The organism is Sphingomonas xinjiangensis (genome assembly GCF_014199255.1).
In the GTDB taxonomy this organism is placed as follows: domain Bacteria; phylum Pseudomonadota; class Alphaproteobacteria; order Sphingomonadales; family Sphingomonadaceae; genus Sphingomonas; species Sphingomonas xinjiangensis.
This window is the reverse complement of sequence record NZ_JACIJF010000012.1, coordinates 1-57,671: the sequence shown is the minus strand read 5'-3', so window position 1 is coordinate 57,671 and position 57,671 is coordinate 1. Positions and strand designations below refer to the sequence as shown.

31 protein-coding genes, 1 tRNA gene and 2 pseudogenes (1 of these 34 running past the window's edge) are annotated in these 57,671 nt (G+C 60.0%); 20 read left to right on the top strand and 14 right to left on the bottom strand.

All coding sequences use genetic code 11. The features are described from left to right. Positions 1-549 carry the 3' portion of a 3-keto-disaccharide hydrolase gene (locus FHT02_RS16185; RefSeq protein ID WP_184090021.1) on the top strand. 213 nt of this gene lie to the left of the window's left edge, so only the last 549 of its 762 coding nucleotides appear in the window; its start codon lies off the left edge, out of view; its stop codon occupies positions 547-549. Between the two features lie 255 nt (positions 550-804). On the opposite strand, the gene FHT02_RS16180 is transcribed toward FHT02_RS16185, so the two are convergent. From FHT02_RS16180 to FHT02_RS16170, 3 genes are all read right to left on the bottom strand, one after another. Next, positions 805-1,488, bottom strand: a complete 684-nt coding sequence (locus FHT02_RS16180) for a CHAP domain-containing protein (RefSeq protein ID WP_184090018.1) — start codon at positions 1,486-1,488, stop codon at positions 805-807. 2,038 nt (positions 1,489-3,526) lie between these two features. Continuing rightward, a complete protein-coding gene (locus FHT02_RS16175; protein WP_184090015.1) occupies positions 3,527-5,155 on the bottom strand; it encodes an alpha-D-glucose phosphate-specific phosphoglucomutase in 1,629 nt (542 codons plus the stop codon). Positions 5,156-5,349: 194 nt separating this feature from the next. Next, positions 5,350-5,574, bottom strand: coding sequence for a hypothetical protein (locus FHT02_RS16170; protein ID WP_221239527.1), 225 nt, complete (start codon positions 5,572-5,574; stop codon positions 5,350-5,352). Positions 5,575-6,732: 1,158 nt separating this feature from the next. On the opposite strand from FHT02_RS16170, the gene FHT02_RS16165 reads away from it, so the two are divergent. Further along, complete coding sequence (locus FHT02_RS16165; protein ID WP_184090009.1) at positions 6,733-7,188, top strand: hypothetical protein; 456 nt, start codon at positions 6,733-6,735, stop codon at positions 7,186-7,188. Positions 7,189-7,230: 42 nt separating this feature from the next. On the opposite strand, the gene FHT02_RS16160 is transcribed toward FHT02_RS16165, so the two are convergent. Beyond that, on the bottom strand, positions 7,231-9,153 hold the full coding sequence (locus tag FHT02_RS16160) for a sensor domain-containing diguanylate cyclase (RefSeq protein ID WP_184090006.1): 1,923 nt from the start codon (positions 9,151-9,153) through the stop codon (positions 7,231-7,233). Positions 9,154-11,435: 2,282 nt separating this feature from the next. Between FHT02_RS16160 and repC the strand changes: the two genes are divergently transcribed. The 5 genes from repC to FHT02_RS16135 all read left to right on the top strand — a co-directional run bounded on the left by repC (position 11,436) and on the right by FHT02_RS16135 (position 18,344). Further along, the gene (gene repC, locus FHT02_RS16155) at positions 11,436-12,785 is read left to right on the top strand and encodes a plasmid replication protein RepC (protein ID WP_184089991.1); all 1,350 of its coding nucleotides are present in this window, start codon (positions 11,436-11,438) and stop codon (positions 12,783-12,785) included. Between the two features lie 394 nt (positions 12,786-13,179). Continuing rightward, complete coding sequence (locus FHT02_RS16150) at positions 13,180-14,100, top strand: replication initiator protein A (RefSeq protein ID WP_184089988.1); 921 nt, start codon at positions 13,180-13,182, stop codon at positions 14,098-14,100. A gap of 1,279 nt (positions 14,101-15,379) precedes the next feature. Next, positions 15,380-15,550 carry a hypothetical protein gene (locus tag FHT02_RS16145; protein ID WP_184089985.1) on the top strand — a complete coding sequence of 57 codons (171 nt, stop codon included), beginning with the start codon at positions 15,380-15,382 and terminating at the stop codon, positions 15,548-15,550. A 1,742-nt stretch (positions 15,551-17,292) separates the two neighbouring features. Continuing rightward, a complete protein-coding gene (locus tag FHT02_RS16140; RefSeq protein WP_184089982.1) occupies positions 17,293-17,976 on the top strand; it encodes a ParA family protein in 684 nt (227 codons plus the stop codon). Next, positions 17,973-18,344 (top strand): hypothetical protein, encoded by a 372-nt coding sequence (locus tag FHT02_RS16135; RefSeq protein ID WP_184089979.1) that lies wholly within the window; start codon positions 17,973-17,975, stop codon positions 18,342-18,344. Before FHT02_RS16140 ends, FHT02_RS16135 begins: the two co-directional genes overlap by 4 nt. Before the next feature lie 994 nt (positions 18,345-19,338). Here the strand turns inward: FHT02_RS16135 and FHT02_RS16130 are convergent. Next, positions 19,339-19,659, bottom strand: coding sequence for a hypothetical protein (locus FHT02_RS16130; protein WP_184089976.1), 321 nt, complete (start codon positions 19,657-19,659; stop codon positions 19,339-19,341). A 2,165-nt stretch (positions 19,660-21,824) separates the two neighbouring features. Here FHT02_RS16130 and FHT02_RS16125 point away from each other — a divergent pair. Beyond that, positions 21,825-23,126 (top strand): MFS transporter, encoded by a 1,302-nt coding sequence (locus tag FHT02_RS16125; protein WP_343056975.1) that lies wholly within the window; start codon positions 21,825-21,827, stop codon positions 23,124-23,126. A 41-nt stretch (positions 23,127-23,167) separates the two neighbouring features. On the opposite strand, the gene FHT02_RS16120 is transcribed toward FHT02_RS16125, so the two are convergent. Beyond that, positions 23,168-25,453, bottom strand: a complete 2,286-nt coding sequence (locus tag FHT02_RS16120) for a glycoside hydrolase family 3 N-terminal domain-containing protein (protein ID WP_184089972.1) — start codon at positions 25,451-25,453, stop codon at positions 23,168-23,170. 193 nt (positions 25,454-25,646) lie between these two features. Here FHT02_RS16120 and FHT02_RS16115 point away from each other — a divergent pair, with 193 nt between their 5' ends. The 3 genes from FHT02_RS16115 (at position 25,647) to FHT02_RS16105 (ending at position 31,113) form a co-directional block, all read left to right on the top strand. Next, complete coding sequence (locus FHT02_RS16115) at positions 25,647-26,660, top strand: LacI family DNA-binding transcriptional regulator (protein WP_184089956.1); 1,014 nt, start codon at positions 25,647-25,649, stop codon at positions 26,658-26,660. Continuing rightward, the gene (locus tag FHT02_RS16110) at positions 26,657-29,605 is read left to right on the top strand and encodes a TonB-dependent receptor (protein WP_184089953.1); all 2,949 of its coding nucleotides are present in this window, start codon (positions 26,657-26,659) and stop codon (positions 29,603-29,605) included. Before FHT02_RS16115 ends, FHT02_RS16110 begins: the two co-directional genes overlap by 4 nt. A 62-nt stretch (positions 29,606-29,667) precedes the next feature. Beyond that, positions 29,668-31,113, top strand: a complete 1,446-nt coding sequence (locus FHT02_RS16105) for a glucoamylase family protein (RefSeq protein ID WP_184089950.1) — start codon at positions 29,668-29,670, stop codon at positions 31,111-31,113. Positions 31,114-31,609: 496 nt separating this feature from the next. On the opposite strand, the pseudogene FHT02_RS21625 reads toward FHT02_RS16105, so the two are convergent. After that, a pseudogene (locus FHT02_RS21625) lies at positions 31,610-32,466 on the bottom strand (transposase); the annotation flags it as partial. A gap of 73 nt (positions 32,467-32,539) precedes the next feature. On the opposite strand from FHT02_RS21625, the gene FHT02_RS16085 reads away from it, so the two are divergent. The 3 genes from FHT02_RS16085 to FHT02_RS16075 all read left to right on the top strand — a co-directional run bounded on the left by FHT02_RS16085 (position 32,540) and on the right by FHT02_RS16075 (position 35,493). Next, positions 32,540-32,725, top strand: a complete 186-nt coding sequence (locus tag FHT02_RS16085) for a MarR family transcriptional regulator (protein WP_246352463.1) — start codon at positions 32,540-32,542, stop codon at positions 32,723-32,725. Between the two features lie 139 nt (positions 32,726-32,864). Next, the gene (locus FHT02_RS16080; RefSeq protein ID WP_221239526.1) at positions 32,865-33,353 is read left to right on the top strand and encodes a Ros/MucR family transcriptional regulator; all 489 of its coding nucleotides are present in this window, start codon (positions 32,865-32,867) and stop codon (positions 33,351-33,353) included. A 775-nt stretch (positions 33,354-34,128) separates the two neighbouring features. Next, on the top strand, positions 34,129-35,493 hold the full coding sequence (locus FHT02_RS16075; RefSeq protein WP_184089941.1) for a phenylacetate--CoA ligase family protein: 1,365 nt from the start codon (positions 34,129-34,131) through the stop codon (positions 35,491-35,493). A 377-nt stretch (positions 35,494-35,870) separates the two neighbouring features. Here the strand turns inward: FHT02_RS16075 and FHT02_RS16070 are convergent, their stop codons facing one another. Then, complete coding sequence (locus FHT02_RS16070; protein WP_184089938.1) at positions 35,871-37,163, bottom strand: MFS transporter; 1,293 nt, start codon at positions 37,161-37,163, stop codon at positions 35,871-35,873. Between the two features lie 715 nt (positions 37,164-37,878). On the opposite strand from FHT02_RS16070, the gene FHT02_RS16065 reads away from it, so the two are divergent. Both FHT02_RS16065 and FHT02_RS16060 read left to right on the top strand, forming a co-directional pair. Then, a complete protein-coding gene (locus tag FHT02_RS16065; protein WP_246352462.1) occupies positions 37,879-38,358 on the top strand; it encodes a recombinase family protein in 480 nt (159 codons plus the stop codon). 28 nt (positions 38,359-38,386) lie between these two features. Continuing rightward, complete coding sequence (locus tag FHT02_RS16060) at positions 38,387-39,679, top strand: ABC1 kinase family protein (RefSeq protein WP_184089935.1); 1,293 nt, start codon at positions 38,387-38,389, stop codon at positions 39,677-39,679. Between the two features lie 250 nt (positions 39,680-39,929). On the opposite strand, the gene FHT02_RS16055 is transcribed toward FHT02_RS16060, so the two are convergent. The 5 genes from FHT02_RS16055 to FHT02_RS16035 form a co-directional block, all read right to left on the bottom strand. Further along, on the bottom strand, positions 39,930-41,546 hold the full coding sequence (locus tag FHT02_RS16055) for a sensor histidine kinase (RefSeq protein ID WP_184089932.1): 1,617 nt from the start codon (positions 41,544-41,546) through the stop codon (positions 39,930-39,932). Beyond that, complete coding sequence (locus FHT02_RS16050) at positions 41,543-42,244, bottom strand: response regulator transcription factor (RefSeq protein WP_184089929.1); 702 nt, start codon at positions 42,242-42,244, stop codon at positions 41,543-41,545. The genes FHT02_RS16055 and FHT02_RS16050 overlap by 4 nt, the downstream gene beginning before the upstream one ends. A gap of 32 nt (positions 42,245-42,276) precedes the next feature. Then, positions 42,277-43,893, bottom strand: coding sequence for a DUF4153 domain-containing protein (locus FHT02_RS16045; protein ID WP_184089926.1), 1,617 nt, complete (start codon positions 43,891-43,893; stop codon positions 42,277-42,279). Between the two features lie 421 nt (positions 43,894-44,314). Beyond that, positions 44,315-45,223, bottom strand: a complete 909-nt coding sequence (locus FHT02_RS16040) for a prephenate/arogenate dehydrogenase family protein (protein ID WP_184089923.1) — start codon at positions 45,221-45,223, stop codon at positions 44,315-44,317. Between the two features lie 18 nt (positions 45,224-45,241). Then, positions 45,242-45,317: transfer RNA gene (locus FHT02_RS16035), tRNA-Ile, on the bottom strand. A 681-nt stretch (positions 45,318-45,998) separates the two neighbouring features. Between FHT02_RS16035 and FHT02_RS22260 the strand changes: the two genes are divergently transcribed. Beyond that, positions 45,999-47,252, top strand: a complete 1,254-nt coding sequence (locus tag FHT02_RS22260) for a DUF805 domain-containing protein (RefSeq protein ID WP_425506448.1) — start codon at positions 45,999-46,001, stop codon at positions 47,250-47,252. Positions 47,253-47,863: 611 nt separating this feature from the next. Here FHT02_RS22260 and FHT02_RS16025 read toward each other — a convergent pair. Beyond that, on the bottom strand, positions 47,864-48,040 hold the full coding sequence (locus FHT02_RS16025) for a hypothetical protein (protein ID WP_184089917.1): 177 nt from the start codon (positions 48,038-48,040) through the stop codon (positions 47,864-47,866). Positions 48,041-48,322: 282 nt separating this feature from the next. Between FHT02_RS16025 and FHT02_RS16020 the strand changes: the two are divergent. The 3 genes and pseudogenes from FHT02_RS16020 to FHT02_RS16010 all read left to right on the top strand — a co-directional run. Beyond that, positions 48,323-49,231, top strand: a pseudogene (locus FHT02_RS16020) (IS110 family transposase); the annotation flags it as partial. Positions 49,232-54,649: 5,418 nt separating this feature from the next. After that, positions 54,650-55,372 carry a helix-turn-helix domain-containing protein gene (locus FHT02_RS16015; RefSeq protein ID WP_343056974.1) on the top strand — a complete coding sequence of 241 codons (723 nt, stop codon included), beginning with the start codon at positions 54,650-54,652 and terminating at the stop codon, positions 55,370-55,372. 1,010 nt (positions 55,373-56,382) lie between these two features. Next, a complete protein-coding gene (locus tag FHT02_RS16010; RefSeq protein WP_184089912.1) occupies positions 56,383-57,342 on the top strand; it encodes an IS481 family transposase in 960 nt (319 codons plus the stop codon). Positions 57,343-57,671 lie beyond the last annotated feature (329 nt).

Genomic DNA, 57,671 nt, shown 5'->3' with positions numbered 1-57,671 from the left:
GAGCTTACCAAGGCAGACGGGAAGATGAGCGGCACTGACCTAGTGACAAACGAACGTTTCGGCGCCTTCGAGCTGGAGCTGGATTGGAAGGTGGCACCTGGAGGGAACAGCGGAGTGCTCTACTTGGCACGCAGCATTTCCGGAGCAACAGAACTTTATCGAAGCGGGCTTGAAATGCAGATCCTTGACGACGCGGGCCATCCCGATGGCAGTATCCCAAGCCACCGCGCCGGCTCGCTGTATGACCTGACAGTTCCTCCACCCCGCGTCTCGCGTCCGGCCGGCAGCTGGAACCATGCGCGACTGCTCGTCGAGCGCGGCCGCATTCGTCAGTGGCTGAACGGCACACTGACTGCCGATGTGTCCTACGGAGACGATGCGTGGCGTGATCGCGTCGGGAGGTCGAAGTTCGCCAAAATGCGGTTTTTCGGAATTTTTCCCAGCGGTGTAATCGGCCTGCAGGATCACGGCGAGCCTGTCGCGTTTCGCAACATCAAGCTCCGCAGGCTCGGTGCCACGGCCATAGCCGCCGGATCGTCTGCGGATTGAAAGAGTTCGTGCCGATGGCGTTCTGAAGAGGAATCCTGAGATGCTCCCGAGCGTGGCGTGTCTGCTCGCCCGCGCCCGGCTGGATCAAGACAGTCGGCGGAACGCTACGCCAGGCAGAGACGTCGGCTGAGGCGACGCTTCGGTAGATCGCGACCGAGTGGCCATTTGCGATGCTCGAAAGCTTTCGAGTAAAGTGGAAAGGCGCCGGGTGGGGCAATGAGCCCAACAAGACCTCCTTCGCTCAAACTTCCAATTCTATTGCGCATACGTGTCAATCAATGATCCAACGTAATCAGGTTGGCGGCCGCTTAGCTCGGCTGAAGGCCGGGCGGGACGCACTGCTTTGGTGGCCAGTGGATCTGGCGCACCGTAGATGAAGCCGTGTGCTGGATACACTGAACTGCCAAGCCCATGGGTGTCGCGGTACCATACCTTGACAACACTCCAGTCCCCTCTCGGCGACACATCGAACAAGGTGACGTCCTGCTCGGCATGTCCCCGCTTGCCGTTTAGCCGGGACCAGTTGGCATGGGTGATCATAACAACTCGCTTCTCCACGATTCGGCTGACCACAGCGACATGGCCGAGCGGGAGCCGAGCGCTTTTGGCGAACGCCAGAACCGCCCCGATGCGCGGCTTCTTACCTCGCTGGTAACGTCCTTCGGCCTGATCCCACCACGTCCAGGCGTCGCCATAGATCTGGATGCCTGATGCCTCGCGTGCGAAAGGCACGCATTGTCCAACGTATTCGAGCAGCGACTGAGCTTGTGCCGGGACGGCGGCAGCCCCGGCGAGTACACCGGCAGCGGCTGAGACAGCCACTCCAACCCGCAAGTTGTTTCTGCACGCGAACGCGGCTGGGTCAGCTTCTACAAAGGCGTTGACGCAGCTGCGGCTGCGAGCGACCAAGCGACGTAGTGGGATCAACGGCCAGTGCATGCCAAAGCGACTTACATGAGTTTGTAGAGCCTGCAAACGAAGCGGGCCTCTTTACAGAAAGGATGCTGCCAAGGAGCCACCATGCGGATGTTTGACGAGACTACAGGACTTGGTTGCCGATCCGCATCGAAATTCAGGTGAACCGTTCGTGGTAAGGATGCGTACCGCCCTCGCGCACTTCAAAGCGGATCCAATGACGAGCACCGTCCGCCGTCTTGGGAAGAGGCGTCGTTGAAGCATTGCTTGACATATATCAGTCGAAACGGGCCAGCAGCAGCTTGCCAAATTGACATCCAACGAGGTAGCCGCCGCTGCTGCCGCGGGCGGGAACCTACAACATAAGCGGTTGGCTTGCAGTTGTATTGAAGCGTTGCAGATTGTTCCTGCGGCGCCCGGTGCTCGCATGTGAAAGTGGCTACGTCCTCGTTTGCCCATGAGATCTAGCTTACATGTACTATCTTGATGCAGTCAAAGATCGCATGTTGCCGCAAGGCATCCGCAAGTACCACGGTTGCGGGGGAATCCCATTCCGAGGCAGCCAAGCTCCATATCGCGGGCATCACTACCGCTAATCGCCGTGATCCAACAGCTCTTGCCTATTTTCGCCTCCGAACTGGCAACGTCTGCCATCGGATCGGCGCCCACGAACTGCTTCCCGGATTACCTGCGTCCGTTATCTTGATGGAGCTACCTGCTCCTACGTCTCATAGGCGCCGATAATAGGGCCGATGGCAGTCACCCGCCCGTTGTTCCCTCGCGCGCGGCAGCACCTCATTGGCGTCAGAAAACAGCCATCCGTTCACCGGTCTCCATCCGGACACTGGGTCTACCTGCAAGTCACCGGACTAATAGGCAGCTCGAGTGCTCACCGTCACCGTTCCGATGCGCGGGCGCGCCTGCCCGCAGAGGGAGGATCGAAGGAGTTGAACTCAGTTCGTCGCTCTTCATGCATGGGGGTGGCCCTTATCCACAGTTTCTTAAGCTGACGTTATCCACTTTCGCGCGGAGAGTTGCCATTGGTCCTGTCATGAAGATGTGGCGGGGCTGATGAGGTACGAAGAGCTTGCACAGGAGCTGGACCGCGTGAACCGGTTCCGCCACGAACTCGGAGATCCCATTTCCAGGAAGGCGCTCGCGGAGTATGCTCGTGACCTCGAGAGCAGCCTGAACTCCGCACGGCGGGTATCGTCGGCTTTGCGCAAGCTAAGCTCCATCAGCGTGAACCCTGCACAGCATTAACTTACCCACGCTAGCAGGCAACGTAACACTCCGCAGCTGAGCGCCGAAGTTCAACCGTCCGAAGTCGATGGCGGTGATCCCTAGCAGCTATTGCGGGTCGCATTCCCTCGGCATTCTACAGAGGACGGGAAACGGCACCCTCCCGGCGGACTTCGGGATCGGCACCCGCTGTGCTGGCTGGCGGGAATCCACAATCGCGAATGGACGCACAATGTTCTACAGCGTCGACTAAACCGGCCATGGCTGCTCCGGCCCAAGTGCCGCCTTTTTTGAAGGGCACCAGCTAATCCTGAAAGAGCGATCTGCTCCTGCAGTGCCTGCAGGCTTTGAGCCATGACTGTCAGTGCCGGCCGAGCCACGGCCGGTAGGCGCAAGGTTGGTGACGTTTTCGATATCTTCCGACGTGCCCCCAAACCTTGGCGCACGATGTGGCCAAACTCGGCGAGGTGCCCGTGCGAAGCGGCAATCAACTGAGTGCGCTGGCGCACGAGCAGTTCGCGCGTACGACAAACCACTCCCGGCGCCTGTCCGTTCGCGCTCTAGCCTACGACTACCCGCATCGCGGAACGCTGGGCCGCCTCGTGAGTCCCCTCGGCGTCGGCTATGTCGTAAACTCGACCCTAAGTCAGATCGTCGAACTACCCTTGCAACGCGAAGCCATACAAAGAGAGTGACCGCAACTTGGAAGCAGGAGGCGCGAAGTCTCGACGGGCACTTGTCAGTCGGAAGCTTAAGATGCCCGCGAATTACGCGCGCCGACCTGCTCCTCGATCATAGCAAGGTGCAGGTCGGTTGCCGCTCAGGTGATCACGTCGGGGGCTTTGCGGCCGGTATGGCGGGTGATGCCGGCGAGGTCATTCGCAGCGGCAACGAGATCGGCCAGCGCTTCCGCAGTGTCTGCATTCAGATTGCCGTCCGGGCCCTCGTAGCGTTCAAGATAGACGCGCAGGGTCGCGCCGCTGGTGCCGGTGCCGGACAGGCGAAATACGACTCTCGCGCCGCCTTCGAACTCCAGCCGCACCCCCTGGCGTTGACTGAGCGACTTATCGACCGGGTCATGGTATTCGAACTCGTCAGCCTCGATGATGGTGAGGGCGCCGATTGTGCAGCCGGGAAGCGCAGGCACATTCTCGCGCAGCTCACGTACCAATTTCTCCGCCGCGGTACTTTCAAGCCCCTCATAGTCGTGCCGCGCGTAGTAATTGCGGCCGAAGCACGCCCAGTGGCCAGCCATGATCGCAGCCACGCTTTCTCGGCGCACTGCCAGGATGTTCAGCCAAAGCAACACCGCCCACAGTCCGTCCTTCTCGCGGACATGGTCGGATCCGGTACCCGCACTTTCTTCGCCACAGATCGTGGCCATGCCCGCATCCAGTAGGTTGCCAAAGAACTTCCAGCCGGTCGGAGTCTCGTGCAGGGCGAGGCCCAGCGCATGCGCCACGCGATCTGCGGCGCGGCTGGTCGGCATCGAGCGCGCAATACCCTTTAAGCCGCCTGCGTACCCCGGAGCGAGATGAATGTTGGCGGCGAGGGCCGCTAAAGAATCCGAGGGCGTCACGAAGATGTTGCGGCCAAGAATCAGATTGCGGTCGCCGTCTCCATCTGAGGCTGCGCCGAAGTCCGGTGCTTCGGTGCCGAACATCCGCTCGAACAGCTCGTGCGCATGAACCATGTTAGGATCAGGGTGATGGCCGCCGAAATCCGGCAACGGCGTGCCATTTACAACCGTGCCTGGCGGTGCGCCGAGACGACGCTCTAGAAGCTCATGCGCGTAGGGGCCAGTCACGGCATGCATAGCATCGAAGCTGAGCCGGAAACCGCCAGCGATTAGCGTGCGGATCGCACCGAAGTCGAACAACTGCTCCATTAGCTCAGCATAATCGACTACCGGATCGATCACCGTCACAGTCATCCCTGCAACTTGAAATTCTCCAAGGTTGTCGAGATCGACGTCGGGAACGTCCACGGTCAGGTAACGATCGATAACCTTCGATCGGAGGTAGATGGCCTGGGTGATCTTCTCCGGCGCCGGACCGCCATTGGCGATATTGTATTTGATGCCGAAATCCTCGTCTGGCCCGCCAGGATTGTGACTTGCTGAAAGGATTAGGCCGCCGAACGCCCCATATTTGCGGATGATGTTGCTGGCCGCTGGCGTCGAGAGGATGCCGCCGAGGCCCACCAGTACCCGCCCGAAGCCGTTTGCCGCTGCCATTCGTATGGCTGTCTGGATCACCTCTCGGTTGAGGAACCTGCCGTCCCCACCCAGAACGAGCGTCTTGCCGCGGAAGTCACCAAGCACGTCGAATACTGACTGCACAAAGTTTTCGACGTAACGCGGCTGCTGGAACACGCGGACCTTTTTGCGTAGGCCGGAGGTGCCGGGTTTCTGATCGGCGAAGGGCGATGTGGTGATCGTCAGAGTCATAATGCCTCATTGCCAAACCAGCATGCCAGGTAAAGGGATTAGAACGCGCGGGGAACTTTAGCGCCGATCTGAGTTCCGGTATTCGCTCATGCACGGCCAATGCCGCGAGGAGCGAAGGAAAGCGTCCGAACTTGGAGCAGACACCCTTACTTCTCGCGCCTGCGCGCGAGCCATACTACCACGTGAGGAACGATTCAGCTGTCGGTGCGGCCGTCGGATGAATGATAATTTTCTGAAGAGGGAGCAGGACCAGGGGCAGCGGAGAGCGAGTTTACCTCAATGAGCTTTGCCTTCCACACCGCCGCAGCGTCATCATCATTTCGGGCGATCGCGCGTATGACCTCTTCCTCGATCAGGCGGAACGCAAGGGCTCCAAACCGCTCAACAATTGCTTCGGTTGTGTCGTTCAGCGCAAGCATGTTGTGACGCTCAATCATGATGTGACATAAACCGTCTTGAAGCGATTCGACTGATATGGATCAATCTCGGTCGCAACTCTTTGAAACGACGGCGTTTGGGCTATCGAGCGGATCGCTTGCTCCTAATCAATGATCATCAGGGGCAGCAGTTCCCAATTTCGACTGGCGCATTCCTAACGCCGCATTTACCAGGCGCCCACATCATCGGGAAGGCGCCATCAAAGCGGCGCTGATGGCATCCATCAGCCTGCACAGATGCAAAGCCAGGCTAGGTGCAGGACTGAACTTTTTGATGTAGACCACGCTATGATGGCAACGTTCACTTTGATGGCTATCCGGCTGAAGTAGCCGCTACAGCGCCGGCCTAGCACATCGCGGCGCTAGCCGATTAGAAACTATTTCGTTGTTCTCGACGTTGGCCATGCTCATTGTTGTTGAGCGCGTATTTTTCTCTCGGGCTTAACCTGTCTCCAGCCGTCCGCTTGATTGAACCTTTCTTCACTGGAAGTAGCATCATCTCTTATGCTAAACCTTTGATATGCTTAAAACACGATTGAAATGGCAATCCGATCGCGGCTCTCGCGCGATCAAGAGCCTCATCCAGATCGATGCTTCGATCGCAGCGCTTAAGGACGACGATCTACTGGATCTCGCAGACATTTTTCTGGCAAATCCTCGAACGCCCTTAGCTCAGTTTGCTTCGGCAGAAATGGCTCGGCGGAACCTCACCTTTTAGGCGCGCAAACTCCAAGGCACTTACCCCACGAGGCGGACAGCGGGGCTTATACGAGGAAGGTAGTCGGGATCTTTCTAGATTCAGCCGTGCATTCGATGAGAACGCGCGAATCGTCGCGACTGCCGCCAATCTGGGGGCGCAACTTGCTCGCGGTGCTCCCGCTAAGAGACCGTTTGAGAATGGCTGAGTTTGCTGTCATCGGCCTAATGCAATCTCGGGTTGGAGACCCTTAGCGAGCCGTGGCCGGATGGCTGGATTCGAGAAGCGGCCGAAACGCTACCCGACGGATCTGAGGGACGACGAGTTGCTGTCATCCAGCCGCTACTGTCGTCGGTGGTCAGACGTGGCCGGCAGCCGGCGACGACCTGCGCCAAGTCCTCGACGCGCTTCGCTAGCAAGCGCGGACAGGCGGCGGGTAGCGGATGCTGCCGAACGACTTTCCGCCTTGGCAGGCCGTGTATTTGTGGTTCCGCCGCGTGGTTCGCCGGTTGTCGTTCCGGACCATCCACGGTGTCACGCTGATGCTCGATCGGGAGCACGACGGGCGCGAGCAGAGTCCGACCGCTGCCGTTGTTGATATCCGTTCGATTAAGACGCCAGCCGCAGAAAAGCGCGAGTTTGATGCCGGCAAGAAGGTTGTTCGACACAAGCGGCAGATCACCGTCGATACCGATGGACGGCTGCTGATGGTCAACCTCACCACCGCCGAAATATCGGACATCGCCGGTGCCCAGACGATCGTAGCGGCGGTTCGCAGGCCGTCGAGCTACGGTTGGGATTCCTTCGGAGCGGAGGAGACGCAGTGTTGCTCTTGCTGGACATGCGGCCCAACCAACCTCTCGTCAGCGAACGGTATTCACGGTGACGCAAACGTTTAGTGAGCTCGATCAGCAGCGATGCGTCGTTCTGCTGCCTTCTGATTAACTTACTTGCCTCACCGCGATCGAGAGAAGCTCGGGGCCGCCGCCCTCCAGCGCTAGCCTTGAGTCAGGCCTAGGCCCGTAGGGCGGAAAACTCGGCCCGCCCGCTCGCGCGGCACCGTCCTCCACACACGTTGATAAATAATTGGCAGTTGCTTTAGACGAAGAAGTCAGGCGATTTCTGCCCTTAGCCTTCGACTCATAGAGCGCGGCATCGGCCTCAGCAAGTACGACGTTGGGAGCAGAGCGCGCCGAATACCCGGCGACGCCACCGCTGACCGTAACTCGAATTGATTGGGCGTCCAGAAGCATGGGAGTGGCAGCGGCCTCGTTCCGAAGTCTCTCGCAAATCAATCGAGCCTGGATTATTGAAGCTCCTGGCAGCACAAGCGCGAACTCCTCGCCACCAATCCGTGCAGCGAAATCTTCATTCCGTATTGACCCCCTAATAATATTGGCGAATTGCCTCAGTACGGCGTCGCCGGCAGCATGACCAAACCTGTCGTTGACCCGCTTGAAGTAGTCGAGGTCAAAGATCGCAACACATCCCCCAAAGTCAGTTGAAGCTTCAATACGGGCCTTCAAGGCAGCGTCGAAAGCGCGGCGATTGGCCATCCCGGTTAGCGGATCGGTGAACGCCGCATCTGAAAGGCGATCCTCTAGCGCCTTCCGCTCGGTGATATCACGGATCGCGCAGACTGCGCCGATGACGCTGTCGGCGTCCCGCACACCGCGTGCGTGTGCTTCAAACCAGCGGTTCTCGCGGCTTTGGCTGGGAACCCGGCATTCAAAGGTGAATGTCAGCCCAGGATCAGTCATTGCGGCTTCCGTGGCGCGCCGAACAGCGGCTGCATCCTCTACCCTGACAAGGCAGGCGATGTTTGTTCCGACGACTTGGTCTGAGCTCAGCCCAGTCATCTGCTGCACAGCACGTGAGGCAAACTGAACCCTGCCGCTTAGATCGAGATTGAGGATCACATCTGTCGAGTTATCGGTCAGGACGCGATACCGAGCCTCGCTCGCGCGCAACGCACGGACGATCTCCTTGCGCCGAGTCAATTCCGTCGAAACTGGCAGGATGGTCACCACCGTAGACGCGAGGTAGAATTGTAGGAACTGGATCTGGGTGCCAATCGAGCCATCAATCAGGCTCATTGGTCCCCTCCCACTCAACGTGAATGCGCCAGCGACTATCGCCAGCACGATGACAGACAAAGCCGCCGGAAGCCGCCCCCCTCGAAAGGTTGCTACCGTTATTGGAAGCGTCGGAAGAAAAAGCAGTGGAACGGTACGCTGCGCAAACACGACCGCACTAACGGCACCGACCAACAGAACTAGTAGCGCTGCCTCGACGATCCGCCTTCGACTTGCCGCGCTGATCCATCGCGCGGCATCTCTCCGGGCAAAGTGGAAGGCGACCGGCGTGAAGATTATCGCTCCAAGTGCATGACCCGTGAACCATGCACTCCAATTCGCCCAGTAGCCGCCCGCGGCAAGCATGCTAACGACGCTCGCACCGATCAGGCCTGAAATGGCAGGCGCTGCTAAGCCCGCAGAAAGGAAGAAGGTCAGAAGCGCCCTTTGGCCCTTGAAGCTGCCTTGCTTGCCCGTGAACCGCTGAATGAGCGTTGCAGCGACGGCTGATTCCAGCAGGTTCGCGACGGTCATCGGGAATGCCGCTTCCGGACCCAAACCGAACGACGCTGTTGCGAGGCACCCCGCAAGGCCGCACGCGCATATGGATGGAAGCCAATGGGTTTGCCGAAGCGTGAGCAGGCGAGCGAGCAATGCTGCATTCGCGAGCCAGACGAAGGCTACGCCGCCCTCAAATCTGGTCACCGTAATCGTCAGCACAGCCAGGAAAAAATAGCTGACGCCTACGCGGATGGATCCTCTGAAGTTCGGTGTAAGCGCCGCAGCCATTCACGGAGAGTAAGTGTTCACAAGAACTGATTGTTTACCATGCTACTCCGTAAAAGCACCGTAGCCACCAACGCGGCGCTCGCAGCAACCGGACATGGTGTTTTCAACGACCTCATCGCGCCCAAAGACCCAAGGACCGCCTCCAATCCGCTGGCCCCCAGCCCTGCCCCGCCAGCTCTGGATAATGCCCCGAGTTCCTAGCTATTTGCTTCGGAAACAGTATGGCGGGGGATATTTACTGAGGCCCACGAGAAAACTACTCCCTCTCTCATTGACTGATCTACGCAATGGGCCGAATCGACATTGAGAACGAATGTGCAGCAGCTCGTGCGTCGCACCAGACGCGGGACCAGCATCTCCTAGAAAGTTGAAGCGAAAGCAACACTCCGTACTGTGCGCAGGGCGTTCTGGCGCTTAAACCAACTTGATCTTTGGGATTAAGAGCTTGATAAAGCTGGGCCTCTACACCATGTCGCCTGAGGCTCAAGCTCCCTGTGAGTGGGCCACGGCGGGCGCCGTTTCTCCCTTTTTCGGCGCTTCGACGTAGGATCTGCGGACGGCCGCTCCGCGTGAGACGTCCGCAGGTCCGACGACATCCTCGAGTGACACGGTAATGCATGTAGTTGAGATCTGGTAAAGTCGTGATCAGCAACGGCGAATTCCCCTCCGTTGGCTGTGGTGACACCTATTCCAACCTTGGGCGATCTTTTCAGGATAGTTCTACCAATGTTAGTCCTCGCGCTGTATCGTGAGGATCACCAACATCGACGACGCGGTTCCTCTGCCGCCGCCGGGACCAAGACAATGTCGGGTGCTGAAGAGCGTTCTGAACCCGCTTATTGATGCAAATGCTCTAAGTGGCGTACCTCCACGTGGAAATCTTTTCTCCAATCCCCGACATGTACTATCATTTAGAGCGATGTGATGCCGTATACGTTATCATCGAAAGCAACGCGCGTTGTGAAAGCGGTTCGTGAGGCAGCTTCGGTATCGATGCTCAATTCGGCATGTAGACCCGTTTAAGCGGCATCCGCCCGGAGGCCGGCGGGCCCTAGCTGGCGGATTGAACGGCGACGGGGCGGAGTGTTGCCGCCGCTCGGCTTCTGCGTTCGCTTTGCCGACGCGAGCGTCGCAATCCTATGGTTGGCCGCTTTTTTGCAGACGCGGTTACGATCGTGCTCTGAGCCGTCCTAGCGCCGCGCCAACTGGGATCGGAAGGTCACAAGAAGGCTCGGCGACGGGAGCCAGGAGGTCGAAGGCGGAACCGCCTCTTTCACAGAGAGCAGGCAGGGCAAAGCCGCCGAACCTTAAGACAGGACCTCGCCTCGTCGCATACTCAGCCGGCTACTCTTCCCGAAGCTTAGACATCATGATCCCGACAGGGATCAGCACCGTCCTCATAGCCAATCCGCTTCAGGATGGAATGGCGGTGGAATGTCGGCTACCGGATCTAGCCGCACTGATCGGCGACCAGATCTGCAGCGATCCGATATCCAAGAGCACGAGCTGCTACCTCAGCTCGCCGAAACCGACATCGGAACGATGCGTGTTTCCGCAACCGAAGCAGACGCGATGCCTGATAGCACGTGAGTTTAAGCGATGCAGGTAGCGTGGCATCCATGAAAGCCCGCGAGCTATGCGCGATAGCACGTGCCAATAGCTGTCCACGTACCTGTAAGCTGCTCTGAACGTACTCACCTAAGTGCGTGCCAAAACATCATTATGTCTCACGTGATGCCCAAAAGCACGTGCCCGCCACAGCTCAAAAAAGCCGTGTTTTTTGGGCTCCGCGGCAGCCGCCGTGCGTCATGCCTCCCCACGACCGCCGCCATCAGAACAGGGCCTCGTTCGAATCGCCACTCCGGGACCAATGATGCGCATGACGCAATGCCCGATAGCACGTGTATCCTCATAGACCCGATGCCCGAAAGCACGAGGATCCAGGTACGTGTTGCCCGATAGCACGAGGATTTCTCACTAGGGATGCCCGAAAGCACGTGCCGTCAAGTGTGACTCTTACGCTCGGCCGCCAGTAAGTTCCTCACGTGGTTGCCGTGGATGCCACCACGCCACATCCAGGTTGATCGACCCGGATGAACAAACAAGGGAGAAGCCCTGCAGAGATGAAAAGCCCGGCACAATGGCCGGGCTTTTCGAGGTGTGACTAGCACGACCCGTAGCAAGTCTGTTCTAGCCTCCTCGTTCCATTGTGCAACCCAAAGCGTGCCTTTGCGCGCCACGGGTTCCCGTGACCTGCACGGCTCCCTACTGGGGAGAACCGAATGATACTCTGCGCCCGAAAGCCGGGACGCGGCCTTCGCCGCTTCAACGAAGCGTCGGCCACGGCAGACCGCCTTTGTAGTGAGTTCAGAGGTCTGGACGAAGGATTGACGCCGGGGCAGGCGCTATTAGCGCTCAAAAAAGCCGCGCCATATTCCAACGTCCCGCTGCGTATGGTCGCGCTGATGGACTTGCTATTCTCCTGGACCAAGCCGCAAGATTGGAAAGCGGGGTCAACGCCAATCGTCTGGCCAAGCAACGAGCTTTTGGCATCGAAACTCGGCATAGGTATACGCCAGCTCCAGAACCTGCTGAATCAGGCTCAACTTCTTGGCCTTATCGCTTTCCGCGACAGCCCCAACGGCCATCGTGGCGGGCAGCGCGCTGCGGATGGCACGCTTAAGTGGGCCTATGGCATCGTCTTAGCACCGATAGGCGCGCGCTACAGCGAGTTCACAGCTGTGGCTACGAAAGGAGCGTTGCAGGACAAGGCAGTCTCCGCTCTTCGTAAGCGACTGTCAGCCTGCCGTCGGAAAATCCGCTCGATGGCCCAAGCCGCAACGGACGCTGCAATGGACATACCCGTCGCAAATGAGGCGCTGACACTTGCACAGACCTCATGCCATCAGATGCGAGCCGTCCGTGAGATCAGTCTGCTTGCAGATTGCGTGAGGCAGCTTGAGGAACAGCAGCACGCATTAGAGAAAGCGCTCGGAAGCGCGATGAGCGCCGGGGAAGTGCAGAAGGAGGACGTTCAAACCTCACCCGAGCATGCAAAAAACTGCACGCACTCTACAACTACGAATCAAACACAATCTGCTAAAGCAGAATACAGTAGTGGCTATGCGAGAACCCGTAGTAGCGGTGATCTCACCCCGTCATCTCCTACTCCGTCCCTAGTGGACACGGACTTGGAGAAGCACGGGATCACACCCAGCTTCATCAACGAGATCGCGCCCGAGTTCTGCAGTGAGCTTGAGTATGGGGATCGATCCTGGGAAAGCGTGGTCGCCCTCGCCAAACGACTTTCAGCTCAACATTCCATTCATTCTCATGCGTGGAACGAGGCCTGCAGCACCATGGGACTTCACGGCGCAGCCACTGCTGTCATTTCCACGATCCGAAAATACCACCTCGGTGAGGTCCACAGGCCCGGTGCTTACCTCCGCGGAATGACAAACAAAGCTCGACGCGGCGAACTCAATCTAGGACGGTCGCTGCACGGCATGAAAGAAACGAACCGCTCTAGCTTAGTCGACCCGATCAAACTCCCCACCGCCGGCACGTCGATCGGAGCGATCCTTCGAACTGGATTAGCTCGACGATCACCGGCAGGGCAAACGATGAGATGAGAGACGCGATGCCTAAAAGCACGAGGATGTAAGGGCGCGAGTCGCTCTTTGCCGCGAGGCGAACCGACATATTCAGTCCGCCACGTGCTATCGGGCATCGTGTCGAAGCCGGCTTCACGCGATGCCTAAAAGCACGTGGAAACTCCGATCCGCAGGCATCTATGTAGGCGCAGGATCGCCGAAAGGAGAGATCCACGTGCTATCGGGCATCACGTCAACCTGCCGGCGACGCTGTGCCTGAAAGCACGTGAATGGCGGCCTTCACGCCTCACTCGCTAGTGCCGGCTTGGACAGGATCCGCAAATCCACGTGCTATCGGGCATCGCGTCACTGACGGATGGTGTTCATTCGCTCGAAACCGGGTATCCACTGAGCATCAAGCAAGGGAGTCGGTATGGCCAAAGCGCTGCAGGCGCCTGTCCAAGGCAGGCTATTCGAGCTCGACAGCCCAATGACCGGCAAGGTTCAGGGCGAGCGGAGCATTATGGACTTCCCGCTCTTCGCGCTGTCGAAAAAAGCTCAGATGGACGAGATCCGCTATGAGTTGGGAGACGTCACGATTCAGATCAAGCCCAGCGCCATGGGCATTGCGACGATGTGGGACAAGGAGATCCTAATTTACGTATCCTCCGCGATTGCGAGCCGGATGTGCGATAAAGCGCCGGCTTCTCGGGAGGTTAAATTCAATACGCACGATTTTTTCCGCGTGACCGGCGTTCCACGACCTTCCAAGCGCGATTATGATCGGTTTACCGAGGCACTTGCGCGGCTACAGGGTACTCAGATCCAGACGAACATAGAAACTGGGAATAAGGGCACTCGCGGGTTCTTCTCCTGGTTTTCTGAAGCTCAAGCTGAAACCCGTAGAATGCCTGATGGATCGGTCCAGATGGAAGCAGTGAAGGTTCAGATATGCGATTGGTTAGCTCGTGCGATCACTCAAGATAATCGCATGTATAACTACCATCACGATTATTTTCGCTTAGGCTCCATCGAGCGCCGACTGTACGAGCTTGCGCATTGCTACTGCCAAGATGACGAGTACGAAATGTCTATCGAATTCCTTTCAACTAAGATTGGATCTCAGGCCTCACTCGCGAAGCTTCGTCAGCATCTAAAGCGCATCGAAGCCAACGGGCGGCTGCCCGAATACGAGATTGTAGTGCAGGAAGAGATTTCAGAGACTGAATTGGACGCTCGTGGTCGACGCATCCGGAAGCCGAAGACGAAGGTTTTGTTTAGGCCTAAGACCAGGAAGCCCGATGGTACTCGCACAACGCTTCCCGTCCCCCCGAAGGTTTTAGTCGGTTCTTGACCGGTCGCTTGTTTGTCGAACAGCTAAACCCGCTGCAGCCTGATCGCTACGAGTAACAACTAAGCGTCTATCACTTACGGAGATCGCCAGCCCGTGACTGGCTTCGCCGCCCCACCAGCCAAGTCTAAGCAACAGCCGCGACTGGGGCGCCGTGGTCCGAGATGATTGCCGTACGGCTCGAGGCATAAGAAGAGAACTGGTTCTATCAATCCTTCGAAGTCCAAGGTCTGACTGCTCGTCCTCTTACTCAAGTACTAACTTGAGCAGGAAGCAAAATGTGATGTCGAAAAGCTCAGTAGACGCACACCTGCACAGCACCCCTACGACTTACTTCAGAGCTGAACGCCAAACGCCTGACTCATGGTAGGTTTGCTATGACGGTGCTCCCCTGCCCTTCGCCTGACTTTCTCCTAGCGGGATCAAGGAGCAGCAGAGGGTCAAGTAGTTTGGTCTGGGCCGCAACGAAAGGCGGTGAGTCAGGCGGCAAGGTCGGAACAATCCAGGTAAGCCCCCTCCCTCCTTTTTCATTCACCGTTCAGCTGTTTTCAAACGAAGGCGCATGTGCTCGGGCCGGCTCAAGTCCCCTTGCGACCTTCTCGGGAGGCACCACAGCAACCGCGAGGCGCCAAGCTGATTCCAGCCCCAAGCCGACGGTGGCAATCACCTCTATCAACAGTGGATGGCCGCGCTTAGGGAACGCTCCCGGATAGCACGCGCCGCGGTTGTTGAGGGGGCGTCTGTTTCGCGCCAGCGAGTTGAAGCCGAGCCGCTTCGCTGATTAACTGGGGCGTGAGTCATAGGAGGGTGACATCGCGCTGTTTTGGTTGTCGGACGGGGCTTAAGCAGCGGTCTCTCCGCACTTGCTCGAGAACCAGCTTGGTGCAGGCGGGTAATCTCCAGCATCTTGCATCCAAAAGTGGGCTGCCGCTCGTGCGGTGCCCGGCTGAGTACGGGCAGCCAACGACGGCCTACAGCCGCTTCAACCGTTGGTCGCATCGGGGCCTCTCGCTGAAGCTGCTCGACGCGCTGGTGGCTTGCCGGCCCGGCCTAGAAGCCGCTGCAAGCGACAGCACCTATGTGAAGGGAAACGTGCCGCGTTTGGCCCAAACGGGGCTAGCGCCAAGCGATCGGCCGCTCGCTCGGTGGCTGGACAATCAAGGCTCACGCGCTCACCTACGTCGTCGGCCGCGCCGATGCGCTGATCTGACCACCGGCAACTTCAGCGATATCAAGGCCGCTCCCGTGCTTCTCCAGCGGGCCGACCGCATGCGCTACATGCTTGCTGACAAAGGCTACGACGCTGACCAAGGCGGGCGCTGCCCCGATCGTCCCTGGCTGCCACAACCGTAAGCGCACGATCCGGTACGACAAGAGGCGCTACTACGGCCGCCACCTTGTCGAGAACGTCTTCTACCGCCTCTGCGACTTCCGTCAGGTAGCCATTGAGTAAACAAACTGGCAGCCAACTTCTTATCAGTCGCAGCGCTCGCAATCGCTCTCGCCTCGCGCTTGTAAATCAGCCTAAGCCCTAGGCACTATCAAAGCTCCGGATTATATTGCGAGTCGCAGGAGGGTCGATCAAGGTGCGGACAGCACCAAGTTGGCCGCTAATAGCCAAGGCTCTCCGTGGGCGCTTACGGCTTTTGTGAAGTTAAGGGCCGCCGTGATGTCGCCTTGCACGCTGGAAGAAACGTGCACAGAGCCGTTGACAACGGGCGCCAACTAGCGGGCCCTGAAGTCCGGTTGCAATTGCCGCAGTCTGGACTGCGGCGCCCCCATACGACATGATGAGCATTCGATGCATCTTGTTAGCGCGGTAGTAGCCGATCTTCTCCCCGCAGCGGGAAGCGCTGGTCTTGTATTTGGAACTACTGCTCAGCCCCCCTGCCCTGCCCTGCCCTGCCCTGCCCTGCCCATCCCTTCGCAGGGCACCGCAAATAGAGGCAACTGGCTTCGTCGCTGGGGAGGTGCGGCGTACCAGGCGAACCCGCTTTTCTCGACTTTTGCTAAGTCGCATGCATTCTCCCCGCGATCCCAGACTTTATGATATGGAAGACCACGGGTTTTCCGCAGCACAGCTATCGTCTTATACTGGCCAGTCGCGCTGGGAAGGCGGGCTGTTACAAGCCTCAGACGGCAAAAGGAGAACGCGAACCGGGGCACGATAACTGCAGCGGCCCCTCCCCTACCCAGTGAAGATATCTTCTTACAATTCTTTGGCCCGAGTTTCTGAGCGGGCCATCATCATCAGCCACCGGGCTCTTCAACCCCGCCCGTACCTCTGTCTAGTGTTAACGATCAATCAAGTGGCCGTTGTGTTGAGGTGACTTTCGGTTCGGCCCTCAACTTCTGGACCTGCCGTTTGCAACCCGGGTCGTGCTAGCAGACTCGAAAACATTTTTGCTCATCATGACGGTGCCGTCTTACTTCCAGTGGTCGCTGTTTCGCAACGTGCAGTAGATCTTCTCTGTCGCTAGGGAGCGATCTGCTTTGACCATTGTTCTGGTCACGCTGCACAATGCTCCGCGGCGATCCGGCCGGCACGGTAAGCTGTTCTTTTCTGAGTTCGCTTTGCGGAATCAGCTGGGTAGCGGACGACTCAATAGTGTTCCCGAGTTATTTGCTCTGCCCTTCTAGCCAAGGGATATCCTTTCGACAGACGTGGCATAGGCATTGCCTAGCTGTGGGTGCAGACTCGCGCTATTCATAGGCAATCGACAGGTGCGGGAAGCTGGCAGTGAGGGTGAATCGGTCTAAGGGAGCGAACCCGGACGGCGGCGGCGTTTTGGCTACTGTCGATAGACGAGGCAGTGCATTGCCCCGCGCGATATCTGGCCGATAGCGATAGATTGGAACGCTAACGTCAAGGCTATGGCAGGGGAATGCCGTCTATATGGATATCCAGGTAATAGTGCAGGGCTTGCCATTGGGAAGCGATTGCCTATTGCCGGGCATGGCATGCCATTGGAAAGCGATTGCCTATTGGCGGCCTTTCGAGAGCCCGTCGCCGGTAAGCCGATAGGCGATTGGACGCCTAGGGAAAGTCGCGCAACACAATATGGACAGTGAATGGATGTTTGGGCTATCGCCGATCCCATGAAAGGGGATGGCCTTGCGCTTCTCAAGCGAAAGCCATCGAATGTCGAATGCCTTTGCGGTGGGGAAAGCCGCCATCGAGGAGTTAGGAGTGCAATGCCAGCGATCTCAGTTGCGAACCCAAAAGGCGGAGCGGGGAAGACGACGCTCACATTCGTCGTGGCCGCCGAACTCGCGCGCAACGGTGCTTCGGTGGCGGTGATTGACGCAGACCCAAACGCAATTATCGCCAAATGGGGGCGTAAGCGGGAAAGTAAGGGGAGGGTGACGCCGTTCGAAATCGTTTCCGCCCCTAAGGAGTCGGAACTGGTAAAGGTGATCGACAGCTTAACAAAATCGCACGATTTCGTGCTTATCGACCTTGAAGGTACAGCTTCGCGGATGACTTCGCGCGCCTTCGCGCGGTCTCATCTCGTGCTCATACCGTTCAACCTGTCGCCCATCGATGCGGAGCTGGCGGCAAACGCTGTGAGCCTCATACACGAGGAAGCGGAAGCGCTAGGACGTTCTATCCCGTTCAGATTGGTCCGAAGCCGCGACAACGCGGCGATCGAGACAAAGACTGCCCGCCGCATAACCAGCGCAATTCGAGAAGCTGACTTGCCCTTGCTGAGTAATGGCCTAGTCGAGCGCGCGGCATTTCGCGACGTTTTTGATTTCGCGGCTACCCTCGATGAGCTCAGCGGAGACACCACCTCCGGTTTAGAGGCAGCCCGCAGGAACGCATTTGAAGTGGCGAACGCAGTGGTGGCGGCAGTTCGAGAGGAAATCGAAGCATGACGTACGGCTTTAAGCGCCCGAGCCGGGGCGACGGCGCTGGAGGAAATCCTGAGGCGCAGAAGCTTGACCTTGGCGGCTTCAGGCGAAATCCCGTCGAAGTCAGTCCTGAGCAGGAGGCTGCTGCAGTCGCCCGTGGAGATGCAATCGGCTTCGTAGATCGTTCACAAGGTGAACACGGGAGCCTAAGAGTCCAGCAGGGCAGGGGGGTGCGTCGCCGCAAGGACGCGGTGCCCTCAAGAAGTCTCTATATCAAAGGACCAGAAGAGCTGCTTGACTGGTTTATCGAGCTTACTAACGAGCGTGGCTATCGATCTTACTGGCAGGCATTAGAGGAGTTCAGAGAGCTTCTTGCTGATCGTACAAACTAGCACGGTCACCGATCGAACAACACTAGCGCTCGCGAGACAGTGTTATGATGTGAACAAACGAGAATAGGGCCCTCTCACGATCGGCAGGCGCTCCACATAGCATTCAACTCGGAGCGCCCCGCCAGTCTGGTGCCCTAGCGGATGGCGCAACCCTGAGAAGGAGCCTGCCGCGCGCCTCGTTCAGCTATGATCCTGATCTACGCCAACAGGTGCCCCTCGCGGCGCGCCGCTCCCCCGCCGAGCACGTTGCGTGTTCCTCAATGCCCGCCACCTACGTCTTTAGAAAAGCTTGGCGATGCAACTACGCAGCCTGGGTCAAAAATGGGGGGCGCCTTTGCGCGCGGGCTTTTTGTCAAGCGGTAGAGCTTGTGAACTAGCTCGAAGTCGCCAGCCACGGTGGCGTGCATTCAGAAACAGACAGAAGTTCGTGGTCCATCGAGTTGCTTCAGTCTCTGCAGCGCTAATCAGTACATGGTGCCAAAAGTATCTTCGAACCGCACGGAGCGCCGTCACGACGCCTCACGCCGGCGCCGTTGGTGGGGAGCCGAAATCGACAAGATTGTCTCTCCGCCGGCCCACGTGGCCTCCAGTTGCGCTTCTACTGGCGCGAGGTTGGTCCGCATGAAAAAATTGGCCCGATCCAGCGGACCCTGCCGCTGCCGTACACGTGTCGGCAACTGCACGTGTCGCATGGTCCGCAAAGGTCGTTGGGAGAGCGGGATTAAGCACTGCGTTTACGTTGAAGAACACCTTCTTTTTGCCTCACGGTCGGACAATCGCAGACCTTGCAGTGGTGCGCTATTCAACGTCTCTGTCCTCGAATAGCTCTGTGAAAGAATGATGGCTCTAGGGCAATGCAGCGTCCATCCGAGATGATGAAGTGGGTGAAGAGTGGAACCACAATTGGGGTAGGTAGCAGCGCCCGTGATCTGCGCCTTACAGAGGGTCGCTACAAGCAAGTAACCTGTGCTGCCAGGCTGCTCGATCGCGCCGCTTAGCAGCGCCCTTGGGTAGTCATCTGTGTCCTGAGCTCACGGGCCTTCTTGCCAATCCATTCCTGCGCTGCCTGGCTGCCGGAGCGGCGGCGGACCTCCACAAACTCGGCATAGATCTCGTTCTTTTCTGCATCTGAGAGCGCGTCGATCGAGCAATCGTCACGAGGTGCGGGCGGAGGTGATGCTCGGCGCTCACGCAAGGTGGTGCCAAGTGTGTCTGTGCCGGTGATCGTCGGCAACGTGTTTGACCAAAAGTCCTGCGCCCCGGCCGGCAATGTGGCCATGACCAGCGCCGCAGCCAGTCCGATAAGCTTTGTCATGCCATAAATCTCCTTTTTCCGCCTAAATTGAAGAATGCGAAGAGACCTCGGAAGGGCGAAAAAGCCGGAGGGCGACATAGAAGCGATAGGTCGAGGTCCGTTCTTGTTGATCGGCCGAACCGGCTTTTCTGAACGTGGGCTTCAGGCATCGGCGCGACAAAGCCAGATTAGAAGAACTGGTGCGCTAGCGGACTGGCCGCTTTCAGGCCCGCTTTGCCGATCAGGAACGGGGATCAGCTTGTTAGTCGAGGTTCGGCTCTTCTAGCCCTAGTGGGACCATGTTGCATCAGGCCAGGATTTACAATGACGTCGTTTTGCAGCGGGTTAACACCTCAACTCTGTCTACGGAGGATATCTGGTCGGCGTAGCCCATATGACCGAATTTCCGCGGCGGAACGACTTCGCCAATTGGTAAGGGTGACCGAGGCTCCGCTGATACGGTACTCTCGTTCGGATCTTGCAATCTGCTCCCGAACCCCTCGCGAGGTGCTGCCAATCTAACGCACGATGGGCGCCAAATGCCTCGCCAAATTAGGGGAAGCGCTTCGATCGCTCGACCAAAGTGTTCCCGAAATCACCTTCTTGCTCCCCACGACGACGCAACCGACGGCAGTCGGCGGCAATTCGGCTGGTCTGGACCAGCTAGATGAAGAACCCACCGGCGCTGCGGCATGACGGCATCATGCACCAGGCGCGTGTAATGCTGCAAATGGGGGGCAGGGGAGGGGCGGCTTCTAAAATATCACGATCGGGAGCGGACGCGTTTAGTGGCAGAGACGATCAGCGCACTCGGTACGGAGCGGAGTGAATGGGAGGCTGGTTGATAAGCTGTAGCTGCAGTTCTACGACGCGAAGCCGGGCATCCCAGGCGGCGGCAGCATCATCGTCGTTCCGACGTACTGCCCGTACGATCTCATCGATCACAATTTGATGGGCTCGCCCGCCGTGTACGCGCACCAGCTCGGCCGCATCTAGATGCACTGGATTGCTCATCGCAGTGCAAAATGCATAGCGTTGAAGGTTTTTCATCGGCGAACGTCGCAAAGTGTCAGCTCGTCGCGTTCTGACTGTTAGTGTCCAGTACCTCAAATAGAACCTCAGAGGCCTCAAAGCCTCTGAGGTTCTCGCAACGACCTATCGTGCGCACACCGATACTGGTCGCCCGCGGCGCCACTCGTTCCAGCAGCGGCTATGCGAGCGGTAGTAGCGGCCGCTGTGATAGCGTCGGCGATCATAGCCGCGGCGATCCCATCCGCGGCTACGGCGATCGCGGCGGTCCCAGCGCCGATCGTCGCGGCCGTAGCCGTAACTGTAATCATCCCCATAGCGCTGGACGTTCGAAGCAGCCGTGGCCTCAATGGAGTTCATGGGGCTTGGGCCACCTACGGCGGGGACAGAGCTTGCGGCAGCGGGCGAAGCGGCGGCTCCAAGGCCACCGACTGCTAGGGCGGCAGCGGCGATAAGCGTTCTAATGATCATCCTTTTGGCTCCTCTTCCAAACGACGATTGAAGCTATTCTCCACCGACCGACGCAAAGCTGAACTGCTTCGTAGGCCTCTGTTCAGATTGACCTAGTCGGGCTAGGAGGCCGTAAGCGTCTGGCCACGACCGTCCGCGTCCGCTTTCGGGTAACACCAGAAGCTCGCTTTATGGCGACGTTTTTGTGGAAATCGGCCGGTCCGCTTTCGGGCGCTTCAGCGGTGTAAGCGGACGTTTGTTCATCGAGCCCGCGATTGGCAGCTACGCTCCTATTTCGATGGAAATCAACCTCTTAGGGCGTCGTGGAACACTCTAGCTTGGATACTACGAGGCCGCACGATTTATTCAAATGAAGTTGATCCCATCCCTGCGCGTTGCCGCTCGAGGAGTTTTCGGCTTGGGCTTTTTCAAACAGAATACGCCATTGTCCGCCGTTTCGACATACCGGCGGGAAACTCTGAAACCCGCCATTCATTCACGTGCGCACTTGCACGGGCGAACTCAGTCAGCGGAGCCTGCTCTCGCAGATGTAGGCAATCTCAGTTCTGCGGGTACGTTGCTCGAAACTAAGAGAGCCTATATGCCTGCCGACCAACGCGCCTCGGACAAAGATGGGTGCGCGTTAAGCGCTCGGTGATTCTAGTTTGCCAAAGCCATCAGTCATTAGAGTGGATACGTGGAGGCTGGTGCTCTTCGCTTCCGGCGACTTCGCGTTCAACATCTACTGGCAGAGCGTCATGCTCTTCCTCCTGTTCTACTATACCGAGGCGCTGGGACTACCGGTCGGCTGGGCGGCGGCGGCGTACATGGCCGCGCTGGTCTGGGACGGACTGGTGAGCCTAGCCGTCGGGGTGCTGGCGGACCGGCATCGGGAACAGGGCTATCGCCGCTATCTGAGCCTTGGGGCGGTCCCGCTGGGGCTCTGCTTCGTGCTCGCCTATCTACCGCCGGTGGGCAGTGGCAGCTGGGCTCCAGCCATCGTGTTCGTCACCCATTTGCTGTTCCGAACGGCCTATGCCGCGGTGAACGTGCCTTATCTGGCAATGACTGCGCGAGTCAGTCCGCATGCTGGCGACCGCGCGCTTGTAGCCGGGCTGCGCATGCTGTTCGGCACGGCGGCGATGGTCACGGTAAGTCTGGGAACTGTCTCGCTCGGACGGTGGCTGACCGGCGGCACCGGAGCCGGCGCCTACTTCGCGGCGGCGGCCGTGTTCGGGGCGGCCGGATCGCTCATCCTGCTGCTGGTCGCATGGCTGGTGCCCGAGCTCGAGGCGCCCGCCGCACAAGCGCCGGTCTCGCTCCGCGCCGCACTCACGGCTCTCGCCGCCAACCGCGCCTTTGTGACGCTGAACGCGGCAATGGCGGCGATCACCATCGCCTCGACCTTTTTGTCCAAGTCGGTGCTGTATTACTACAAATACGAGCTGGACAACGAACAGGCCGGGCAAGCGGCATTGGCGGCGATGGGGCTGATCGGCGCGGTGGCGGTGCCGGTCTGGACGGTCATCTGCCGCAAGGCGGGCGGGCGCGTGACCTGGTTCCTGGCCGCTGCGCCCGCGACTCTGCTGCTGGGCCTGTTCGCGCTGGTGGCGGTGCGGGACATCGGCACCATGCGGCTGTTCCTGGTAGCGATCCAGCTGCTGCTGACCGGCGTGCACATCGTCTTCTGGGCGATGCTGCCCAACACGGTCGAGTGGGGCGAGCGAGCGACCGGCGCGCGACTGGAGGGCGCCGTTTTCGGACTGGCGGCATTGCTGCAAAGAACCGCGATCGGCGCGGCCACCGGCCTGTTCGGCCTTACGCTCGGCGTGATCGGCTATGAGGCTAACCTCCAGCAATCTGCCCAAGCTCTGGAAGGATTGCGGCTGGCCATCGCCTTCGTGCCGCTGGCCTGCGTCGCCCTATCGATCGTCCTGATGATGGCGAACCCGCTGCGCCGCCGTGCCCATGTCGAGATCGTCGCGGAACTAGCGCGGCGGAGGCGGTGAGGGCTCCGCCGCTGCGCACAGACCGCGTCGGCAGCTATCCTTTAGGCGGCAGCCAGCTCGAAGCGCCCGGCCAGGCCCTCGGCGTCGGCTGAGGGCGCAATCCACAGGTCGAACGTGCCGGGCTCCACCATCCAGCGATTGTCCGCGCCCACGAATTCCAGGTCCGCCCGGCGGATCGTGAATTCCACCTGGCGCGTCTCGCCAGGCTTCAGCGCGATCTTATGGAAAGCCTTCAATTCGCGCACCGGCCGCGTGATGCTGGCGGTACGATCGCGAACATAGAGCTGGACGACTTCCTCGCAGGCATGGCTGCCGCTGTTGCGCACCGTCGCGCGCGCGGTGAGCGTGCCGTTCCACGCGAGGTTCGCATCATGGTGAAGGTCGGCATACGCCACCTGGCCATAGGTCAGGCCATGGCCGAACGGATACAGCGCCGAATTGAGCACGCCGCGATAGTGCGTCTTGTATTCCTGCAAGGCGCCTTCCGGGTTTGGACGGCCGGTGGCCTTGTGGCCATAATAATACGGTACTTGCCCTGCTGCTCGCGGGAAGCTGACTGGCAGGCGGCCCGAGGGGCTGTAGGCGCCGTACAGCACGTCCGCCAGCGCCGGGCCGGTCTCGGTGCCTAGGAACCAGCTGACCAGGATAGCCGGTGCCGCTGCGACGCCGCCTTCCAGCGCAAGCGCGCGCCCGTTCTTGAGCAGCACGACGATGGGCTTGCCCGTGGCGGCGATGGCTTCGGCGAGAGCCATTTGTGGCGCGGGCACGACGATGTCGGTCACCGACTGCGCTTCGCCGGACATGCGCGTGCCTTCGCCGATCGCCAGCACCACCACGTCAGCAGCCCCCGCTGCCACCACTGCGGCCTCGACTCCGCCGGCTAGCGGCTCCTCGACGCCCGAACCCGCAGCGATGGTGATCAGCGACGGATCGGCCGCGGCAGCGCGCATTCCGGTGGCCAAGTCGATCGCCTGCTTGTCGTCGCCATAGACGCACCACGGGCCGACCAGGTCATGCTGCCCGGCGGCGAAGGGGCCGATCAGCGCGATCTTCTGGTTCTTCCTGAGCGGGAGCAGATTGCCGTCATTCTTGAGCAGCACCACCGATCGGCGGGCGGCATCGCGGGCCAGCGCGCGGTGCGGCTTGGACAGCACCAGCGCCTTCTCCCGCCGCGGATCGATGCGGCGGAAGGGATCGTCAAACAGCCCGAGCTGCGCCTTGACCGCCAGCACTCGGCGAACCGCCTGGTCGAGCCGCGCCTGCGGCACCTCGCCGGCCTGCACCAGGCCGGGCAAATGCTTCATGTAGAGGCCGCTCTGCATGCACATGTCGACGCCCGCCAGGAACGCTAGGCGCGCGGCATCGCGGCCATCCTTGGCATAGCCATGCGCGATCAGTTCCTCGTCGCCGGTGTAATCGGAAACTACCAAGCCGCCGAACTTCCACTCGCCATGCAGGACCTCATCAAGCAGCCAGTGATTGGCCGTCGCGGGGATGCCCGACAGCTCGTTGAACGACGCCATGGCCGAAAGCGCGCCCGCGCCGAAGGCGGCCTGAAAAGGAGGGAAATACACTTCACGCAACGTGCGCTCGGATATATCGACGCTGTTATAGTCCAGCCCGGCTTCGGCAGCGCCATAGGCGACGAAATGCTTTGCGCAGGCGAGCACGGCGTCGCGGTCGGTCAGGCGCTTGCCCTGGAAGCCGCGCACCCGCGCGGCGGCGAAAAGTTTGCCAAGGTGCACGTCTTCGCCGGCACCCTCCACGCCGCGACCCCAGCGCGCGTCGCGGGCGATGTCGACCATCGGCGCAAACGTCCAGTCGATGCCTGCCGCCGCGGCTTCGACGGCAGCGATATGGGCGGTGCGCTCGGCAAGCTCGGGTTCCCAACTCGCCGCTTCGCCCAGCGGCACCGGGAACACGGTGCGGTGGCCGTGGATAATGTCGGCGGCAAAGATCAGCGGAACCTTGAGCCGCGACTCCTCCATCGCCACCTTCTGCATGCGGCGCGACATCTCGGCGCCGTTCCCGTTGAAGACCCCGGTGAGTTGCCCGTCGCGAACCTGTTGCAGCTGCTCTTCGAAGCTCGCGCCGGCGGAAGGCGGATTAAGTGCGGTGGCGGCGGAGCCGGCCCATGCCGCGGCATTCAGAGTCAACTGACCCGCCTTTTCCTCCACCGTCATCCGCGCGATCACCGCGTCGACGAAGGCAGGGATCCGCTGAGTGTCGGCAGCCTGGATGAGCGCGCGTGCCGGACTCCCTGCCCAGGCAGCGACCGCACCGGCGCCCAACAGCGCCGCGCGCCGCGAGATCCGTGCATTCACCATGACATTCTCCTACTAAAACCTTTTTCCGCCTGCGACCGAAGCGGCTGAGGCCCGCAAGCAAATTTCGCTTGGGTCCTTCGCTGTAACCGGTTACATAGTATGGCCCACCGCGAGCAACGCAACCGGTTTCATCAGGTGCAACCACATTTAGCCAAAGCGCAGGCACATGCGCGGGCAGGGAGAACGAGTTTCCATGGCGCAAGCCACCATTCGTGATGTCGCACGGGAGGCGGAGGTTTCCGTCGCCTCGGTGTCGCGCGCGCTGAACGGTGCGGAGAACATCCGCGCCGACACGCGCGCCCGCGTAGTCGCGGCTGCCGAGAAGCTCGGCTATGTTCCGCATGCCGGTGCCCGCAGCCTCAGCATGGCGCGCGCGCACGCCATCGGCGTCGTTCTGCCCGACCTGCATGGCGAGTTCTTTTCCGAAATCGTGCGCGGCATGGACAAGGAGGCCAGCGCACGCGGCTTTCACTTGCTTCTGTCCAACATGCACGCCGACCTGAACGACGCCGTCCACGCGCTTCGCGCGATGCGCGGTCGCGTTGACGGGCTGGTGGTGATGGCGCCGCATCTTGATGCCGCGGAACTGATGCGCAACATGCCGCAGAACGTGCCGGCAGTGTTGGTGAACTGTCGCGCCGACCAGGGCACGCCCGCGCTGTTGGTCGACAATGTCGGTGGGGCGGACACCATGGTCCGCCACTTGCTGGGGACCGGGCGGCGCGCGATCGCGCATGTGACCGGTCCCTCCGGCAATCTCGACGCCGAAGAACGATTGGCGGGGTTTCGGCTGTCGATGCGGCGGCATGCGGGCGTGGACGATCCGCTGGTGCTGCCGGGTGACTTCAGCGAAGAAGCCGGTGCCGCGGCTACCCGGGCGCTAATCGCCGGCGGCCAGCGTGTCGACGCTATCTTCGCAGCCAACGACATGATGGCGATCGGCTGCATGCTGGCCCTACGCGAGGCGGGGGTCTCGGTGCCCGAACAGATCGCCGTCGCGGGCTTCGACGACATTCCGGTCGCCCGCTACCTCCATTTGACCACGATGCGGGTGCCCATCGCCGGGATCGGCGCGCTCGCGGTCACTAGGCTCACCGACCAGCTTAGCGGACGGGGCAACCCCGCCGCGACGGAACTGCACGCGCCCGAGCTCGAGGTGCGCGCCACCACCACTGCACATAAAAAAGAAGGGCGGACCAGAACATGATCGCAAAGGGAAGGGCACTGCGCGCCTATCTGGCCGCAGCCACGATGTTGAGCGCTGGGGTGGTGCTGCCAGCGCCGGCAAGCGCACAGGTGACCACGTCGCAGCTGCGCGGCCAGGTGGTGAACGCCGACGGCACGCCCGCCGCCGGCGCAACGCTCACCGCGCGCAGCACCGCCACCAACCAGACCAGCCGGGGAACCACGCAGGCGGACGGCAGCTACACGCTCTCGGGTCTGCGCGCCGGCGAGTATGAAGTCATCGCCACCCTGAATGGCGAAACCGCCAGCCAGGTGATCCGCATCGGCGTCGCCCAGTCTGCCTCGCTCGACCTGACCATCGGCGCGGCAGCCGAAGTGGCAGTCGAAGAGACCGCCGGCGGTGACGAAGTCGTCATCACCGGTTCGCGCCTGCGCGAAACCCGCACCAGCGAAGTCGCGACCAACGTCAGCCAGGAGCAGATCCGCACCCTGCCGCAGACGGACCGCAACTTTCTCTCCTTCGCCGCACTCGCCCCCGGCGTCCGCTACAATGACAGCGAGACCGACAAGGGCATCCAGTCTGGCGCATCGACCGCCAGCCAGGTCAATGTGTTCATCGACGGCGTCAGCCTGAAGAACAAGCTGCGCGAAGGCGGCATCGCCGGCCAGCAGAACAGCCGCGGCAATCCCTTCGGCCAGCTTGCCGTCCAGGAATTCCGCGTCCTGACCCAGAACTACAAGGCGGAATATGAACAGGCCGGCTCCGCCATCATCACCGCGGTTACCAAGTCGGGTACCAACGAGTTCCATGGCGAGGTGTTCGGCCAGTACACCGACAAGGGCCTGACCCAGAAAGGTTACTTCGACAAGCGAGAGAACCGGCCCGAGCCGGCGTTCGAGCGCAAGCAGTACGGCGTCTCGCTCGGCGGCCCGATCGTCAAGGACAAGCTGTTCTTCTTCGCCGCTTATGAAGGCAACGACCAGAACCGCGCGTTCAACGTCGATAGCACCGGCTCGGCCGCAGCCGTCAGCGAGTTCGAGCAGTTCTCCGGCCGCCGCCTGGCGGATTTCGAAGGTGCATACGTCAGCCCGTTCCGCGGCGACTTCTACTTCGGCAAGCTGACGCTCACCCCGGACGATCGCCAGACGTTCGACCTTTCGTTCAGCCGCCGCGAAGAAACCGATATCCAGGGTTTTGGCGGCAACACGTCGTACGAAGCGGCTGAGAACAAGATCAACCGCGTCGACACCTACCTCTTCAAATGGACCTATAGCGGCGAGAACTTCACCAACGAGTTCAACGCCAACTATCTGGACTACACGTTCAACCCGACGTCGCTGAACCCCGATTTAGCCACTTTCGACTATGACTCGGTCATCGTCTTCGGCGGCAAGGATTCGACCCGGCGCGAGGTCCAGAAGGGCCACACGCTGCGCGACGATATCACCTATACCGGCTTTGACGGGCACGCGATCAAGGCGGGCGCGCGTGTCGAGGTGACCGACATCGAGTTCGCCAACCAGGCCTATATTCAGCCGCGCTTCACCTTCCGTCGCGAGCCGCAGAACAACCTCAATTTCGCCTTCCCGGCGGAAGCGCGACTGGGCCTGGGCAATGGCCTGATCCAGGGGTCCAACACCCAACTCGGCCTGTACGTGCAGGACGATTGGGACATCACCAGCCGGCTTCAGCTGAACCTCGGCGTGCGCTGGGATTACGAGACCAACGGCTTCAACAACGATTACCGCACCCCCGCCAATGCCGCGGCGGCGCTGCGCTCGCTCCCCATCACGGATTACTTCAACCCTGAGGATTACATTTCGGAGGGCAACAACCGGAAGCCGTTCGGCGGGGCCATCGCGCCGCGCTTCGGCTTCTCGTGGGATCTAGCCGGCAACCGTTCCACCGTGCTTTTCGGCGGCTTCGGGCGCTATTATGACCGCAACAGCTTCAACAACACGGTCGACGAGCTGTCGCGCACGATCAATCCGATCGGCGTGTTCCGCTTCTCGCCCGATGGCGCGCCGCGCGGCGGGCTGCCGACCGTCGCCTGGAACAACAGCTATCTGAGCCGCGAGGGGCTGCTTGCCCTGCGCGCCAGCTCGCAAAGCGCCGGCCTGCCGGAACTGTTCGCGGTGAAGAACAACGCGCGTCCGCCGGTGAACGACCAGATCAGCCTGGGCGTGCGCCAGCAGATCGGCGTGTTCCAGGCCTCGATCACCGGGTCCTATCAGCGCGGCCGCAACGGCTATACCAACCTGTTCGCCACCCGGAACGACAACGGGCTGGGCACGTGCTGCAACACCTCTTCGGTGGTGCCGTTCGGCTATGCGAACGCGCTGATCGGCTATGACGGGCTGGATACCCGGTACAAGGCGCTCTTCGTCACGCTGGACAAGAACTATACCGAGTCCTCGGGCTGGGGCCTGAACATCGCCTATACCCTATCCAAGGGCGAGCAGAATGGCGGCGACCTGTTCAGCCTCGATGCGGTCACGCCGGACGATTATGGCTGGCGCCCGCGCAGCGGCGACGAGCGGCAGCGCGTGGTGATCTCGGGCATTGTCGATCTGCCGCTGGGCTTCCAGTTCTCGACGCTCACCACCCTGGGCAGTGGCCAGGCGTTCCGCGTCACCGATGGCACCAACGGCGCGGACTCCGGCTTCAACAGCTTCTCGGCGCGTTATCCCAAAAAGAACTGCATCGAGGGGCTCTTCGCCTTCTGCGAAGTCAACGTTACCCTCGCCAAGAACTTCGAAGTGTTCGGCGGTGACCGCGTGCAGGCTGCGGTCGACGTGCTCAACGTGTTCAACAACAAGAACTTCGAAGGGTTCGACGACTTCTTCAACAACACGATCAACCCCGCAACGGGTGACGTGACCGATCCGCTCGACGCAGCCGAGATCGGGCGCAACACCATCACCCTCCCGCGCCGTATCCAGTTCCGGCTGGGCTACCGCTTCTAATCAGACCCTCCCCTGGGCGGGGCCGCTCCCCCTTGGCGGCCCCGCCTCCTTTTTGGAGACCGATGTTGATCACGCGCCGTTCGCTTCTCGCCTGCACCTCCCTTCTGGTTGCCGGCAGTGCGGCCGGTGCCTGTACCCGTCCGGCGGCGGTTCCGGCGCTGCCGGTGCCCGGTGCCGCTCCCCGGCTGATCGACGACGTGTCCGAGCGGACGTTCCGCTTCTTCTGGGAAACGACCAATCCGGCAAACGGCCTGGCGCCCGATCGCTGGCCGAGTGCCGGCTTTTGCAGCATCGCGGCGGTCGGCTTCGCGCTCACTGCCTATCCGATCGGCGTCGAACGCGGCTGGGTGAGCCACCAGGCTGCCGCACAGCGCACACTGACGACACTGCGCTTCTTCTGGAACGCGCCCCAGGGTCCAGGAGCCCGCGGCACCACCGGGCACAAGGGGTTCTTCTACCACTTTCTCGACATGGAGCAGGGGCTGCGCTTCGGGCGGACCGAGCTGTCCTCGGTCGACACCTGCCTGTTGCTGGGCGGCATCCTGTTCGCCGCCGAATTCTTCGACGGAACCGCCGCCGCGGAGCGCGAGATCCGCGACCTGGCGAAGAAGATCTACAACCGCGTCGACTGGCGCTGGATGCAGGCCCGCGCGCCCTTGGTGTCGATGGGCTGGCACCCCGAAAGCGGGTTCATCCCTTCCGACTGGAAGGGCTATAACGAGGCGATGCTCGTCTATGTGCTCGGCATGGGCGCGCCTGACCCGGCCCGCCGTCTGAGCCGTGACGCCTGGAAGGCCTGGACCGCCACCTATCCCCATAGCTGGCGCGGCGAAGGGCAGGGGAGGCACCTGGCCTTCGGACCACATTTCGGACACCAGTACAGCCATGTCTGGATCGACTTCCGCGGCGTTCGCGACGCCACGATGCGCGCGGAGGGCTTCGACTATTTCGAGAACAGCCGCCGCGCCACCTATGCCCAGCGGGACTATGCGATCGGCAACCCTGAAGGATGGAAGGGCTATGCCGCCGACATCTGGGGCCTGACCGCCTGTGACGGCCCGCTTGGCGGCACGCACCAGCTGAACGGAAAGCCACGCCAGTTCCGCACCTATTCTGCGCGCGGCCCGTTGGGCCTGCCCGACGAATTCGACGACGGCACTTTGGCGCCCACCGCCGCACTCGGCTCGATCGCATTCGCCCCGGAAATCGTGATCCCCTGCGCCCAAGCCATGCACGCGCGCTACGGGCGCAGGCTGTATGGAAAGTATGGCTTCCTCGACAGCTTCAACCCGACCCTGGCAGGTGCGGGCTTGAAGGTCGAGAAAGGGGTGGTCGACCCCGAACTCGGCTGGTTCAACGACGAATATCTTGGCATTGACCAGGGTCCCATCTTGGCAATGATCGCAAACTACCAAGATGATCTCGTCTGGAAGCACATGCGCAAGTCGCCCGCCATTCGCGACGGACTGCTGCGCGCCGGCTTTAGCGGCGACCGGTTGATTCGATGACGAGTGCGCTGCTGCATGAAGCTGCCGGTTCCGATTGGCCACCACCGCCGCCCTCACCCCTGAGCGAACAGATATTGCACCTAATGGGGTGGCGCGTCACCTTCCCGCGGCAGTCGCAACTAACTGTTCCGCTTATCTAAAGCACGTGGCGCAAGCTACCTAGGTCGGTATCGTTTTGGCAGAAGGTGCCGTGCTTTGGTTCGCAGGTGGAGGCGAAACTTGAATAGAAGCTCGAGTCCGGGGCGAAGGCATGCCCTCAACGTCACTCGTCGATCCTTCCCCTAAGGACCGCAGCTCGACGAACCTCCGCTCCCTTGAATTTAGCGCCAGTCAGCAAGCGGCTCGCTAGCGGCACCGCGGTACATCAACCAACGTCCTTTTATCCAAGGCACCTGAGTCGCCCCGAATGTCTGCCATCGAGTGATTGTGTTGAAGAAGTCGGCTGTTGGTGCGGGTGACGAGTACCGCTGAAGGGCGGCCTGCGAGCCGGACCGGGTCATACCTGCAGCGATTCGGCCGGCATCGGGATGAGCTTGGCCATCTTGCGGAGGTTCTGGGCGGTAGCTGCCAGCAGGAACTTGCCTTTGGCGCCGTTGGCACCTCGCAGGCGCAAGCGGTCCAGCTTCAGGATACGTTTAAGATGCGCGAACAGCATTTCGACCTTCTTCCGCTTGCGGCGGGAGGTGGCGTAGGCGTCGTGGTGGCGATATCGCGGGCCAGGTCACGCGCGCCCTCAAGGATCGAGCGGGTGACCTTGCGCCCGGTCATGTCGCGTGGAGCGTTGCCGCGGGTGGCAGCCGGCGCAGTCCTGCTGGCGCGCGCGGTAGCGAATGGAGCCGTCCTGGCCGACGCCGCTCCGCCGCGTGGCGAAGTTGCGGTTCCTTGCGCGCAGGCGCTTGCCGCCGGGACACATGTAGCTGTCGGCGACGTGTTCGTGGGTTAAGTCGCTACGCGCGAAGGTGCCGTCGCGCTGGGCCTTCTTGTCGAACACGGCGATGTGCGGGTGGATGTCGCGCTAATGGACGAGCCAGGCGAGCATCTCGGCCGAGCCGTAGACGGTGTCCACCGCGAGTCGTTCGGGCCAGACACCGAAGCGGTCCTGCACCCGCGTGATCATGCGCTTGCACGCGGTGCCGTCGGCCTGCCGCACCCGATGCTCGCCTCGACATCCATGATGACGGCGTGGTCGAGGTCGATGAGGTAGTTGGTCGAGTAGGCGTGGAAGGCCGGCGGGTGATGCGCGCAGGTCCAGCGCGCTGCAGGATCGGCCGGCGCCGGATTTCTTCGCAACAAAGGCGTTGCTGCGCCGAACGCTGCGTCGTCCAGTACGGCGAGATACTCGCGCACGGCACGGCTGTCGACGTCGGGCGAGGGACTATGCTCAATCACGTGCGGTCAAGTCGTTCCCGATCTTACCAATCGGCAAATGGCTTTGTTGCTGCTGATCGATCTCGATGATGGACCCCATACAATCCGCGGTGTGGTCAAGACGCTTAAGGGCACTAAGCCAGTGATCACGCGGGCACTGAACAGACTGTCAGAGCTACGGCTTGCCCAACGCGCCCCCGATCCCGTAGACAAGCGCGACGTCTTCTGCGGTCGCTACTCCTGAAGGTGCTGAGTTCCTGCGGACGCTCCAACATTTGTCAGTTGGACACGCGTAAGAAGTTGTTTGAAGCTGGCAAAGACACGCGTTAACGCTTAGGTAGGCGTGGGCGCAGTTACGTGCTCACCTCGACAGGATATTCATTTTGACCGAAATTGAGCAATCCCTTGTAGCCCTTACTGCCGACATCGTTGCGGCACATGTTAGCAACAACAGTGTTTCGGTAAGCGATATACCGACGCTCATTGCCAATGTTCATGGGGCGCTGAACGGACTGAGTGAGCCTGTCGAAGCAGAGCCGGTGAAGCAGGAGCCAGCGGTATCCGTCCGGGCGTCGGTGAGGCCCGATTACCTCGTCTGCCTGGAAGACGGTAAAAAGCTCAAGATGCTCAAGCGTTATCTGATGACCACCTTCCAGATGACGCCCGAGCAGTATCGCATGAAGTGGAACCTGCCCGCGGATTACCCGATGGTTGCGCCGAACTATGCCGAGCAGCGCCGCGATCTCGCCAAGAGAAATGGCCTGGGCCGTAAGCCTGGAGCGACGGCGCCAGCGGATGCGGCGCCGGCTACAAAGGCGAAGACGAAGGCACCTGCTGCGCGCAAGGCAAGTGCGCCGGCTGGAAACGCCTAAGACCCCTTCGGGCCGCGGCGGAACGTCGCGGCCCTGATCGGCCTAGTACATCAGCTGCCGCACTTGCCCGCGCTGATGCTTGCCGACATCCACTTCGAGATCCCGGCGTAGCGGCTAAGCGCCGCGCTTGAGCCGCATCGCTTGCGCGACCGCAACTGGAGCAAAAACAGACCCGTTCACTCGCTTGGAGGCTGAGCCCTCGTCAGTATCCAGCAGCGTAAAGGACGATTTCCAGTTTGGCGCGTCTTGATCTTCGCCGCGGCTCAAGCTGCCTCGCATTCATGTCGAAGTGGGTCGTTCGCAGCACGAGGAGGCCGCGGTTGCCATCCGGCCTCTTTCCGCGTCCGGCCCAGTTACCGCGGGGCCTATGGCCTCCGCATGGATGATCGTAGCCCCATCCATCACTTGCGCTTCGGCTGTAGGCGACATACCGGTCAGAGCGACGGCCGCTGCCAGACAGCCTTCACTCATGAAGCTTGTCTCACAACGCAGGGCACGTTCTACGCGCCGGCTTCGAAGCTACGGTGTTTCTTCTCTTTGCTTATGCGGCGCATTGCAGGCGCCCCATCTGCTCTTCCGTCAGGCAGTACAGGTCGCTCGTCAAGGCCTACTCGTAGAGCCTGAATCAGAACGCGACGCTCACATCAATGGGAATACTAAATATCGACTACCCTTAAGCCCAGCAGGCGAGCCAACAAGACCGCTCATCCCCTCTGGTTAGCCTCACGCGGGACAGGTACACCGGCATGACATACGTGTTACCAACGAGGGAAGAATGATACTCTGGAAACTGGCGCAGGCAATCAAAAGGCGCCGAGATACTCTCAAGCTCACACCTGAGGCACGAGAAATGAGAAATCTGGCGCGATTCAGAGATCTTGTCGCTTTCGTCGAGAAGACGTCGCCCTGGTACCGTCGTGTCATAAAAGAGAATCGCATCAACCTCGCGACCTGCCGACCGGAGCATTTCCCTTCACTAACATCAGCTCAGTTCAGGGAAAACCTGGACGAAATTGTCACGGACCGCGCGATTACAAGTCAAGGCATAGAGTCTTTTCTAAGACAATCACGATCCTCGAAGAACTTGTATTTGGGTAAATATCACATTGTGCAATCATCGGGCTCAAGCGGCATCCCAGGCGTTTACATTCACACGACTGACGAAGTGATTAATGGAATGAGTTACGGTGTGCTGCATCGTAAGGTCAGGCCTCGAACAAGAACAACCTTTATTGGCAGCCTCGACGATCACGACATGGCCAACGCGGTTATGGGCCTGATGGATGATTGGCCCCAAAGATTGCTTTTTAACACGCGCAACTTCGACATCGCGGCGCCATGGCGGCAAATTATCGACGGCCTTAATAAGCATCGGCCCAAGATCATAAGCGCATATAAACATTACCTGATGAGCTTAGCGGAAGAAGCGTGCGCGGGACGTTTGAAAATCCAGCCAGTTCTCCTTGAGTCTGGGGGGGAGCCGCTCCTTCCTCAAGAGCGGGAAATCTTGCGATCAACCTTCCGATGCGAAATAGCCAATTCGTATGGATCATCCGAAGTCAATCTCATGGGCGTTGCACTCAATGATTGGGAAGGAATTTACCTCTTCGAAGATGATTTGATCTTCGAAATTGGTTACGAATCTACTTGCGTTACCAATCTGTTCAACCGAGCTATGCCGCTGATCCGATACCGTTTTGATGACATACTGGTTCCCGCTAATGTGCAGAATCCTCGGATGCCTTACAGGATCGTCTCGGAAGGGATCGGGCGATCCCAAGAGATAATCACTTTTGACACCGGAAATGGAGGTGAGCACAAATTCCATACAATTTTCTTTGATGATGGTGTCGACTTCAGCGGCGTGAAACGGGTTCAATATGAGAAGATTGACTTCGAAACGCTCGGCGTGCGCGTCGCCTTGGTTGATGAGGCTGAGTTAAGGAAGTTAAGCGGCGTAAACTCGAATGCTGAAAAGATTGAACAACTGAGAGCTTCATTTCGGAAGTACCTGAACGATAACAGCCTTCGTAGTGTGAAGTTGGAGTTATCGGAGGCTGGCGTCGAAGACGCTCGACCAGAGGACAGGATTGCCAAGGACGGTAAAAAGGAAAGGCTAGTCCTGCAGTCATCAAGATAAATTCCAGATACGTATTTATCGGCCGTAGAAACCATCAACCTGCTGGCGAACTGCGTGGAGTTCAGGAATGATCTGTGCCGGTCATCGGCGAGCGATCTGATCCGACGGACCGTTTTCGAGCTATTCCTTCTCCGGATCGCGCGACCGACGTTATCTTCTGCCTGCAAGCAACTGAACCGACCGCAGGCAGGTGCGGCGCGTTTGTAGCGAAGAATGCAACCTCACAGTGTGGCCAAATGCAGGAGGCGCTCTTGTCGATCTTAACGTATGTCACTAAGTTTCGCAACCGCGGATCTTCCGCTCGGCAGCTGTCCGAAGCGGGTTTGGCCTGACCCATTTCCGGCGGAGCGGCTAGTCTAGCTCTGTCCTGAGCGACTTCAGCCTCGGTATGCGGCCGATAGCTCCCTATATGAGCGCGATCTCAATGAAAGGAGTGCGGCGGCAACACCTAAGGCGCCGGCGAGCGTAAACATCACCGCCATCCCGCGCTCCGGCCCGGTGCCGTACCAGCTTCCAATCGCACGTGCGCCGCCCCCGGTGGACATGAATGGGATAACTACAAATTGGGTCAACGGACCAATGATGAACGAGGTCAGCGGAGCGGCCGCTTGCTCCACCGACTGGGCGAAGCCGAATACCCGACCTTGGCGCTCGTAAGGCACGAGCTTTTGTAGTGCAGTCTGCTCTGCGGCTTCCACGAACGGGTATAAAAACAGATAGATGAAGCAGCCTATGCCAAGCGCGACCGCCGAAGATCGAAGTGTGAAGACAGATGCGACTGACCAGATAACCACATTGGCAAGCAGCATCGTCCTTAAAGGGTTTCTGCCGAGCCCCGTGCGCGAGATCACGAAGCCGCTGATAACGAAGCCGCAAGAGGCAAGCGCCCACAGCAGCCCCCATCCCCTCAGGGTCATTAGCGACAATCCATAAGCGTCCAGGAGGGCCATGAACACGCCGCCGAGAAGATTATTGAAAGACGTGAACATGATCAGCCAAAACAGGCGTGGCACCTCTGCAATGACCGCGATCGTCCCGCGCAAATCTACCCGCTTGCGCTCGCCAGCTACCTGCGTTGCGGGCGCGGGCTCTTCGAAGCTCACAATCCACAAGTGGGCAAAGGCAAGTGCAGTGAATCCGATGCTGACTAATAGGGTCGTATGCATGCCGCCCCAGGCGACAAGATAGCCGCTGATCGCCGAAGTCACCACAAGTCCAGCGCCGTTGACCATACCAACCAGACCATTGGCCTTGGCTCGATCTGGCTCCGGTACAAGTATAGTCACCATTGTCGGCAGGGCGATCATCCGCACATTGCCCGCGATAACACCGGCCATGACGAGCACGATGAACACCCATAGTGGCCAGTCCGCTACGTCCGTCATCCGCGCGTCTGGCAGGGCTAACCGCGCGGCGAATGCAATCACATAGAGGATCAGCGAGGCGGCGCTGGAGGCGAGCATGACGCGCTTCTTGCGGTAATGATCCACCAGACTGCCGAACCAGATCGCGAAGCCGGCTGTGAACGCCATGTAGATGCCGCCGACGACACCCGTCACGAAGACGGATCGGGTCTCGAGGAACGTCCAGAACACGAGCGCGAACCAGACTGTGAAGTTGGTTACGTTCTGGACCAGGCTGTTTCCGAGGATTAGATTAAAAGAGCGCATGGGCTGCCCCGTAAACTCTGCAAGCTGGCGTAGCTACGGGCAATCAGCAACGCCTGCCCAGCGGAAAAACGGCAAATCGATTGTAATCGCCCTCCGAACAACTCGCCAGAGGATCAAAACGCCGCGAGTCAGCTTCCCGTCTCTTGACGCCAGCAGAGACGCAAGCGGGGATGAGCCGAGGCGTCAGCTACAGCGCTCCAGCTTCGCTGGCGCCGCCCTGGCCTATAAGGAACGCGAGGCGACCACAAATGCAATCACGAAGCGCCAGCCTGCTGCAACTCCTTCGCGGCGAAGCCTGCGCCTTTGCCGCTGCTTCATCGACGGTTTACAGGGTCGCGCAATCAGCCGTTTTCCAAACCAGCATAGCGCCGCCGCCTTCAAGTCACAGGCGCTTACAAGTCGGCTGGGAGGCTCACGCGCCCGCGAGGCGTGATCTCAATATCTGCGTCGCAGGCGTCGGGCGGGGTATACCTGATGGCACCCAAGCTGGAACAGCTTCGTCGTACAATCAGGGTTGCTGCACGGAAATTGAACACTTGGCCGCGCGTGTCGAGAAACTGATCGAACGGAAAGGTGAGAATTCAGCTTCTTGGTTATGGACGTGTATGAACTAGCGATCAGAACCTCGGCAACCTGGAAGCTGCCTTACGCGCAGCCGGCTGCCAGACGATCCGCGCAGAGAAGAAGTCCCGCTGAGCGCGGACCGGGAACAAAGTTGCAGATCCTGCTCGACTTCCTCTTGAGAGCCGACACGTTGAACGTGACCGGCATCGACGGGGTCGCGCGATTGATGAGGGACCTGCGAGACAATATGCATCAGCTGAAGGGCAGGGGAGTCTCGCTCAAGGTCACCGAGCAGCCGATCGATACCAGCACTGCTGCCGGAAAAGCTCTTCTCGACATGCTAGGTGTCTTTGCTGAATCCAAGACAAACCTGCGCAAGGAGCGGCAAGCTAAAGGCATTGCAGCGGCCAAGGCGAGGAGCGTCTACAAAGGCGGCAAGGCGCGCAGTGACCCAGAAGCGGTCGGTAGTCTCGCAGCCGAAGGCGTAAAGCCGGCACACATCGCCCGACAACTCGGCATATCAAGAGGAACAGTGTACCGCTTCCTGCCTCCACAAGATCGATTGCCGACCGTAGGGTCACCGAGGAACTCACACGAACACGAGTCGCTTCCCTCTCATCCGAGACGATGATGAGAACGCGGAATGGAGGCATCGCCAGATGCCGAGCAGCCGGCTCGGACGCTTAGGTGTGTTCGGTCGCCTTGCCGGTGGCGTCGCAGGTGCAGTTCTAGCTGAAGGAGCTCGACAGCTTGGTTCAGGCAAACGGCCACGATTAAGTGAGCTCATGCTGACGCCGGCCAATGCTGCGCGGGTCGCCGATCGGTTGTCGCACCTACGAGGCGCTGCGATGAAGCTTGGGCAGATGATTTCAATGGATGCGGGCGACGTCCTGCCGCCTGAATTATCAACGATACTCGCTCGCCTGCGCAACCAAGCATATCGTATGCCTCCAAAGCAGCTCGACCAAGCGCTTCAACAAGAATGGGGCGCTAACTGGCGGAGGCGCTTCCTTCACTTCGAGGCTTCACCGATTGCCGCCGCGTCGATCGGGCAGGTGCATCGAGCAACCATGCCGGATGGTCGAACGCTCGCTGTGAAGGTCCAGTATCCTGGCGTCGCGAAGAGCATCGATGCCGATGTCGACAACGTTGCGACGCTGCTCCGCATTTCTGGCCTCCTGACCGAAGAGATCGAGCTAGGACCACTCCTTGCTGCGGCGAAACGGCAGTTGGCAGAGGAGGCAGATTACCTCCGGGAAGGCCGCGAGATGCGCAGCTATGCTGAGCGACTTGCCGGTGACCCCCGCTACGTCGTGCCCGAACTCGTTGATGAGCTGACTACGCCACGCGTGCTTGCGATGAGCTTCATCGAAGGTCGTCCAATCGAGATGTTAGCAGATGCGCCGCAGAGGGATCGGGACGCAGCCATGACCGCGCTGATCACGCTGGTTCTGCGCGAGCTTTTCGAGTTCGGAACCATGCAAACTGATCCCAACTTCGCCAACTACCGCTGGCAGCCGCCGAGCGGTGCTCTGGTGCTTCTGGACTTCGGTGCTGCACGACAGGTGCCGGCAAGTACTGCAGCCGCTTATAAAAGGCTGATCCAGGCGGGCCTTAGGCGCGACCGCGATCAGATCCGCGCGGTGGCAGTCGAGACCGGGTTCATCGGCGCCGCGGCAGCGTTTGAACACCGAGACGCGATCAATCGGATGATCGCAGCGGTGGACGATGCATCGAGCGGAGCCGGCCCGTTCGACTTCGCGGATCGCGCCTTTGTACCGATGGTTCGCGAGGAGGCGAGAACGATCTTGGCAGATCGCAACACCTGGCATGTGCCGGACGTGGAGACACTGTTCGTGCAGCGAAAGGTGAGTGGAACGGCGCTTCTGGCTGCCCGCCTGAGGGCGAAAGTCGACGTGCGCGGGCTGGCAGCAGCGGCTACCACACAATAGTGCATAATTCATTGTCTAAGCCGGGGCAGGAGATCTTCGTGCTTCGACACGGAAAACTCCGGGTACAGCCATGACCGCTGCCTCCAACTTCGCACCCCCGACCCGAAAGTTCAGAGGCCGCAAGCAGATCCAGCAAACTGGATTGTAGGTCGAACCACCATGGACGAGAGAAGCATCGAAGCTCCTGCGAGCCCGTAAGGTCGCCCTCGCGTGATCAGATGCGCCGTTGGTAAACGCATGCGCCAAACGGCTAATGTTGAGTGCTGGCTGTTGAGCGGAACTGATCCCGCGGTGCCCCCGGCACGCTTGATACTCGGAGCCGTATCAAAAAGGTCGCGCCAGGGTAATCGCTTTGAGAGTCGAGCTCGATCGTACTTCCATAGGCGCGCAGTAGCGACCGGGTGATCGGTAGGCCGAGCCCCGTTCCTCCCGAAACCCGACGACTCGTGAAGAACGGTTCGAATATTCGCTCCCTGTCGCCGACTGGAATGCCCGGCCCGTTATCGCGGACCATTAGCTCGACGAACCCACTCGCCGCGCGGGCGGACAGCCGGACGGTCGAAGCGCCCGCCTGACGGCAGTTTTCGACCAACCCGGCGACGGATGCCTCAATCACGTTCGGCGGCGCCAAAACACTGGAAAGTCGCTGAGGCAGCTCCAATCTCACTGCAAACTCAGATCCAGTATAAGCGTCCGCAACGTGACGCAAAGGGGGCTGAAGGTCGGTGGCGGTGACTTCCGCCGCCTCTGCCATATCGGCGCGGGCAAGATCGAGCAGTCGGCTGACAAGGTGAGTCAATCGAGCAGCGCCGGCTGCCATATTGGCCAGGAAACGCTCACGATCGCCCGGAGCCATGTCGGGGTGGTCTTGCAGCAATTCGACGGCACCGCTTATGCTGGCAAGCGGCGTCTTGAACTCGTGGCTGACGGCATGTGCGAAGTCACGCAAGTATCGCGAGCGCCGGTCGATTGCCTCCGCCATAGTGCCAAAGTCTCGGTAAAGAGCCTGGATCTCGACGGCAGCCGTCGTGGGTGGTGCGGGCACCGCCCCGCCACCCCAAGCGACGGCGCGCGTGGCCACGCTCAGCGCCTCTATGGGCCGAACGATACCACGGGAGAGCAACCCGCTCAGTATGACGAGCGTGGCGAATATCAGCACGATGCCAAGAGCGATCTTGCCTCGATCCTCGTATATTCCTACGAACAGAGCGCGAGGCGACCGCGAGAGAAGCAGAACGCCGACCACCTGCCCGTCCGATATGACGGGGCGAGCATGGTGGATGCGAAGGTCTGACGCGCGGCTAAGCCATTCGAAAGCGTATTGCGAGCGGTAAGCGTCATTGTGCCGGAGCAACGTGGCCGGCCGGCCAGCTATCGCCGATTGCACTTCAGGAAGCCCTTCGTACGTCGACCGTGGCTGAGGTCCGAGCAGGACGCGGCCGCGAGGGTCGAGCAGCAGGATCGACGCCAGGGTTGTGCGGGCTGTCAGGCGCAGCACCGGCTGAAGCCGATTGCTCCATGCGAGAATAGCATGATTCTGCGGCGTGTTAGTCGCGCGTGGCGGGGGTCGCTCTGGGAGGATGCGGGTCATCCGAAGGTCGATGGAGGGCGGTTCCGGCACATAGTCAGTCTCGATGGAAGGGACTTTCTCGTCAGACCATTCTAGGCCCGCTGCAGCCGCTAAGGCGGCGCCTTGCGCGATCAGCTCCGCCTCGGTTTGGCGCACCAGCGTGTTCTCATACACCCGCAGGAACAACGCGCCGACGCCGGGGAGCGCGGCCACGAACACGAAGGTCAGCAGCAGGATGGTCCGAAGCCCAAGGCTTGGCCAGTGCCGTCGAACGATCCGCTTGAAAGCTTCGATCATCCGGCCCCGCAAGCGCCGAGGCGGTAACCGACCCCTGCGCGTGTCTCGATCACGTCCTCAGCCCCCACTTGCGCGAACTTGCCGCGGACGTTCCGGACATGACTGTCGATCGTGCGATCGGTGATCGCGAAGCCGGGGCCGTGCAGTCGGTCGATGATGGCGTCTCGACTGAAAACCTTGGAGGGCATCGTAGCGAGCGTTCGGAGGATGCCGAACTCGGTGACGGTGAGCGAAATAGGTGCGCCCGCCCAGCTCGCCTGCCAACCGTCGGGATCGAGCATCAGTTGGCCGTGCTTGAGCGGCGCAGCTGCTTCATGGACTGCTGGAGGACGCCCTGCCGTGCGCCGCAGGATCGCCATGACACGGGCGACAACCTCACGTGGCGAAAAGGGCTTCGTGACATAGTCGTCAGCACCCAGCTCGATGCCGAGCACCCGATCGATCTCGTCATCGCGGCTGGACAGGAACAGGATCGGCAGGTCGCCGGTCGCTCGGAGCGCGCGGCATACCTCGATCCCATCCATTCGGGGCATGTTGATGTCGAGAACCACGAGATCGGGTGCTTGGTTCACGGCTGCGGCCAGCGCCGCCTCGCCATCCTCCGCCTCGATCGTGTCGAGTCCGGCCTTGGCGAGTGCGAACACGAGCAACTGACGAATATGAGGGTCGTCGTCGACAACGAGGATGGTTCGAGGCATGGGGCACTGGATCATGGTTGTCGCCCATTCGGTCAAGGCTGGCTCGTTGCGGCGGGTGGGTGCTGGATGGAGCCATCGCAGCCGCGCCAGGCGGGCTCGGCAATTGGCAACGGCTGCACTGGATGTTCGCGGAGCCCGGCGTGAGCTTCGGCGAGCCGCCGGGCGCCGCGCGGCGTCCACTCGGCCCAGGTGTTCTGTCGCGCTTCGAGGTCCGTAAGCAGCCGCTCCCGAACGAAGCGCACTCGATCCCGCGTGGTCGGGTCCATCGGCCGCTGCTCCAGCGCGATAAGCGGGTTGAGGGCGCCGTCGCCGACTTGATGCAGGTAGCAGAGGTCGATCTTTTGCGCAGTTTGAGCGCGGACGTTCCAAGCGGACGCGATCGCACCGAGGTCGACAAAAGTGCAGATGGCAAGCACGATAGTGCTTGCCAAGGCGTTCCAGTTGATCAGCCATCGGGCGCTCAGCCCTTTCAGGATGCGCCAGCAGATCAGCACCAGCCCAAGGGCGACAAGCGCCATCCAAGCAAGCGCTGCAATCCGCCAGGCGGTCAGCATAGAAGACTCAATATAGTCGATCGTGCGCAGTGCGCTGGAGGCCACGAGAACCAGATTCTGCATGACCCAGAGCGTGACCAGTCGGCGCGCCCAGGGGTGCTGCTCACTCGCACTGTGGGGACGCAACATGGCCAGTGCCATCACACCCGCGATTAGTGCCGTGCCGATCAGTGGGTAGGCTCCACGATGCACATACTCGGTCTGTGTCATGCCAGCCGGTAGCTGTCCGCCGCTCCATAGAAAGGCGATGTCGAGGCCATTTTGCACGGCGAAGATTGCGTTAAAAAGCGCCAGCGCGATCAGCACCGAGAGCAACGACGTACCAGGCAAAGCAGGTTCAGGGTCCGGCAGCCGCGCCGCGAGACGCATGACAACGGCGTGCGGGCGTAGGCTGGGCCAGAGACATAGCGCCACGAACAGCCAGAGAAGAACGCGCCAAGGGGATGGAAGCCGGATTGACGCGAGCGCCTGTTCGATAAGAGGGTTAGCGGCAGCAAACAGAAGCAGGAACAACGCGCCGCCCGCAAGCGGCAGCGCCAATGTGGCGGCGACTGCACGCGGGTTCGTTCGCGCGCCTTTCCGACGCCGGCAGAGGCGCCGCAAATCGGCGAATGGTTTAGCTATCCCGGCGAAAGCATGGATCGTCAGACGGGCAATCCAATGCCACGCATCGTCGAGCTTCACGGACCTCGGCAGTAGCGCGGCAACGGAGAGAGCGCACCAGAACATGGCCCAGGCTAGCAGGCCCGGATCGTTCAAAAGCGCGACCACAAATAGACTTGCCGATGCGACTGCTATCCAGGCGTGAGGAGTCCGTCGCACGTCGGTCCGCGCAGCCACTAATCCCAACAGCCAAGCGCCGGCGAAGATGCCAATGCCGGCACCCGCAAAGCCGAATTGGAACAGCCGATCGAATAGCGCGACCAGCGCAATGACAATCCCGCCCTTCATTAGAAATCCGTGCCGCATGCAACCCCTCTGGTCAGGAGCAGCCCTTCTACCGACTGCCTGTGGTGCATTGATGCGGCGCGTAAATGAGTTCGATGGAGATGCCGTGCAGATGCCGTGCAGGCAGTTTCCGATGCGCGATACCAAGCCCGCCGGGTCCCCCTCCAGCGTCTCACGAGCATTCGGATCGGTGATTGGCTATCTGGTCCTCAAATCGATCCAATCGAAGAACGAATGCGACGGGCACGGGTCAAGAGGATCGTCTTCAGGCGCGCTCTCCCACGCGCCTAAGTGGCCGACCGAAACGCATCTTCACTCGATAGGTGACCACTTAAGCCCTACCAGCAACCGCGAAATTTCGAGAATGCAGGCACACCTCCTAAGCGACCACTACTGGGCGGCTTGTTGCGCGACGAGCTGACCAACGGCTTTTCTTAAATTCACCGTAATGAAAGGCATGCACCAGTAGCTGCCGTTGCTGCGTGCTTAAGCGCTTTCCGTTTTCTGCCACCCATTCATCTTCAGCTACGTGCCGTTCCATGCCGCTTCGGCGCGTCATCCGCATGAGCTATTCGTGAGAGCGCCCGAAATCAGGACGGGCATCGTCCTGGCCCTTGTCGATGATCGAGCGGCGAACGGAGCGGGTGCGGGTGAACAGCTCAAACAGCTCGTCGCCTTTGCCCCAGCGAATTGCGCGCTGAAGCGCAGTCAGATCCTCCGAAAAGCGCTGAAGCATGTCGAGCACCGCCCCCCGATTGGCGAGGAACACGTCGCGCCACATCGTCGGGTCCGACGCTGCAATACGCGTGAAGTCGCGGAAACCGCCGGCGGAATACTTGATCACCTCAGACTGGGTGACTTCCTCCATATCTGAGGCGGTGCCCACTATGGTATAAGCAATCAAGTGCGGCAGGTGGCTTGTCACTGCGAGCACGCGATCATGATGATCGGGGCGCATTGTTTCGACCTCGGCGCCCAATGAGCGCCAGAATTCAAGCACTCGCTCGACTGCACGGACGTCGGTGCCCTCCGGCGGGGTAACGATGCACCAGCGGTGGTGAAACAGCGACGCGAAGCCCGCTTCGGGCCCGCTTTCCTCGGTACCCGCTACGGGATGTGCGGGAACGAACACCACATTTGGGAGCGACGCACGCACGGCTTCGATCACGCTTTCTTTGCAAGATCCGACGTCGCTGAGAATTGCGTCGCCGGGGATATCACCTGCGATCTCCGCTGCAACTGCGCCCATCGCGCCAACAGGTACGCAAAGCACGATCAGAGCTGCATCTATAACCGCGGCACTCGCACTTTCGGTGATGTGATCGCAAAGCTTGATCCGAGTTGCGATCTCACGAACCCTTGCGTCGGCATCGTACCCGGTCACCCTGACGCCGGGGATATGTAGCTGGACCGCGCGGGCAAGCGAGGAGCCGATCAGGCCGAGTCCGATGACAGTGACGTTAGGGAAGGTCATCATAAGTCCTTGCAGCAGCGCTGGTGGGCCCGGCAGGACTCGAACCGGCAACCTAGCCGTTATGAGCGGCCAGCTCTAACCATTGAGCTACAGGCCCCAGCGCACGCCGAGGGTAGATGAGCCATAGGTTGTACCGCAAGGGCTCCCTGACACCGGCCAACCTCGGCAACTGAGCGCCACACTCTGTCGTCCAGAGCAGCCAAGCCGGTTCCCGATAGCTGCCGACACTGGCTCGGCAGAGACGTCACGGTGGAACATCTCTCTTCGAGGTTAGCGAGCGCGCAGCCACTTACCTCTGCAGGAGGGGCAGCAAGGCCGATACGCGGCAGCTCTGCCATGAGGACCCGAGTTGCCTTTGCCCGTGCGGCTCGGCCTACTCCGTCAAAGCTGGGACACGATCGCACCTACTCGGAACAACGGTGTGGCACCGATGATGTATCCCAAGCATTGTACGCTCGGCTTTGCAGGGCGCCCTCTGGAAAGCCCTAACAAGGGGCAGGCTGGGTGGGACTACAAAGCCACCTAGGCTGCCGTAAAGATGATTGGCGCCTGAACGCTCTCTCAGCGCGACTTCGGTCGCCTAGTTGTTGTGCGTGCGGACGCGAAGATCGCAGACCTGCCGACCACGACGATTAGGTTCATCGGTGTCTTCGGATGGAAGTTGACGCACCTTCCGCCATGGCTACGGTCATCTGCGTCAGCCATTGAGGGCGACCCGAAGGCGCAACCCAGCGCGTTTCTTCTGGAATGGTGGCACCCGGCCGTGGCAGTCTGCCGCATGCCTACTCCAGTCATCTCGGCTCCAACCGCTCCTACAGAGCGATCATTGATAAAGCGCAGTTTGAGCTTGAGGGGTCGCACGCGACGGCGAGACTACTGGATTTGGCAGCTGGTCCTGAACGCTGTGCTGATCGCAATTAGCTTCTTCTTCTCGCTCCTGCCGTCCTCATCAAGTGCCATGCTTCTTTTTGGTGCAACGGGCCTCCTGCTCGGTTGGGTGGTGATGGCCCTTCAAGTTCGACGCCTTCATGACGTGGGCTTAACCGGTTATTGGGCTCTCTTGCCCGTGCCATTTGGCGTCATCGCAAAACTGAGCGCGAGCAGCTCCCCGGTTCAGCTGTCCCCGATTGCCGCTACGGCCTTGCTGTCATTCGTGCTCTTGTTTCTGGACGGTGTGCCGGGCGCAAACAGATATGAACCTGATCCAAAAAGACGCCGGACCCCTGACACCGCGAAAAGTTCAGCTTCTGCCGCGGTACTGGGACGTTTTGATCGCTCAGCCGCAATTGGTGTCGCTGGGGCCTTCTTGTTTTTGGTACTTGGCTCCAAGCTCGCCGAGCTTGCCTCTAGGCTCGTGCCGCAATCTTTGGCAGTCCGCCTGGGAAACTCACTCGTAGCTCAAGCCATACCTTCGTACTGGCGATGCACAGCCCCGGGGGCGGAACGCGTCCTAATGCAGCTTGCGGAGCGCATGGCTCCCGGAGCTAAGGTGAAAATAATCTACACAACCTATCCTGGAGCGGACGGGCTTACAGCTCCCGGCGGGCGTATAATCATCGGGCAAGAGGCTGTCAGATTAGCTGAGCGGCCGGAAGAGGTCGCAGCGCTACTTGCCCATGAGCTTGCTCACAGCCTCTTGCGACACCCAGAGCGGAAGCTGCTCTCCTCAGCAGCCCTTCAGCTTCTACCTGGCGGACTGGTGGGTACCTATGGTCTTGCGAGTTATGGATGGAAGGTACCGTACTCCAGAGCCCTGGAAAACGAGGCCGATGCGAAAGCTGCGCGACTTCTGAGTGGCGCCGGGATCGCTCCGAAACATCTTGCATCAATGCTAAACCGGCTTGAAGCTCGCCAAGTGCAGCGTGGACGAGGAAAGCCTCAAAGTTCCACTGGCTGGCGATCTACTCACCCGGCGACTCCTGATCGCATCGCACGATTGATACGCTACCCCACCCCTTCGGCGGAGCAACATGCAATCAGCGCCGACCATTGGCTGCTCGTTCAGCAAGGCTGCGAAGTTCAGACCAACTAAGTTCGAAAGGACTAAGCTTAGTTGTTGCGCCGGTACCCTTCGGCGCGATCAGCGCCTGAATCTAAATCAGAGCTCAGGCGCCAGCTGGGCGCCAGTAGCTGCCGTTTAGGTCTGCGCGCGCGCTTCCCAGAACCTGCCATCGGTCCATATTTGGCTTACCTGCGCGGAAGGTCTCAGTTCGGGCCGGCAACAACCCGATCGCTTGATAAGGTGGAAATCAGGCAGCGGCCGATTGTCCAACCGTTTCCATTCCATCGGCCGCCCTCGCTGCCCCCCGTCACCTTTTAGCTATGGCAATGAGTGCCGACTTTTTCATGGCGCCTTGGCTGTTCCTGCATGGTATGATGGTGCAGAGCGATGGCCTTCCAGAAGGCAATTTCTGTCTCGTTCTTCTTCAACACAGCGGCACCTAGGTGTTCCGCGATATAGTATAGGCTGCGCGAACCTTGTTCGTCTTTGATCTGTTTAGCGATAACTAGCAGAAACTCTTGTCTCGATGGTAGAAACAACGCTCGTCGCCTCCTGAACGGGTGCGGGCAGAAAGCTCCGCAATCGGTGCATGGACGAGTTATTCGTTGTCCAAGTTAACGCCCTCTTAAAGCTCCAGCGCCTTACCAAGGGCGTGGAACACTGCCGACACGCTTCGCGGCTGCTTCCTCGATCTCGTTCAGTTGTGCGCGGCTTAAAGCGCCGGATTGCCAGAGAACGCGCATTAGCTCGTCCGTGAGCGCAGCGAGGAAGTGAAGTTCAGTTAGCTGATCCGCGCTAAGGTCTTGATCTTCATCCATCACGGTTTTCCTCTCCCAAGACCTGAAGCGAACAGCGTCGTTGCACATCAACCTACTAACAAATGGTTTTCTCGCTAGGAGCAAGGCTGCAGCCACCTTTTTGGCTTGAACGGTGGCAGCAGAGCGCCAAAATCTGCCTTTGCAGAGCGCTAGAATGTTCCTCCAAAGATGGGGTATCGCGGCGGCTGCGTTTCGAAGGCAGATGGAATGCAGCCCCTTCACGTACGATGCCTGGAACGGGGTCGAACCTAACCTCTTGCATCGAGGGAAGGAGTGAGAGCGATGGCGCAGTTCGCAGGTCTGGACGTCTCGCTGAAGGAGATGTCGGCTTGCGTAGTGGACGATGCCGGCAAGGTGCTGTGCGAGCGCACGGTGCCGACGGAGCCGGATGACAAAGCCGTGCTGCTGACCTCGATCGGCGGTGACTATGCGAGGTTCGGGATCGAGGCTGGACCGCTGTCTCAGTGGCTGGTGAATGGTCTGAACGAGGCAGGCTTCCGGTGATCTGCGTCGAGACACTGTGCATGTGAAGCCACTGGCGGCACAGGAGCAGCGGATGCTGTTGACCAGCCGCAAGCTCGTCCAGCGCAAGCTGATCGACATCGAGTTCGACATGCGCGGCACTCTGCGCAACTTCGGCCTCAAGGTCGGTGTCGTCAGCACGGCCGGCTATGAGGCCCGTGTCCGTCACCTGGTCGAGGGTTTTCCGCGACTTGCTGCGATCGTCGAGCCGTTGCTGACGGTGGGGCGTGTGATGCGCCAGCAGCTGGCCACGCTTCAAAAGAAGCTGCTCGACACGGTCCGGCACGATCAGTGTGCCAGCGGTTGATGACCGCACCCGGCGTGGCCCGGTGGTTGCGCTCACCTATCGCGCCTCAATCGACCAGCCCCAGCGCTTCGTCCATTTCAGGGCCGTCGGTGCGCATGTCGGCTTGACCCCCGCGGCAGCATCAGTCGGGCGAGCTCGACTATGATGGCTGCAGCTCCAAGTCCGGCGACATCATGCTGCGAACGATGCTGTACGAAGCGGCGCAGGTCCTGCTGGCCCAGAGCCGTCATTGGTCGTGGCTCAAAGCCTGGGGAATGAAGGTGGCACAGCGACGGGGCATGTGACGCGCCATCGTCGCCGTCGCACGTCGCCTGGCCGTCGTCCCGCATCGCATGTGGATGGACAGCACCGACTTCCGCTGGGGGGAGCGAACCCGGCATCGCGGTGGCCTGACACGGTCTCAAACAGGAGCTTTCACGGTTCTGCTTCGGCAGGAAGAGGTCCTCACGGGGACGAAGATCGCGTGAGGTTCGTAACGGCAGCCGCCCCGATCGCGAGGGCGCCCGAAAGATCGGACCAGCTGCACCGCCTGAAACAAGGCGCGCTTCGCTCGGACAGGGGGAGCGCTGGTCATCCCGCTTCCGGAGCGAATACATGTCCTGCGCTTGCAGGGCTCCTGTCGTCCTCCCACCTCTGGTGCGAAGTGCCACGAGACGCCCGTCGTGCGCGAGATGATCGAGGCGGCCGGAGCCAGCTACCTTTTCCTCCCGCGCTAAAGCCCAGGCCTCGGCCGAGCCGAGCAGGCCTTCTCCAAGCTGAAGGCGCATCTGCGCATGAAGCCGCCGAGCGCACCATCTCAGCCTCTGGAACGCCGTCGGACGCATGCTCGACCTCTACTCGCCCACCAAGCGCGCAAACCTGTCGCCAAATTGCGGTCACGATGCAGGTTGATCAAAAACCGCGTCAATGGTTCTGAACTCCCGCGCCTCTCTGACATAGGGGGTCACAACCTCTCAAAAGGGTTGCGCGTCTTTGCAACTGTTTTTTAACTAGGCTTACCTACAGGAGTGTCAACGCCAACGTAACGACGTGGCACAAAGGGACGCACCAATGCAAACGAGTGAGCAGCGCCGCAGCGCGGCTTTGTTGGACGACCTGCGCAGACGCTTCGAGCAGACCGGTCGGGCGAATGCAACCACGGCGTGGAGGAACGCGCTGGCCACTGAGACCCGGGTGCAGAGCATGCAGTTCGTCGCAATTTGAGCTGCTAGTGTGTGCGCTCAAGTTCTGATGGGTTGGGTGAAGCTAGTTCTCCTAATAGACATGCGCATTGCGCCGCTAGCTTGATCCGGAGCAGCGATGCGCGCCACCGTCCTCGCCGGAAAGCATGACGCTATGAGACACTCTGCCGGCGCAGCAGACGAGCTCTCCATTTGCGCTGCCTGAACGCAGCAGCGTCCCAGGAACTCTATCAGCAGCCTCCGCCGCTGACTTTCTACCCCCCGCTGTGACGAAGAGCAGTCTGAAGCGACAACCGTTGCTTCGGCTCATGCGTGTGTGCGCTTGGCAGACATACTTGTAATTGGTCTTCCGCTCGACTGATGCGCCTGAAGCAGTGGAGCTGCGAGCATGCGTGACCTCACATCTGTCGAGTGCGAATCCCAAAGCCGCGTGATCAGATCGCTGGAACACCCGGTAATTTGACGGAAGGGGCATCACCGCAAGTGCGCGACGTTTGCAGCCGGCCTAGTCCAGTGCACAGGCGAGCAGGGAATCGCGATAGGGGGATAGATGATGTCGTCAGATGCGCCACAACGAAGTGCTGCCGTTCTCGATCAACTACGTCGTCAGTTCGCAGAGACTCAACGGACTAGTTCATTTACAGCATGGCTGAAGGCATTCACGGCAGGGTAAATGCAAGCTGGCAATCTAGTCTAGCTGTCGTCTGCAAGGTCTCGATCATGCCGGCCTGCTTGCAGAACATCAACATCCAGCTCCGATGCGCGACGTTGCGGAATTGGGCATGGTCCGGTTACCTCTTAGTGCGTCCGCAATTCTGCTAAATTTCCTGAGCGTGGACGTCCCGCAGACGCACAAAGCGTACCCCATTGGCGATCGTCAGCCCCACATCTTTGGCAGCTTCGGAAGCGGGGTTGAACCAGATGAAGCTTGCGCAAACCGCATCATTAAAACTGGGCAGGAGAGGGGTGTGGCTCGGGATGATCACGAAGCACCAACAGCCAGCTTTGTGGTTCTATGCAGCCGTTCCAATTCACCAGGTTGTCGATCCTGATCCAGGCGAAAATGCGGTCGTCCGCAGCCGCGACCATAGCGCTGCTGCAGGTTCGATTGGAACCCTGTGCACTAGCGTCTGCGCAATGGGCGCGCCAACGTGAGTTTCCGACGGTCGATCTGCCGGGCTTGGCGCTGCGCTCAAGTAAGTCTGGGAGCGAAGCAGCGACATGACGACGACCGGTACAAGCTTTGCTGGCGAAAGCGTACGCACTCTTGGAAAACACCTATCCGCGAACGGGTAGTCTGTTCGGTAGGCGGTGAAACCACTCGGGAAGAGCCCTGTGGATCGGCATCGAAGCGACATCTAGAGTCGGAAGGCACCATCCGTGGTTACCAAGTGCCTTGGGCAGATCAACGCTGCGCAGGCTTTCAAGTACAAGCTCCAGCCGGTCAGAGATCACGCTAAAACGCCGACCCACTTAGCGGCGCAGATATCGCTGAGGTGATTCCGCCAGAGCATCTGCAGCAGCTTACTGAAAACTGCTGAAGGCAGCCGTGGGGTAGCGTGAATTGCCCGATGACCCTGTCAGCTGCCCGCCTGCCAGGAGTTTGAATGATGCAGGCCCGACCGGTCAGGCAAAATCAATGCCAGAGGAAAGCTTGCGGATGTCGTCGCGATATCCGGAAGCAAGCCCAAGGATATCCTTCGGCGTGAGAACGGGCGTTATAATGTGCTGGAGCCGCAGCTCGCCTGATAGCTGACCGGCGGCGGTGGCGGGTCTGACCAAAGCCGCCCTGAAGCAAGTTCGTGTTCCTGGGGAACTCAAGCGAGGAGCCTAGCTGCTAATCCGCTTTGGTCATTCAAGTGCGATCTTTTGAATGGCTGAGCCATGCTCTTGTAGCCCCGCAGCGCGCGGCGGGGGGGAATGTCAGCAAAGGTCAGGTCCTCAGGCCTCCTGCCACGGGTGGCGTGAAACCGTTCCGAAGACGTTCGCTCCTTGTTGTGAAGGAGCGACGGAAACCGACAACTGCTACGCATTCGCAAATATGGTACGAATGAGTAGCGATTGCATCTCGCGTCACTGACGAGGTGGCCGGAGCCCACACCCCATTGACTGGCGAGCATCATGTAGGAAGTCAGACGGAAGCACATCGTTGCGGATGGCAATGCAGCGGAAGCGCTTCAGCTTGAAAAAGCCTTGGCCGCCATATGAAGGTGAGCTCGCTCCAGTGTGACTCAGTCACATTGCTGCGATGGAAGATGTTAGGCGGTTGCTTCACAATGAAGCAAGTCGAGCGGCGAAGCCATGGAGGGAGTCGGCAAGGCAAGAGGTAGGCTCGAACGCAAGAAAAAGCGGGCGCGTGCGACACGGGTCGGATGCTGGGAAGCTGATGACGGCCATCGCTCAAAAGCTGCGCCCGCTCTGCCGCGCCGCCCAATTCCCTCAACAAGAAAACGGATCGACCGAGAACGCGAGATTCGTGCCCGCAATGCCGCTCGCAAGGGGCAGGCGACAAGCAGAAACGCCAGGATCGGGAAAGGGGAGGCATGCAACGCCTCTAAGGGCGGCCGCATCATGGTTGAACGCATCAAACATGGATGGGAACCCTACGCCAATCTAAAGGGATGCCGCTGCGAATCCAGCTTACTTGCTCAATGTCGAGGAGACGCCCCTTGCACGAAATGGGCCATCGGCGTCGCGGAGCAGATCCTGCTCTAACACGCTGGCTGAGATGGCAGCGGCAGGCATCGCTTGCTAAGTGAAGGACGCTATCCTGCCCGGTACGGACTCGGCGCAAAAAGGTTTACCTTGTGACTTTGAAGTCGCGTCGAGCTCGGCGGTGACGCCCTACCGATTGCCCCTATTCGGCGTCCCTTTAAGCTGTGCGTGGCGTCGCTCGCGCAACTGCTCAAGACCGTCCGCTCGACGATCCTGATTCTGGCAAGTTGGAGGACTGCTGTTGGTGCCTTCCAGCGACAAGCTGCATCAGGAGGTGAAGCTCGCGGCGTCCGCTTTGGGCTACCTCTCCTCGGCGGCGGAGATCGTGAGTGACAAGACCGCGGAAACCTCCAGGCTTATCGTCGCTCGCGAGAACGCCAAGAGCTGGCCCTTCTGCCAACCTCAGGTTCTTTGGGGAGGCGACAGCCCTGCCGAAAGGCCGAGCTTGCTGAGGAGGGTCCGAGACTATAATCCAACGACGAAGTAAGAGATCTGGACGTGGCCGATATCCTGGAGCGCGCAGTACTCCGCCTTGTTGATGGTGATGGGAAAGCTCGGCCACTCACCTCGCCGGTGTCCCGGCGAGAACGCTGAGTTAACGCGCCTGGGATCTGTGAACATTGTCGAGCAATTCGCAATGCGGACGGGCTCATTCAGACCATGCCATAGGCCTCAGCCTTAGCACGCCTCGGCGTCGAAGCGTTTGCGCGATTGACCCGGGTAACGCATACACGGCCGCTCTTCAAACCTTCATGCGCAGCTGGAGCAGCCTTCCGTGAAACCCGAGCCAAGTATGGACCTGAAGCTGCCACTTGAGTTCAGTTACTTGGAGCGTGGCGGCAAGAAGAGGCGGGTGAGACTCGAGGAGTGGCACGAAGGAGGTCCTTATGTCTATGGAAGAAGGCGCGGTTGTTCCGATTGGCGCCGCTACGACAAGATGCGAATGTGGACCTGGCGTAACGACAGTCATCTTCAATTGAGGCATTTCAGGCCTCGCGCGGTTTTGGCCCAAGGCTTCTTGGCATCCTTCATCTCAAGAGTTTTTGGAATGCGCTGAGCGAGGCAAGCACGCTATGCACGGGACTGATGTTCGCGAAAATTAGGTGCTGAGATGTAATACTTCGAAAGCAAGAGCTGACTGCACGAAGCGTCAGGGTGCTGAATGCGCCTTGAAAGCGTTCAGGCGCGCGCTGGGCCGCACGGATGAAGGCAAACGGCGCTTGTGGTGCCGGGTTCGACCCACTGGTGCTTCAGTTTGCGGGGAGTCGCAACAAGCGCCTATCGCTCTAAGGCGATCGCTTAGTCTGATGCCTCAGTCCGAACTAATTTGCGGAGGCGTGAACCAGCTGAGCTTACGACTATCGACGCACGTAGCGGCTTATTGGGCGAACTTCTCCGCGGTGTTCCGCCACTGGGCGAGGGCACGAAAACCAATTGTAAGTCCCCTCGGGCGCAAGATCAAAGACCATCTGCACTTCTCAGATGCCGTCGCGGCGTCCTCGTGCGCATGGGCGACGGTGCTGTCGATGAACTTATCTTGATCGCGCCAGCTTCTGCAGCGGTGATCGCGTACAACAGCTGAACCGGCATGCCCCTGGTTTATCGCGAGATGCTACTCGCGCCGACATTCCCCCGGGTCAGGGTCCTCGGGTGGGTCGCGCCGCTCCTAACTGCGTGCTCATAGCAGTTATAGAGAAGGCGCGGAATGGAGGGTCAGTAACGCGTCGAGCGGCCCCGGCTGATGAATAAAGCAATTTTTTTGCCATAGGCAACGAGCTACGAGCCTAAAGCGGCATCAGAGACCGTTCGCCTGACACGCAACCCGCCTAGCCGCAGTTTGTGATCATTGACTTGCCCCAGAATCGAAGCGAGCCACTGAGGTAAGTGAGTGTAGACAGTGCGGGTTTTCCTGAGCCAATGATTAGCAACCACCGTGGTACCCGTGGCGGACCCACTCCAGAACGCCAAGCCGCCTTGGACTCAGCTATTTTAGAGTTCGGAAAAAGAAGCTTTTCCGAAAAAGGCGTCGGAAGAACCTCGATGGAGGAAGTGTCCACTCAACTCGGGGTCTCCAAGCACACCGTATATCGGAGGCATCCGAGTAAGCTGGCTCTGCTGAAGGCCGTTCTGTTGAAAGACGTTGATGACTCGCATGAAACGTCACTCAAGAACGAAATCACCGAATCCCCCGAAGGAGCACGGCGGTTGCTACTTGGCTATGTTCATGGCGAGATAAGACGTTTGAGCTCAAATCTTTACAAGAGGGTGGAAGTTGAAGCAGTTGGAGTAGAAGAGGTTAAAAATCTTTTGATATGCTGCGCTGCGCGTGCAGAGGATTTCGTCCGGAAGCCGCTTGAGAACGGCTACCTAGTGCGAGCCGGAGACCCCTTTTACCCGAAACATCTGAGCGAGGTTGCGGTCGATATGCTTCAAGGGCTCGTGCGGCGAGCAATGCTTGGGCGTCTATCTGGACCGGATATAGAGGCGGCGTTTGAGGTTCGTTGGCAGGTGCTTTCCGCACTCACAGAGAAGACGTTCTCTTCGGGTCAGCGTCCACTTCCCGCACCTTTCCCTTCAGAGTCCGAGGAGTGCTCCGGGGCAGTGTAGGGGTTACTGAGCTGTTGGCTGATCTGGATATCTATCGCTGTCCAAGGAGGCCCTGGTCGCTATCGGGAGGGAAGCAGTGGATGCTCCTTGCTTGAAGCTTCCATGCTTCTGAACATAGCATTCGGACTGATGATTGAGCGGCGCATCCGGCCAAGGCAGTTTGCGGTGATGAAACTGCCGGGTCGTGAGAGGACGCGCAAAGTACCTAAGGTTGATGCAAATCCGGAATGCCTACTTGCTGCTTCTAAAACTTGAAAGCTATCGTCAATGTCGCCGGTTGGAGGAGTGGCTGCGTCTCGGCTTCTACGCTTGCAAGCTTGCGTGGATGCACCGTCCCAGCAACGTGCAGATTCCGAGCAAACCTGCGGCGTCAAGTTCCAAGCTGTACTGTTTCTCCGGCTAGCCCGGCGCTTACAACAGCGAGTCAGTCTGGGGCATCAGCATACCGTTTCGACCCTCAATAGCGCTAAATCGGCGGATGGAACAAGCTGCACAGGGTAACGCTGTGCGGACGAGCGGCAAAGGTGAACCTATAGCTTCGCGCTGGAAGCGCGCGCTTGCGCCTTAGCTGCCGTAGTTACGAAGCCACAAAGGAAATGGCCCGGTCACCGGGGGGTGGTTTGACCGGGCCAAGGAGTAGGGCCGCTGCACTTCGCGCAGAGGTCCTCGGGTCGCCAGGTCCAGATAGATGAAAACACAGGACGCGGATTGTACAAAATCGACATTTCCGTAGGGGCACCTCCATTGTCGACCCGGCATCTACAAGCCATTCTCAAGCCGTCTCTGAGAAGTTTCGCTGAAGCGCGGGAAAAGTTTCTTTCGTCGGCCTCAAGCATGACGTAGTGCCCTCAAATCGGGACATGCTCCTGTAGCTGATCCTCGTTTAACTCGCCGGCCAAGACCGGTGCGCCTCGTGCCATACATCTCGTAATCGTCTTGCCTCTGGAGCCTAGGTGTTTGATCCCACGGTTTGATGGTGCGATCCTTTCGTTGGAATGGAAGGAAGCCGTATGGGACAGGTACGTCATGGGTGCGCCACGACTACGCACGCCGTCCGAGCAGCAATACAGCGATCGCAGGCTTCGCTCGCGACGCTGAGCCGTGAGTTGGGGATCAATCCCAAGACGGTAGCCAAGTGGCGCAAGAGGGCCACGGTCGAGGATCTGAAGACCGGGCCGAAGGCCCCTCATTCCACGACATTGAGCGAGGCCGAAGAGGCGATGGTTGTCGCGTTCCGCCGTCATACCCTGCTGGCGCTCGACGACTGCCTCTACGCCCTGCAACCGTCGATCCCGCACCTGACCCGGTCAGCGCTGCACCGATGCCTTCAGCGGCACGGCATCTCCCGGCTGCCAGATGTCGAAGGCGACAGGCCAAAGCGGCAGCGCTTCAAGCGCTATCCCATCGGCTTCTTCCACATGGACATCGCTGAGGTGCAGACCGCCGAAGGCAAACTGTACCTGTTCGTCGGCATCGATCGCACCAGCAAGTTCGCGGTCACCCAGCTGGTCGACAAGGCTGATCGCCGGACAGCATGGGAGTTTCTCGAACACCTGCTGAAAGCCGTACCCTACCGCATCCACACCATCCTGACGGACAATGGCATCCAGTTCGCCGAGCAGCCTCGCAATCGGAACACCGCCTGGTCGCGCCAAGTGCGCTTCGACATGATCTGCGAGGCAAACGACATCGAGCACCGGCTCACCAAACCGAACCATCCGTGGACGAACGGCCAGGTCGAGCGGATGAACCGGACGATCAAAGAGGCGACCGTCAAACGCTTCCACTACGAAAGCCACGACCAGCTGCGGACGCACCTCGCTGACTTCATGGCAGCCTACAATTTCGCTCGCCGGCTCAAGACGCTCAGCGGCCTCACACCCTACGAATACATCGCCAAGATCTGGACGTCAGAGCCAGACCGGTTCATCCTTGACCCGATCCACCAGATGCCGGGACTGAACACCTAGCCGCTCTGACCTTTGTGTTAACTCGACTCACTCGAGACAGGTACGGCGCCAAAGGAGCTGAACGTTATAGCGAGGAAACTGCTCGCGGCAGTATGCGCACGACCTACTTGGGGCGCCCACCAGCAACGTCTAACAGGTGGCGAGCCGCGCAACTTCGAGAAGCTGCACGGCCCTTTGCTCTCACCGCTGCCAGAATGGCTTCAAAGTTGTGAAGTAATCGGTAGTCTGCGTCTGATACCAGCTTGCGTTGAGGTTGACTCACGAAGGAGATTCCCAAGGCGGTGAAAGTCTGAATCATTGGCGTCCTGCATCAGGAGGACGCGATGATG

What these genes read in the sequence shown, in the direction of transcription:
- FHT02_RS16180 (WP_184090018.1), bottom strand. Translation starts at nt 1,488, where the DNA reads ATGCACTGGCCGTTGATCCCACTACGTCGCTTGGTCGCTCGCAGCCGC.
- FHT02_RS16175 (WP_184090015.1), bottom strand. Translation starts at nt 5,155, where the DNA reads ATGACTCTGACGATCACCACATCGCCCTTCGCCGATCAGAAACCCGGC.
- FHT02_RS16170 (WP_221239527.1), bottom strand. Translation starts at nt 5,574, where the DNA reads ATGCTTGCGCTGAACGACACAACCGAAGCAATTGTTGAGCGGTTTGGA.
- FHT02_RS16165 (WP_184090009.1), top strand. Translation starts at nt 6,733, where the DNA reads ATGCTGCCGAACGACTTTCCGCCTTGGCAGGCCGTGTATTTGTGGTTC.
- FHT02_RS16160 (WP_184090006.1), bottom strand. Translation starts at nt 9,153, where the DNA reads ATGGCTGCGGCGCTTACACCGAACTTCAGAGGATCCATCCGCGTAGGC.
- repC (WP_184089991.1), top strand. Translation starts at nt 11,436, where the DNA reads ATGATACTCTGCGCCCGAAAGCCGGGACGCGGCCTTCGCCGCTTCAAC.
- FHT02_RS16150 (WP_184089988.1), top strand. Translation starts at nt 13,180, where the DNA reads ATGGCCAAAGCGCTGCAGGCGCCTGTCCAAGGCAGGCTATTCGAGCTC.
- FHT02_RS16140 (WP_184089982.1), top strand. Translation starts at nt 17,293, where the DNA reads ATGCCAGCGATCTCAGTTGCGAACCCAAAAGGCGGAGCGGGGAAGACG.
- FHT02_RS16135 (WP_184089979.1), top strand. Translation starts at nt 17,973, where the DNA reads ATGACGTACGGCTTTAAGCGCCCGAGCCGGGGCGACGGCGCTGGAGGA.
- FHT02_RS16130 (WP_184089976.1), bottom strand. Translation starts at nt 19,659, where the DNA reads ATGACAAAGCTTATCGGACTGGCTGCGGCGCTGGTCATGGCCACATTG.
- FHT02_RS16120 (WP_184089972.1), bottom strand. Translation starts at nt 25,453, where the DNA reads ATGGTGAATGCACGGATCTCGCGGCGCGCGGCGCTGTTGGGCGCCGGT.
- FHT02_RS16115 (WP_184089956.1), top strand. Translation starts at nt 25,647, where the DNA reads ATGGCGCAAGCCACCATTCGTGATGTCGCACGGGAGGCGGAGGTTTCC.
- FHT02_RS16110 (WP_184089953.1), top strand. Translation starts at nt 26,657, where the DNA reads ATGATCGCAAAGGGAAGGGCACTGCGCGCCTATCTGGCCGCAGCCACG.
- FHT02_RS16105 (WP_184089950.1), top strand. Translation starts at nt 29,668, where the DNA reads ATGTTGATCACGCGCCGTTCGCTTCTCGCCTGCACCTCCCTTCTGGTT.
- FHT02_RS16085 (WP_246352463.1), top strand. Translation starts at nt 32,540, where the DNA reads ATGGCTTTGTTGCTGCTGATCGATCTCGATGATGGACCCCATACAATC.
- FHT02_RS16075 (WP_184089941.1), top strand. Translation starts at nt 34,129, where the DNA reads ATGATACTCTGGAAACTGGCGCAGGCAATCAAAAGGCGCCGAGATACT.
- FHT02_RS16070 (WP_184089938.1), bottom strand. Translation starts at nt 37,163, where the DNA reads ATGCGCTCTTTTAATCTAATCCTCGGAAACAGCCTGGTCCAGAACGTA.
- FHT02_RS16060 (WP_184089935.1), top strand. Translation starts at nt 38,387, where the DNA reads ATGCCGAGCAGCCGGCTCGGACGCTTAGGTGTGTTCGGTCGCCTTGCC.
- FHT02_RS16055 (WP_184089932.1), bottom strand. Translation starts at nt 41,546, where the DNA reads ATGATCGAAGCTTTCAAGCGGATCGTTCGACGGCACTGGCCAAGCCTT.
- FHT02_RS16050 (WP_184089929.1), bottom strand. Translation starts at nt 42,244, where the DNA reads ATGCCTCGAACCATCCTCGTTGTCGACGACGACCCTCATATTCGTCAG.
- FHT02_RS16040 (WP_184089923.1), bottom strand. Translation starts at nt 45,223, where the DNA reads ATGATGACCTTCCCTAACGTCACTGTCATCGGACTCGGCCTGATCGGC.
- FHT02_RS22260 (WP_425506448.1), top strand. Translation starts at nt 45,999, where the DNA reads ATGCCTACTCCAGTCATCTCGGCTCCAACCGCTCCTACAGAGCGATCA.
- FHT02_RS16025 (WP_184089917.1), bottom strand. Translation starts at nt 48,040, where the DNA reads ATGGATGAAGATCAAGACCTTAGCGCGGATCAGCTAACTGAACTTCAC.
- FHT02_RS16010 (WP_184089912.1), top strand. Translation starts at nt 56,383, where the DNA reads ATGGGACAGGTACGTCATGGGTGCGCCACGACTACGCACGCCGTCCGA.